Annotated in this window: 39 protein-coding genes, 1 tRNA gene, 2 rRNA genes, 4 pseudogenes and 1 other annotated feature (1 of these 47 only partly in view); of the genes and pseudogenes, 19 read left to right on the top strand and 27 right to left on the bottom strand. The window is 59.7% G+C overall.

Going from position 1 to position 54,010, the window contains the following annotated elements:
* Positions 1-563: 563 nt before the first annotated feature.
* From AWT76_RS10975 to istB, 7 genes and pseudogenes are all read left to right on the top strand, one after another.
* A 23S ribosomal RNA gene (locus AWT76_RS10975) occupies positions 564-3,467 on the top strand.
* Positions 3,468-3,598: 131 nt separating this feature from the next.
* A 5S ribosomal RNA gene (rrf, locus tag AWT76_RS10970) occupies positions 3,599-3,713 on the top strand.
* Between the two features lie 33 nt (positions 3,714-3,746).
* Positions 3,747-3,823 (top strand) — tRNA-Met (locus tag AWT76_RS10965).
* 396 nt (positions 3,824-4,219) lie between these two features.
* Positions 4,220-5,846, top strand: a pseudogene (gene istA, locus AWT76_RS10960) (IS21 family transposase).
* Positions 5,836-6,108 (top strand): annotated as a pseudogene (locus tag AWT76_RS10955) (ATP-binding protein); the annotation flags it as partial. The pseudogenes istA and AWT76_RS10955, both read left to right, overlap by 11 nt.
* Positions 6,109-6,202: 94 nt before the next feature.
* Complete coding sequence (locus tag AWT76_RS10950) at positions 6,203-7,429, top strand: IS256 family transposase (protein ID WP_072245038.1); 1,227 nt, start codon at positions 6,203-6,205, stop codon at positions 7,427-7,429.
* 26 nt (positions 7,430-7,455) lie between these two features.
* A pseudogene (gene istB / locus AWT76_RS10945) lies at positions 7,456-8,028 on the top strand (IS21-like element helper ATPase IstB); the annotation flags it as partial.
* A gap of 50 nt (positions 8,029-8,078) precedes the next feature.
* Here the strand turns inward: istB and AWT76_RS10940 are convergent.
* From AWT76_RS10940 to AWT76_RS10920, 4 genes are all read right to left on the bottom strand, one after another.
* Positions 8,079-8,849 carry a linear amide C-N hydrolase gene (locus AWT76_RS10940; RefSeq protein WP_082700176.1) on the bottom strand — a complete coding sequence of 257 codons (771 nt, stop codon included), beginning with the start codon at positions 8,847-8,849 and terminating at the stop codon, positions 8,079-8,081.
* Positions 8,850-8,925: 76 nt separating this feature from the next.
* Positions 8,926-9,669: a hypothetical protein gene (locus AWT76_RS10935; RefSeq protein ID WP_072246383.1), complete on the bottom strand. Its 744-nt coding sequence runs from the start codon at positions 9,667-9,669 to the stop codon at positions 8,926-8,928.
* A complete protein-coding gene (locus AWT76_RS10930; RefSeq protein ID WP_245638808.1) occupies positions 9,669-11,123 on the bottom strand; it encodes a metal-dependent hydrolase family protein in 1,455 nt (484 codons plus the stop codon). The genes AWT76_RS10935 and AWT76_RS10930 overlap by 1 nt, the downstream gene beginning before the upstream one ends.
* Positions 11,124-11,642: 519 nt before the next feature.
* Positions 11,643-13,319 (bottom strand): alpha/beta hydrolase, encoded by a 1,677-nt coding sequence (locus AWT76_RS10920; RefSeq protein ID WP_072246380.1) that lies wholly within the window; start codon positions 13,317-13,319, stop codon positions 11,643-11,645.
* Positions 13,320-13,417: 98 nt separating this feature from the next.
* On the opposite strand from AWT76_RS10920, the gene AWT76_RS10915 reads away from it, so the two are divergent.
* Positions 13,418-14,473, top strand: coding sequence for an alpha/beta hydrolase (locus tag AWT76_RS10915; RefSeq protein WP_072246379.1), 1,056 nt, complete (start codon positions 13,418-13,420; stop codon positions 14,471-14,473).
* A gap of 396 nt (positions 14,474-14,869) precedes the next feature.
* Positions 14,870-16,101, top strand: a protein-coding gene (locus AWT76_RS10905; protein WP_141655913.1) for an IS3 family transposase whose coding sequence is annotated in 2 segments (ribosomal slippage) — positions 14,870-15,164 and positions 15,164-16,101 — 1,233 coding nt in all. Because the reading frame shifts where the segments join, the coding sequence is not laid out codon by codon here.
* Positions 15,157-15,273: a sequence feature (AL1L pseudoknot), on the top strand. Its footprint overlaps the gene before it by 117 nt.
* A gap of 41 nt (positions 16,102-16,142) precedes the next feature.
* On the opposite strand, the pseudogene AWT76_RS10900 reads toward AWT76_RS10905, so the two are convergent.
* From AWT76_RS10900 to ugpB, 6 genes and pseudogenes are all read right to left on the bottom strand, one after another.
* A pseudogene (locus AWT76_RS10900) lies at positions 16,143-16,361 on the bottom strand (7-cyano-7-deazaguanine synthase); the annotation flags it as partial.
* Between the two features lie 243 nt (positions 16,362-16,604).
* Positions 16,605-17,498: a glycerophosphodiester phosphodiesterase family protein gene (locus tag AWT76_RS10895; protein ID WP_072246378.1), complete on the bottom strand. Its 894-nt coding sequence runs from the start codon at positions 17,496-17,498 to the stop codon at positions 16,605-16,607.
* A complete protein-coding gene (ugpC, locus tag AWT76_RS10890; RefSeq protein WP_072246377.1) occupies positions 17,495-18,547 on the bottom strand; it encodes a sn-glycerol-3-phosphate ABC transporter ATP-binding protein UgpC in 1,053 nt (350 codons plus the stop codon). The genes AWT76_RS10895 and ugpC overlap by 4 nt, the downstream gene beginning before the upstream one ends.
* Positions 18,548-18,550: 3 nt before the next feature.
* On the bottom strand, positions 18,551-19,399 hold the full coding sequence (gene ugpE / locus AWT76_RS10885) for a sn-glycerol-3-phosphate ABC transporter permease UgpE (protein WP_072246376.1): 849 nt from the start codon (positions 19,397-19,399) through the stop codon (positions 18,551-18,553).
* 10 nt (positions 19,400-19,409) lie between these two features.
* On the bottom strand, positions 19,410-20,294 hold the full coding sequence (ugpA, locus tag AWT76_RS10880; protein ID WP_072246375.1) for a sn-glycerol-3-phosphate ABC transporter permease UgpA: 885 nt from the start codon (positions 20,292-20,294) through the stop codon (positions 19,410-19,412).
* 71 nt (positions 20,295-20,365) lie between these two features.
* Positions 20,366-21,685, bottom strand: coding sequence for a sn-glycerol-3-phosphate ABC transporter substrate-binding protein UgpB (gene ugpB / locus AWT76_RS10875; RefSeq protein ID WP_072246374.1), 1,320 nt, complete (start codon positions 21,683-21,685; stop codon positions 20,366-20,368).
* A gap of 177 nt (positions 21,686-21,862) precedes the next feature.
* On the opposite strand from ugpB, the gene AWT76_RS10870 reads away from it, so the two are divergent.
* On the top strand, positions 21,863-22,795 hold the full coding sequence (locus AWT76_RS10870; protein ID WP_072246373.1) for a LysR substrate-binding domain-containing protein: 933 nt from the start codon (positions 21,863-21,865) through the stop codon (positions 22,793-22,795).
* 103 nt (positions 22,796-22,898) lie between these two features.
* On the opposite strand, the gene phnE is transcribed toward AWT76_RS10870, so the two are convergent.
* The 3 genes from phnE to AWT76_RS10855 all read right to left on the bottom strand — a co-directional run bounded on the left by phnE (position 22,899) and on the right by AWT76_RS10855 (position 25,445).
* Positions 22,899-23,690: a phosphonate ABC transporter, permease protein PhnE gene (gene phnE / locus AWT76_RS10865; RefSeq protein WP_072246372.1), complete on the bottom strand. Its 792-nt coding sequence runs from the start codon at positions 23,688-23,690 to the stop codon at positions 22,899-22,901.
* Positions 23,687-24,472: a phosphonate ABC transporter ATP-binding protein gene (locus AWT76_RS10860; RefSeq protein WP_072246371.1), complete on the bottom strand. Its 786-nt coding sequence runs from the start codon at positions 24,470-24,472 to the stop codon at positions 23,687-23,689. Before AWT76_RS10860 ends, phnE begins: the two co-directional genes overlap by 4 nt.
* Before the next feature lie 88 nt (positions 24,473-24,560).
* Positions 24,561-25,445, bottom strand: a complete 885-nt coding sequence (locus AWT76_RS10855; RefSeq protein WP_072247653.1) for a phosphate/phosphite/phosphonate ABC transporter substrate-binding protein — start codon at positions 25,443-25,445, stop codon at positions 24,561-24,563.
* 644 nt (positions 25,446-26,089) lie between these two features.
* On the opposite strand from AWT76_RS10855, the gene AWT76_RS10850 reads away from it, so the two are divergent.
* A complete protein-coding gene (locus AWT76_RS10850) occupies positions 26,090-26,794 on the top strand; it encodes a response regulator transcription factor (protein ID WP_072246370.1) in 705 nt (234 codons plus the stop codon).
* A gap of 31 nt (positions 26,795-26,825) precedes the next feature.
* Here AWT76_RS10850 and AWT76_RS10845 read toward each other — a convergent pair whose 3' ends face one another.
* The 14 genes from AWT76_RS10845 to AWT76_RS10780 all read right to left on the bottom strand — a co-directional run bounded on the left by AWT76_RS10845 (position 26,826) and on the right by AWT76_RS10780 (position 46,725).
* Positions 26,826-27,470, bottom strand: a complete 645-nt coding sequence (locus tag AWT76_RS10845; protein WP_245638807.1) for a LuxR C-terminal-related transcriptional regulator — start codon at positions 27,468-27,470, stop codon at positions 26,826-26,828.
* A gap of 19 nt (positions 27,471-27,489) precedes the next feature.
* Positions 27,490-31,185: a PAS domain S-box protein gene (locus AWT76_RS10840; protein WP_072246369.1), complete on the bottom strand. Its 3,696-nt coding sequence runs from the start codon at positions 31,183-31,185 to the stop codon at positions 27,490-27,492.
* Complete coding sequence (locus AWT76_RS10835; RefSeq protein WP_176699387.1) at positions 31,182-33,254, bottom strand: ATP-binding protein; 2,073 nt, start codon at positions 33,252-33,254, stop codon at positions 31,182-31,184. Before AWT76_RS10835 ends, AWT76_RS10840 begins: the two co-directional genes overlap by 4 nt.
* Before the next feature lie 104 nt (positions 33,255-33,358).
* Positions 33,359-33,850 (bottom strand): putative pterin-binding protein, encoded by a 492-nt coding sequence (locus AWT76_RS10830; RefSeq protein WP_072247651.1) that lies wholly within the window; start codon positions 33,848-33,850, stop codon positions 33,359-33,361.
* Between the two features lie 152 nt (positions 33,851-34,002).
* A complete protein-coding gene (locus AWT76_RS10825) occupies positions 34,003-36,288 on the bottom strand; it encodes a response regulator (protein ID WP_072246367.1) in 2,286 nt (761 codons plus the stop codon).
* 130 nt (positions 36,289-36,418) lie between these two features.
* Positions 36,419-39,553 (bottom strand): Hpt domain-containing protein, encoded by a 3,135-nt coding sequence (locus tag AWT76_RS10820; RefSeq protein ID WP_072246366.1) that lies wholly within the window; start codon positions 39,551-39,553, stop codon positions 36,419-36,421.
* A 30-nt stretch (positions 39,554-39,583) separates the two neighbouring features.
* Positions 39,584-39,988: a response regulator gene (locus tag AWT76_RS10815; RefSeq protein WP_072246365.1), complete on the bottom strand. Its 405-nt coding sequence runs from the start codon at positions 39,986-39,988 to the stop codon at positions 39,584-39,586.
* A 58-nt stretch (positions 39,989-40,046) separates the two neighbouring features.
* The gene (locus AWT76_RS10810) at positions 40,047-41,972 is read right to left on the bottom strand and encodes a methyl-accepting chemotaxis protein (RefSeq protein ID WP_072246364.1); all 1,926 of its coding nucleotides are present in this window, start codon (positions 41,970-41,972) and stop codon (positions 40,047-40,049) included.
* On the bottom strand, positions 41,969-42,688 hold the full coding sequence (locus AWT76_RS10805; RefSeq protein WP_072246363.1) for a ParA family protein: 720 nt from the start codon (positions 42,686-42,688) through the stop codon (positions 41,969-41,971). Before AWT76_RS10805 ends, AWT76_RS10810 begins: the two co-directional genes overlap by 4 nt.
* The gene (locus AWT76_RS10800) at positions 42,688-43,212 is read right to left on the bottom strand and encodes a chemotaxis protein CheW (RefSeq protein WP_072246362.1); all 525 of its coding nucleotides are present in this window, start codon (positions 43,210-43,212) and stop codon (positions 42,688-42,690) included. The genes AWT76_RS10805 and AWT76_RS10800 overlap by 1 nt, the downstream gene beginning before the upstream one ends.
* The gene (locus tag AWT76_RS10795; RefSeq protein ID WP_245638806.1) at positions 43,209-44,303 is read right to left on the bottom strand and encodes a protein-glutamate methylesterase/protein-glutamine glutaminase; all 1,095 of its coding nucleotides are present in this window, start codon (positions 44,301-44,303) and stop codon (positions 43,209-43,211) included. Before AWT76_RS10795 ends, AWT76_RS10800 begins: the two co-directional genes overlap by 4 nt.
* Positions 44,303-45,130 carry a CheR family methyltransferase gene (locus AWT76_RS10790; protein ID WP_072246360.1) on the bottom strand — a complete coding sequence of 276 codons (828 nt, stop codon included), beginning with the start codon at positions 45,128-45,130 and terminating at the stop codon, positions 44,303-44,305. The genes AWT76_RS10795 and AWT76_RS10790 overlap by 1 nt, the downstream gene beginning before the upstream one ends.
* Positions 45,127-46,326: a chemotaxis protein CheA gene (locus AWT76_RS10785; protein ID WP_072246359.1), complete on the bottom strand. Its 1,200-nt coding sequence runs from the start codon at positions 46,324-46,326 to the stop codon at positions 45,127-45,129. The genes AWT76_RS10790 and AWT76_RS10785 overlap by 4 nt, the downstream gene beginning before the upstream one ends.
* Before the next feature lie 72 nt (positions 46,327-46,398).
* Positions 46,399-46,725 (bottom strand): hypothetical protein, encoded by a 327-nt coding sequence (locus tag AWT76_RS10780; RefSeq protein ID WP_245638805.1) that lies wholly within the window; start codon positions 46,723-46,725, stop codon positions 46,399-46,401.
* A 298-nt stretch (positions 46,726-47,023) separates the two neighbouring features.
* On the opposite strand from AWT76_RS10780, the gene AWT76_RS10775 reads away from it, so the two are divergent.
* The 8 genes in view from AWT76_RS10775 to AWT76_RS10740 are tightly spaced (at most 58 nt apart) and all read left to right on the top strand, a layout consistent with a single transcriptional unit that may run on beyond the window.
* A complete protein-coding gene (locus AWT76_RS10775) occupies positions 47,024-48,190 on the top strand; it encodes a sigma-54 interaction domain-containing protein (protein ID WP_072246358.1) in 1,167 nt (388 codons plus the stop codon).
* Between the two features lie 9 nt (positions 48,191-48,199).
* On the top strand, positions 48,200-48,499 hold the full coding sequence (fliE, locus tag AWT76_RS10770; protein ID WP_072246357.1) for a flagellar hook-basal body complex protein FliE: 300 nt from the start codon (positions 48,200-48,202) through the stop codon (positions 48,497-48,499).
* Between the two features lie 20 nt (positions 48,500-48,519).
* Positions 48,520-50,220, top strand: coding sequence for a flagellar basal-body MS-ring/collar protein FliF (fliF, locus tag AWT76_RS10765; RefSeq protein WP_072246356.1), 1,701 nt, complete (start codon positions 48,520-48,522; stop codon positions 50,218-50,220).
* A gap of 5 nt (positions 50,221-50,225) precedes the next feature.
* On the top strand, positions 50,226-51,236 hold the full coding sequence (fliG, locus tag AWT76_RS10760) for a flagellar motor switch protein FliG (protein WP_072246355.1): 1,011 nt from the start codon (positions 50,226-50,228) through the stop codon (positions 51,234-51,236).
* The gene (locus AWT76_RS10755; RefSeq protein ID WP_072246354.1) at positions 51,233-51,931 is read left to right on the top strand and encodes a FliH/SctL family protein; all 699 of its coding nucleotides are present in this window, start codon (positions 51,233-51,235) and stop codon (positions 51,929-51,931) included. The genes fliG and AWT76_RS10755 overlap by 4 nt, the downstream gene beginning before the upstream one ends.
* Positions 51,928-53,271, top strand: a complete 1,344-nt coding sequence (locus AWT76_RS10750; RefSeq protein WP_072246353.1) for a FliI/YscN family ATPase — start codon at positions 51,928-51,930, stop codon at positions 53,269-53,271. The genes AWT76_RS10755 and AWT76_RS10750 overlap by 4 nt, the downstream gene beginning before the upstream one ends.
* Positions 53,272-53,273: 2 nt before the next feature.
* The gene (locus tag AWT76_RS10745; RefSeq protein ID WP_072246352.1) at positions 53,274-53,675 is read left to right on the top strand and encodes a hypothetical protein; all 402 of its coding nucleotides are present in this window, start codon (positions 53,274-53,276) and stop codon (positions 53,673-53,675) included.
* 58 nt (positions 53,676-53,733) lie between these two features.
* Positions 53,734-54,010: the 5' end (the start) of a flagellar hook-length control protein FliK gene (locus AWT76_RS10740; protein ID WP_072246351.1), read on the top strand. It continues 1,040 nt past the right edge of the window; the window shows 277 of its 1,317 coding nt (coding positions 1-277); it begins with the start codon at positions 53,734-53,736; its stop codon lies beyond the right edge, outside the window.

Genomic DNA, 54,010 nt, shown 5'->3' with positions numbered 1-54,010 from the left:
CGCCAATTCGCAAGCGAATTGGCGGGTGGCTCCACCAAGACCCAGCTACGCTTCGCATTGGTGAAGCCCAGGGTTGTTTTATGCGCCAATCGTCAAGTCGATTGGCGGGTGGCTCCACCCGGCACATCGTCGAGATGTTGCAGTTTGAAAGACCAACACGATCATCAAGCACATGGGTCATGTGCTTGATCGTCCTGTTGGACGTTGGCAGCTTCGGCTGCTTTTTACATCGTTTAGAGAGATACACATCAGTGTCATGTTGGCATCTTCGCGTGAGAAGATGCCTGCAGGGTCTTCGGACTTTGCAAGACATGAGACTATTCCAAGTCAAGTACACTAACCAATTGTTCTGGATGCCCCGATCTATGCACGTAGAGACGGGTAGTGCGGTGCCAACGCGCTCAAGTGAGCTGCGCGGTAGCGCATAAAAAATCCAGGGCGGGAAACGTACAATGCTTTTGGTCTTGGGAAGCGTGGGGCGCGGGAACGCAAAAGGCCCGTTGCCCCCTGTCATGTGACGTTGCCTGTGAAAACGGGGAACCGATCTGGCTCTTTCTGGATCAAATCAAGCGCAATAAGGGCGTTTGGTGGATGCCTTGGCAGCAAGAGGCGATGAAGGACGTGATACTCTGCGATAAGCGCAGGCGAGCCGAGAATAGGCTTTGACCCTGCGATCTCCGAATGGGGCAACCCAACTGATTGTTTGTTGTTATTGCTTCGCAATAACATACGCTCCGCGCGGACCCTTGGTCCGTGGCCACCTTTGGGTGGCCGGGCGCGTATGTTGATGCGTGGTGGCTAACAATGAGCATACTCAGTTACTTTTAGGCTGAATACATAGGCTTAAAAGAGCAAACCCGGGGAACTGAAACATCTAAGTACCCGGAGGAAAGGAAATCAATAGAGACTCCGTTAGTAGTGGCGAGCGAACGCGGACCAGCCGAGCCGTGAATGTGGGCAGAACTGTCTGGAAAGGCAGGCCATAGCGGGTGACAGCCCCGTATGCGAAGCATGATCGGACGTATCAAGTAGGGCGGGACACGTGAAATCCTGTTCGAAGATCGGGGGACCACCCCCGAAGGCTAAGTACTCCTTGCTGACCGATAGCGAACCAGTACCGTGAGGGAAAGGTGAAAAGCACCCCGACGAGGGGAGTGAAACAGACCTGAAACCGGACGCCTACAAGCAGTCGGAGGGGACATGATCCCTGACGGCGTACCTTTTGTATAATGGGTCAACGACTTGGTCTATCTAGCAAGCTTAAACCGTTAGGTGTAGGCGCAGCGAAAGCGAGTCTTAAATGGGCGTCGAGTTAGATGGATCAGACCCGAAACCGAGTGATCTAGGCATGGCCAGGTTGAAGGTTGGGTAACACCAACTGGAGGACCGAACCCACATCCGTTGAAAAGGATCGGGATGAGCTGTGCCTAGGGGTGAAAGGCCAATCAAACTCGGAGATAGCTGGTTCTCCGCGAAATCTATTTAGGTAGAGCGTCAGACGAATACCCCGGGGGGTAGAGCACTGGATGGGTAATGGGGCCCCACAGGCTTACTGATCCTAACCAAACTCCGAATACCCGGGAGTACTATCTGGCAGACACACGGCGGGTGCTAACGTCCGTCGTGAAGAGGGAAACAACCCTGACCTACAGCTAAGGCCCCCAATTCATGGCTAAGTGGGAAAGCAGGTGGGACGACCAAAACAACCAGGAGGTTGGCTTAGAAGCAGCCATCCTTTAAAGATAGCGTAACAGCTCACTGGTCTAAATAAGTTGTCCTGCGGCGAAGATGTAACGGGGCTCAAGCCATGAGCCGAAGCTTAGGATGCACGTAAGTGCGTGGTAGCGGAGCGTTCTGTTCTGTACTTCTTGCGTCTTGCATGCCCCAAGGGGTGTGACGGACGCATCAGAAGTCTGCTGTGAAGCCGGCCCGTGAGGGACCGGTGGAGCGTTCAGAAGTGAGAATGTTGACATGAGTAGCGACAAACAGGGTGAGAGACCCTGTCGCCGAAAGTCCAAGGGTTCCTGCTTAAAGCTAATCTGAGCAGGGTAAGCCGGCCCCTAAGGCGAGGCCGAAAGGCGTAGTCGATGGGAACGAGGTTAATATTCCTCGGCCAGTGGGATGTGACGGATCGCGGACGTTGTTCACCCTTATCGGATTGGGTGGGCAGCCAGGCGGTCCCTGGAAATAGCCCCACATCAGACCGTACCCGAAACCGACACAGGTGGACTGGTAGAGAATACCAAGGCGCTTGAGAGAACCATGTTTAAGGAACTCGGCAAAATACCTCCGTAAGTTCGCGAGAAGGAGGCCCCGTCTTTGCGCAAGCAAGGGCGGGGGGCACAGACCAGGGGGTGGCGACTGTTTACTAAAAACACAGGGCTCTGCGAAGTCGCAAGACGACGTATAGGGTCTGACGCCTGCCCGGTGCCGGAAGGTTAAATGGAGGAGTGCAAGCTCCGAAATGAAGCCCCGGTAAACGGCGGCCGTAACTATAACGGTCCTAAGGTAGCGAAATTCCTTGTCGGGTAAGTTCCGACCTGCACGAATGGCGTAACGACTTCCCCGCTGTCTCGAACATGGACTCAGCGAAATTGAATTGCCTGTCAAGATGCAGGCTTCCCGCGGTTAGACGGAAAGACCCCGTGCACCTTTACTACAGCTTCACACTGGCATCAGGATTGCGATGTGCAGGATAGGTGGTAGGCTTTGAAACAGGAACGCCAGTTCCCGTGGAGCCTCCCTTGAGATACCACCCTTCGCACTCTTGATGTCTAACCGCGATCCTTGAACCAGGATCCGGGACCCTGTGTGGCAGGTAGTTTGACTGGGGCGGTCGCCTCCCAAACAGTAACGGAGGCGTGCGAAGGTGGGCTCAGAGCGGTCGGAAATCGCTCGTTGAGTGCAATGGCATAAGCCCGCCTGACTGCAAGACTGACAAGTCGAGCAGAGACGAAAGTCGGCCATAGTGATCCGGTGGTCCCGAGTGGAAGGGCCATCGCTCAACGGATAAAAGGTACGCCGGGGATAACAGGCTGATGATGCCCAAGAGTCCATATCGACGGCATCGTTTGGCACCTCGATGTCGGCTCATCTCATCCTGGGGCTGGAGTAGGTCCCAAGGGTACGGCTGTTCGCCGTTTAAAGAGGTACGTGAGCTGGGTTTAGAACGTCGTGAGACAGTTCGGTCCCTATCTGCCGTGGGTGTTGGAGACTTGAGAGGAGTTGCCCCTAGTACGAGAGGACCGGGGTGAACGTTCCACTGGTGGACCTGTTGTGGCGCCAGCCGCAGCGCAGGGTAGCTATGAACGGACAGGATAACCGCTGAAAGCATCTAAGCGGGAAGCCCCCCTCAAAACAAGGTCTCCCTTGAGAGCCGTGGTAGACCACCACGTCAATAGGCCGGAGATGTACGCGCAGCAATGCGCTCAGTCGACCGGTACTAATCGCTCGATCGGCTTGATTTGATCCAGTAACAACCAGATCAATTCCAAGACCAACACAACAAAAGCATGACCAAAATCGTCGGGCTCAAATCCCCCACCGATGTGTATCACTCAAGCGATAATACATCGCTTGATCAAGGTTGATTACCAGGTTTGGTGGCAATAGCGCGAGCAATACACCCGATCCCGTCCCGATCTCGGAAGTTAAGTGCCGCCGCGGCAATGGTACTGCGTCTCAAGACGTGGGAGAGTAGCTCACCGCCAAACCTCATAATCAACCTAAACCTCTAAACATACCACCGCGGGGTGGAGCAGCCAGGTAGCTCGTCAGGCTCATAACCTGAAGGTCACAGGTTCAAATCCTGTCCCCGCAACCACCTTTACCGAACCCGCATCAACACCGCGCAGCACACCGGGCTGCGACGTGTCGATCATTGCGCTCAGCGCGCCGTCCAGCGCCAGCGTCACATTCCCATCCTCATCAATATGCACCGTCACCGCCTCGATCAGGCTTCTGATTGTGTCCAGTACCGCAGGCCGTATGGCCGGGTCGCGCAGGCTATCCGCGAGTTGCTCGACCTTGCGCCGGTAGAGATCTGACAGGTTGGGGTGCAGCCGGACAGGGGAGGGGGCAGGTTCAGCCAGTTCCTGTGCTATCTCTGTTGATTGCCACTGAGATTTGACCCGGTAATCGCCAAAACTGTCATTGAGAATTGACCCATGTGCAACCTTGCCCCGGCTTGAACCAGCTGGGGGCAAATGGAGTGATCGACATGGGATTTTTGAAGGTAATCAGAACATGGGCGCTGCGAGACAAGATGCCCATTCGCGAGATTGCACGGCGCACGGGCATATCGCGCAGTGAGCGGTGACTGCCATCGGTTCGAAGGAACCGCGAACAATCAAGAAATATCTGCGGGAGGGGATTGTTGAACCGGCGTTTCAGACGCCGGATCGTCCTAGCAAGCTCGCCCCATATGCCAAGCAGCTGACAGCTTGGCTTGTCTCGGATCAGCGCAAATCACGCAAAGAGCGCCGGACGGCGAAGCTGATGCACGCCGATCTGGTGAAGCTGGGATATGACGGTTCCTACGAGCGTGTTGCGGCCTTCGTTCGTGAATGGAAAGGCGAACGCCAGCGCGCGTATCACACGACCGACCGGGGTGTCTTCGTGCCGCTTGTGTTCCAGCCGGGTGAAGCCTTTCAGTTTGATTGGAGCGAAGACTGGGCCTATGTCGGCGGTGAGCGGATCAAGCTGCAGGTCGCCCACGTTAAGCTGTCGCACAGCCGGGCATTTTTGGTGCGGGCCTATCTGCTGCAAACGCATGAGATGCTGTTTGATGCCCATTGGCATGCGTTCCGTGTCTTCGAAGGCGTCCCAAGCCGCGGCATCTATGACAGTGAGGCTTGGCCGCCACGGGTCCGAGGCCAGGCCGAACGAAGACGGCGGTCGACAAGGTCGGACTTGGCAAGAAGCGCGATGTGAATGCGCGGTTCACGGCGATGACCAGCCATTACGTTTTTGATCCCGAGTTCTGTAACCCGGCAGCGGGCTGGGAGAAGGGACAGGTCGAGAAGAATGTCCGCGACGCGCGCCGTCACGCCGGAGGCGTGCTTCCAGCACGACGCATGTGGCAGCTGATGCCGGCCTTTCCGGATCTGGATGCGCTGAATGCTTGGCTGGAAGAACGCTGTAAGCTGCTATGGGCAGAGACGGCGCATGGCACCTTGCCTGGCAGCATCGCAGATGTGTGGGCAGCCGAGAAGCCTGCGCTGATGGCGCTCCCCACAATGTTCGATGGCTTTGTCGAGGAAAGAAAGCGCGTCTCGCCGACATGCCTGATCAACTTTGATCGCACCCGTTATTCTGTGCCCGCCAGCTTTGCAAACCGCCCCGTCAGCCTTCGCATTTACCCTGAGCGGCTGGTGGTCGTCGCCGAGGGGCATGTGATTTGCACGCATGAGCGCATCATCGACCGGTCGCACCGCCAGCCGGGGCGCGTGATCTATGACTGGCGCCACTATCTGGCGGTGGTTCAGCGTAAACCCGGAGCGTTGCGCAATGGTGCTCCCTTTGTGGAAATGCCCGAACCCTTCCGCATGTTACAGGCGAAGATACTGCGCCAGCCCGGCGGGGACCGCGAGATGGTCGATATCCTGTCCTTGGTGCTGCACCATGACGAACAGGCCGTCCTGTGCGCCGTGGAATTGGCTCTGGAGGCGGGCGTGCCGACCAAGACCCATGTTCTGAACCTGCTCCACAGGCTGCTGGATGGCAAACTGACCGACCAGCCGGATGTGAACCCTCCTGCGGCCTTGACGCTGAGCAAAGAGCCCGAGGCCAATGTCGCGCGCTACGATGGGTTGCGCACCACGAGAGGAACACGCCATGCGTCATGACCCCGCCGGTGCAGCTCTCATCATCATGTTGCGCAGCCTTAAAATGCCAGGCATGGCGCAGGCCGTGCAGGATCTACTCGATCAGGGAGCGCCTGCATTCGAGGCTGCCATGCCGATCCTGTCGCAACTGCTAAAGGCTGAAATGGCCGAGCGCGAGGTGCGCTCGATCGCATATCACATGAAGGCAGCCCGCTTCCCAGCATACAAGGACTTGTCCGCGTTCGACTTTGCCGCCAGTGAAATGCGTGAAGCTCTGGGTCGTGTCTCGGAGTTGGTGGAAATTCGAGGGCGGCGTAATCTCCGGGTGAACTGACACCCACCCAACCGGCGGCTGCAACCGCCAGGGAGATCACGCCATGAACCAGATTACCGACACTGCGAGCTTTGCGCTACTGGCCCATGAGGCCGGGTTTGACCCGATCGAGGATCGGTTGCGGGCGAACGTCCGTGCGACCATCGAAGCCGTGTTCGAGGAGGAGCTTGCCAGCTTCCTCGGCCGTCTTCGCTATGACCGGGGCGATGGAGTCACGAAAGGGTATCGCCACGGGCACCGAGAACGGCAACTCACCGGCACCTTCGGGACTGAGACGGTCATCGTGCCTCGCGCCCGCGTTGCAGATGAGACAGGCAAGGTAACGGAGTGGCGGTCGAAAGCGCTGCCCCGATACCAGCGGCTGACGAAGAAGGCCGAGGCCCTCATCGCAGCGGTCTATCTCGCAGGTACGAACACCCGGCGCGTCAAGCGAGCGCTGTTCGGGCTGTTCGAGGGTGCCGTCAGCAAGGACGTGGTCAGCCGTGCCTGGCGCAAGGTGAAGGTCGACTGGGACGCCTGGTCCGCGCGTAACTTGGCCGACGAGGATATCGTCCGGCTGATCCTCGATGGCACCGTGATCAAGACCCGGCTGGACCGGAAAGCCACGAACATCTCGGTGCTGGCCGCAATCGGGGTGCGCCGCGATGGTCAGAAGGTGCTGCTTTCCATCAGGAATATGGGCGGGGAGAGCAAGGCCGCATGGCGGCAGTTCCTCGATGACCTCGATGCACGGGGCTTGAAGCGGCCCGAATTCGTGATCGTCGACGGCGCCCCGGGACTGGAGGCCGCCCTCGTGGCGCTGTGGGGCGAGGACCTGCCGATCCAGCGCTGCACGGTTCACAAGCATCGCAACCTCCTGGCCCATGCCCCGAAGCACCTCCACGACGAGTTGACCGAGGACTACCGCGACATGATCTATGCCGACACCGCGGCCGAGATTGAGACGCGCCGAAAGGCCTTCCTGCGCAAATGGCGGCTAAAGTGCCGTGCGGTCGCTGACAGTCTGGAGGAAGCCGGAGATCGGCTCTTCACCTTCACCCGCCTCGACCCGTCACAATGGAAATCGGCCCGGACCACCAACGCCATCGAGCGCCTGAACGGGGAATTCCGCCGCCGCATCAAGACCCAGACCGTGCTGCCCTGCGCAGAGACCGTGCCCATGCTGCTCTGGGCGCTGCTCGCCTCCGGCCAGATCCAGATGCGCAAGGTCGATGGCTGGGAAACCTTGTCTCAGCCCCTCGAACCCATGCCTCTTGACCTCGCCGCCTGAGAAACCGAAAGATCACATGCCCGGAGATGGCCGCCAGGAAATTTCCACAGCATTCGCGACACGACCAAGCTCTGGTCCGCCAGCTCCATCGCTGCGAATTTCTGGATGGCGCAGAGAATGTGGTGCTGATCGGGGGGCCTGGCACAGGGAAATCGCATGTTGCGACGGCCCTCGGCATCCAGGCTATCGAGCATCACCGCAAGCGCGTGCGTTTCTTCTCGACGGTGGAATTGGTCAATGCCCTGGAACAAGAAAAGGCCCATGGCAAAGCCGGGAAGATCGCCGAGGCCCTGGTAAAAACCGATTTGGTGATCCTGGACGAACTGGGATACCTGCCATTCAGCGCCTCTGGCGGGGCCTTGCTCTTCCATCTTCTGAGCAAACTCTACGAGCGCACCAGCGTCATCATAACCACCAACCTGAGCTTCGCCGAGTGGGCTACGGTCTTTGGTGACGCCAAAATGACCACCGCGCTGCTCGATCGCCTCACCCACCGCTGCCACATTCTGGAGACCGGCAATGACAGCTACCGCTTCAAGGCCAGCTCAGAAACAGCGAAAAAGAAACGGAAGGAAACACCAGCATTGACGCCATCATGATACGCAGAACATAACCACTGGGTGGGTCAGTTCTCGGTGACAATGCCGGGTCAAATCTCAGTGGCAATCAACAGGTCAGAGGTCTGTTCGACGGCGTTGATGTAGATGCTCGCGCGAACGAACCGGTCGGTCGCGCGCACCGTGCCCGGCATGAATTCCCGCGGGTTCACGCCCTGCCAGTATTCGCGGATCGCCAGTTGGCGCTCAAAGGTGGGTTCGTTTGTCATTACCTGATAGCTGCGGTCATGCCAGATGACCATCTGGCCGTCCACGAACTCGATAATTGCGCTGTCCCCGCTGGCGTCCGACATCGAGATATGTACCGTTGCCGCGCGTCCAGGCGGTCCGACCGGCACCGCACCGCCCTGCACGAGAACCGGGTTTTCGCGCAGGTCGGCAACGGCCTCGGCCACGGTGGCGTAGCGGTCCAGAAGATATTGCGGGAAGACAGAAAGAGAGATCGTCTGTGTCGCGCCATCATCCTCGGGATAAGTTGCGTTGACCTCCCATTGCAGGTTTACTACGAGCCCTTCCTCGTTCATTCCGTCCGTGGTCGAGATCTCGTAGCCCGAAACAATCAGACTACCATATACCGAAGTCCACTCAACCGAGCGCGGACCGGCCGCACCGTTCCGCTCCATGCCGCGGGGAAAGGCCCATAAATTGCTGACGATGGGCAGTTTCCAGTCCATGGTGCGACCTGTCAGAATCCGTCCGTCAGGACCCTGATAAACGACACGCGTACAGGCCTCTGCCACATGCGCCACGACAAGTACAAGAGTCGACGCGATCGCGGCAAGGGTCGTGTTCAGACGGTTCATTTGATTTCTCCCTTCACGATCATAAGAGACCTGCCGGAATATAGAAATATCGGTCGCGCAGGGTTTGCGCACCATCTCAGAAACGCCAAGTCGCCCCTATTAACGGGCCGCTCATTGCGCCTTTGAAGACCGTGCCACCGTCTCGGTAGTCGAGGTATAGGTGCCGATAACCGAAAGACAGGAACAGATTGTCTGTTGCCTGGTAGTTGGCGGTGACAGCGGCCTGCCATGTCAGATCGGACCCGACTCCGAACCCACCAAAATCGGCATAAGACAGCACGGACCATCTGTCCGAGATGGGCGTGTTGACCCTAAGCGCCAAGATTGGGTCCACGAATGTCTTTTCGGGCGCAAGGCTGACGCCGACCAATGGTGCCGACACCAACCCGTCCAATTTCCAGCCGCGTAAGCCGCCCATGACATCGACGGTTGTCTCGCTTCCCGCTTCGAAGCGCTGTCCTGCCGCAAGGGTGAGCGAGGTGATCGTCACCTCGCCCGAAGCCGGTCCCCCTGGGGTCAAGCCGTTCCGGGATGAAGAAGAATAAGTGAAATCCCCGAACACGACAAAGTCGCCACGCCGTGCGAAGCCGGTCGCAAAAAAAGCGGCGTCAAGGTCCTTCAGAACTTCGGTCAATGACTTGTCGAAGGACAGGGTCGGCGCGCCGGTAAATGGCGTTAAGTCGCCGCCGACGCCTGCGCCCCAGCCATAGAGCGTGACCTGCCCAGTCCAGTCCTGTGCATGGCTTGCAGCTGGTGCGGTGGTGAAAAAAGCAGCGGCGACCAGTGCCCCGATCGCAGATGAGGTTGTGTTACGAAGCATCAAAGCGTCTCCTTGAAAACTCGACCGCCCTTCATGACGAGGCGCAGGTTGTTGGTGGGATCATCGAGGAAATCGAGATCGGTTTCAGGATCGCCGTCCCAGACGAGGATGTCGGCATGCGCGCCCTCGGCGATGACGCCGAGACGACCCTGATAGGGATCGCGCGGACCGGACATCGCAAGCAGCTCTCCGGCATTGCCAGTGGCCATGCGAAGCGCTTCGAGTGGCGGCATGAAGCGGGTCAGCTTCGCCAGTTGCCGGCCCTGACTTCGCGAAGCACCGGGGTTCATAAGGATATCGGTGCCGAAGGCCATGTTCACGCCCTCCGCCCGGCCTTCCTCGAAGGCGCGCACCGTGCCGCGGGCGACCTCCTCGGCCTTGGCCTGCTGGATGGGATTGGTGCGCGGGTTCGAATCCTCGTCCTCGAGGAAGGGCTGGATCGACCACCAGGCGCCGGCGTCGCCCATCATCCGGATCGTCTCGCTGTCGGCAAGTTGGCCGTGCTCGATGGATCTGACGCCCGCCCGCAAGGCGCGCTGGATGCCCTCGGAGGTATAGACATGGGCGCAGACATAGGTGCCCCAGTCGGCGGCGGCGCGGACGGCGGCCTCCATCTCCTCCTCGAGGAACTGCGCCGTGTCGAGCGGATCGTAGAGCGAGGTGACGCCGCCGCCGGCCATGATCTTGATCTGGCTCGCGCCCTTCATGAGCTGCTCGCGGGTCCGGCGCAGCACCTCGTCGCGCCCGTCCGCGATGGCCGCGACGCCGGTGCGCTCGGTGTAGTCGGCGGGATCGGAGTCCATGCGCGGCAGGGTGCTCAGCAACCGGAAATCGCCGTGGCCCGAGGTCTGGGAGATCATGGCGCCCGAGGGGAAGATGCGCGGCCCGGCCACCACGCCGCGGTCCACGGCCATCTTGAGCCCGAAGACGGGTCCGCCGGTGTCGCGCACGGTGGTGAAGCCGCGCATAAGTGTCGCGCCGGCCTCTTGGCCCGCGACAAGATGGATGAATGCAATATCCTGTGTCAGAGCCGCGACTTGGCTCACGCTGACCAGGGTCGCGTGCCAGTGGCAGTCGATCAGACCCGGCGTCACTGCGCGCCCGCCGCAGTCTATGACGTCGGCATCTTCCGGGCCCGTACCTGTCGCGGGCAGGGCCGAGATACGGCCGTCCGCGATAAGGATGTCGCGGCCGGTCTGCATTGCGAGGGTGGTGCCATCGAAGAAGCGGAGGTTCGTCAGGAGAGTCGGGCGTCCCGGCGTCTGCGCACGCAACTCGCGCGGGGCCAGGCCGAAGCCCGCGAACATGCCGATCACGGCAGCGGTACCGCCTAGAAACTGGCGCCTTGAGATGTCAGCTTCGATCCTTGCAAATGCGGCTTGGGTCTGCGGCGCGCCGCAGAGACAGCAATCGATTGCCGCAGCACCCGCTTCAATCGCTTCGCAACACGTCATGCACATATGGCAGCATCCTTTCATCGTATATTAAAAATAACACTTTACTTAAGTGATCTTAGCATCGTTTCATCGATTTCAAAGAGTAACCGTCGCGCCATCACATGATTTGTACCGCAAGTTGCGGTGATCCCGCAATGAGCATGAACCTCCGTTGTGCCGGTCGATCGCTACGCGATCCCATGCGCGACAAGGAGGGATATGGTGCCATTCTTGCGTTTTTAGGGGAGGTTCCCGTGCGTTCCGACACAAGAACCCTTACCTTTCTTACAGAACTCATCCTCCTTACCGTATGGCTGGAGGTGAACGTCCAGCGCCCACAGGGGTCGGGCAATGCGCTACCGCCGCAACTTGCGCTCTTCTGAATCGGTTACTTGAATGCCGACGATCCATGCCGCTGATCTCGTGGCTGTCCTTCAGGCGTCGATCCCCTGCTATTCGCTTTCACTTACAACGCTCACCGGGTCGCCCAGCTGGACGGATGGTGCCCTTTCTCGGTCCCGCGTCAGTAATCCCAACTCATGGCTGTCCATTTGAACACCCCGCCTGAAACCCGTTGTCGCAGTGTGATATCAGGCGGTCCGTCTCGGCCTTCGTCCAGTTCGCCGGGCTGGTTACCCGCACCCAAGGGCCGATATAGTCCCGCGCAAAATAGGCGTGCCCGTGCCCCGGTGGTGCCCCGAAAGACAGCGCCATGTCGAGAGCGAGCTGGAATTGTGTTACGATAGGCATGAACGTGAAATGATCCGACATGTCTTGCGCTGGCGGATCGCGCATCCATGGTGGGGCCCGCCAGAGCGAAGCGGGATCGTAAAATACGACCGGGTCACTGGAATATTGCAGGAAAACGATGCGCATCCTACCCCATGGTGCCGCGGCTTCCGAAGCGTCGGAGACGTGCGAGGCATAACGCACGAGTGAGCCGTCGCCGATCGTTGGCAGCACCCACGGACTGCCCGGCGCGCGCCGGTTCTGGACGTAGTTCCAAAAGGCTGATGAAAACGGTGGCCCGGCCCAGAAGGCCCCATCAATGGGATCGTCGAGAAGACGGAAGATGTTGGTGGCATGCATCGAAGACCAGGCGCCAAGGCTCAGGCCATGGACGTATAGCCGCGGCCGCGCTTCGGGCGGCAGTGTCTTCCAATAGCCGTGAACAACCTCCTGCAAAGCGGTAGCCTGCTCGAGCCCGGCGTCCGTCTCAAGGATCAGCGCAAGCGGTGACTGCAGGTAGGAATATTGCGCGGCGACTGTCGCGATATCGCCACCGTGCATGTATTCCACCGGGTCGTGGGCCCCAGGGTCCATCCAGCCTGTCCCGGTTGGGCTTGCGACGATAAGCACCTCACGCTCAAAGGCACCGAGCCGCTGCAATTCGGCCAGCGCCAGCTCGGCTCGTTCCCTTGGCGTTTCCCCGTTCGCGCGCCCAACGTAGACGCGGATCGGGTCTATCGCCTCGCGCCCGGTGAAGGCCGAGATAGCCGCGGCGTCAGGCCCTGACGTGATGAAGTCGCGTCCCGGCGCGCCTATTCCGCCCCAATCGATGAAGGAGGCCGGGCTACCTGCCTTGGTCAGGTCCTCCGGCGGGGGCGGCGCGTTGTCGAAAAGCGCCTGCGCCAGCTCGTAGCTTTCGTCGAGACCCGCGACGACCCTGTCGAGGATGCCGTCGCGTGTTACGACCAAAAGGATCAGCACGACCGCGACGAAGCCAAGGACATTCGCGCGGCGCGGCGGCATGACGCGATAGAACCATGCCCGGATCAGACGGAAGAACGAAGTCACTAGCCGGCCGATGCCGTAAGTAACGGCAAAAGTTAGCACTGCGAGTGCGAGGATCACGGCAAGATGCAAAGCATCGGCCGGCGGCAGGTCCATCTTGCCGCGCAGGTCGTTTTGCCATTCGAGGCTGGAGCCTAGCACCCAGAGGAACAGCGCCGCGACCGCCGAGGCCGAGGCCCATGTCAGCCACCGCGCGATGCGGGCTGGAAGGCGCGGCAGGTCTAAGGCCCACCACAGCAGCGCAAGGATTTGCGCACAAAGGTATCCCAGCGCGGTCACGAGGCCGCCGAGCACACCTTGCATTTCGGGCCCGCGAGGGATCAGCGAGGGGGTCAGAGAAGCGGAGAAAAAGACGAGACCCAGCAGCAGGGAGGAAACCGAGAATACACCTGTCAGACGAGATGTGAATTTTTCCGTCATGCGGGCCTCTGAGGTAAGCGCGTGTTTCCTGTTTCTTCTATCATTCATTCGATCCATAATGAAAGGTATGTCTCTACCCGGCAGTTTCAGGACACAAAATGCCCCGAACTTTTTCAATAGCATGGCGTGCAAGTGCGGTTCTGATCTGCATTGCATTGATGATGGGCGTGCCGCGACCGTCAAGCGCCCAGACCGAACCGGACGATGACGTCGTGCCGTTCCTGACGTTGCGCAATCAAACGGGCGCCGACGTGCCGGCGGATCTGTTCGGGGATGAGCGAAGCGTCCTGAGCGCGGGACGCTGCCGTGTTGGCGAACTCGATTTCCGGGGTCTGTCCTCGCTCGCGGCCGCTGCTCCGCCCTTTATACGGGAAGAGTTTCTGTTCGTCGACGACGTTGCTATGGTTGAACCCGCGCGCATCTTTGACGGGTTGCAGAGCAGCGCGGATGCTCCCGCCATGTACGTCCACGGATACTACATCGGTTTTGAGAAAGGCTGTCGGCGAGCCGCGCTGCTGCGGAACAACGCGAATTTAGCGGGGCGCTTCCTTTGGTTCAGTTGGCCCTCAGATGGGTCCCTGGCCTCCTATATTCATGACGAGGCGGACCTGTACTGGAGCGTCCCGGACATCGCCGATGCGATCATCGAGCTTGAAAGACGCTTCGGCGGCGGTGCGGCAGATGTCATTGGGCACAGCCTCGGGGCGCGCGGGATCGTGCTGGCGCTTTACGAAGTCGCAAGCCGCGAGCCCGACATACGTCTCGATGAGGTCGTTCTGCTTGCCCCAGACATGGATTTCGGAATCTTTCAACGTTTGCTCCCCCGCATCCGTGGGATTGTTGACAACATCACGATCTACGTCACGACAGGTGACCGGCCGCTCGCGATATCGGCCCAACTTCACGGCTATCCCCGGCTGGGTCAGGCTGGCAACGACGTCGAAACGCTGGAAGGCGTGGAGGTCATCGACTTGAGCGATCTGCCCAGCGACAGCCCGACGGGACATCTCTATCACATCTACAACCCCATTGTGGGCCGTGATCTGGATCAGTTGTTGAATGGTGGACTGCATGCCGCCGAGCGCCGGAACCTGCATGTGACGGGGCATAACTTGTGGCGGTTGCGGGGCACTGACGGTGACAGTATGGATTGACCCGCAGCGCCACGCAGCCTAGACACGCCGGCGGGCGCGATCCGGGGCGCGGGATGCGATGACGAATGTCATGTTTCGTCGGCTATGCCCCGGAGCAGCCATACGGAGCTGCGGCATAACTCACGCTTTGAAACTGATTTGAATTTCAGCTTTTTGTTCAACGAACCGGCCAATTTGCGGGCACATCAAACCTAAGCTCTTACCCCAGTTGTGCACCCCACAAATGCTGTAGCTTTCGTGAGGATCCGAAATAGTTGCTGACGGTCGTGCACTGCGCTGGGCTGACGCTGCCATTTTCTGGGCGCTGAGCCACCGGCAGCCCAGCGGGTTGTTAAAAACTGAAGACTGAACCGCCCCGGGTTTACCGGAGGGTAAAACTCTCAGAAGATGGCCCCCATGGACAAGAAGAAGCAAACCCCGAGATACACCGCCGAATTCCGCGAACGTGCGGTTCGGCTTTTCCGCGATCAGCGGCCTGATTACAGCAGCGATAACGCGGCATATTGTGTGATTGCGCCAAAGCTTGGCTGTTCGCCAGACACTTTACGAGCGTGGCACGTGCAGGCGGCCCGGGATGCTGGTGAGCGCTCTGGTCCCAGCAGCGAAGAGAAGGCACGCATCAAGGAACTCGAACGAGAGAACCGCGAACTGCGCCAAGCAAATGAGATTTTGAAGAAGGCGTCGGCATATTTTGCCCAGGCGGAGCTCGACCGCCCATTTCGCAAATGACCGCTTTCATCGCAGATCACCGAGAGGTGTTCGGGGTCGAGCCGATCTGCCGTGTACTGCAGATTGCCCCATCTACCTTCTATGCGCGTGCCGCGATTGCCCGCAATCCTGACTTGGCCTGCAACCGGGCCAAGCAGTATGCCCACGATTTGGTTAAGATAAAGCAGGTCCACAAGAAAAGCAGAGGGCGTTACGGGGCACGCAAGGTTTGGCATCAGCTTCGCCGCGACAAGCAAGACATCGCCCGCTGCACAGTCGAGCGCTTGATGCAAATCTCAGGATTACATGGGGTTACCCGCGGCAAGAAGAAGACGACGATCCCTGACCCCGCCCAGCCGTGCCCAGATGACAAGGTCAACCGGCAGTTCAAAGCGGCATTCCCCAATCAGCTCTGGGTGTCCGACTTTACCTACGTATCGACTTGGCGGGGCATGGTCTATGTTGCTTTTATCATCGATGTCTTCGCCCGCAAAATCGTAGGTTGGCGAGTGTCCACCTCTATGACAACAAGCTTCGTCCTCGATGCATTGAACCAGGCGGTCTGCCAAAGATGTCCTGCGGAAAGCGATGGCCTTATCCACCACTCGGATCGGGGCAGCCAATATTTATCCATCCGGTATACCGAAAGGTTGGCGGACGCGGGCATCGATACCTCGGTTGGAAGCGTCGGTGACAGCTATGACAATGCTCTCGCCGAAAGCACAATTGGCCTGTTCAAGACTGAGGTGATCAACTTTCTTGGCCCGTGGAAATCAATGAGCCAGGTCGAGTGGGAAACCCTGCAATGGGTGAGCTGGTACAATACCGAAAGGTTGCACAGCGCAATTGGCCACAAACCGCCCCAAGAAGTAGAGGAGCAATTCTATGCAAGCATGAACAACCTTGAAAAAGTCGCGTAAATTTTGAACAAAAAAACCTCCGGTAAACCCGGGGCGGTTCACAGAGACGAGCCCGTCAGCGCCGCACCGATGCTGCGAAGATCGATGATGTCATGGGGAACATTCAACCTTTGCGCACAAAGTGCGGCATAGCCCAACTCTTTGCGGTGGCGCTGTCCATAGTCGAAAGAAAGAAGGCGGGTCAGCTTTCCGTCTTGCGCCAGAATATGCGCAAGAGACACGGAATCAAGCCCGCCAGAGCAGATGACGACTGTCTTCATTATGTAACCCTTGTTTTGGTATCCGGGTAGGCTGCGACCGGAGATGTGTGCATAAAACAATTTTCACCGCAGGCCAAGGGCAAGCGGTTCGATCAAGCCCAAGTCAGCCGATCAATGCCCCAAGCGGCTGCGGCATAAGCTGTAGGTCATGGCGCGGGCTTTATCGCAGTGGCGCGCCGTTGAATGCGACCGGCCAAGGTTGCAAAGATTTCTGCCCAGCCCGTCGGAACCCGCGCCAGATTTCTAGCCTATGGCGCGCGTGGGATAATCCGTGATAATGCCATCCACCCCCAGCGCGATCATCCGCGCGATATCCTCGGGGGTGTTGACTGTCCATGCGTTTACCGCAAGGCCCAGATCCTGCGCGTGTCTGATCCGCGCTTCGGTCAGATCGCGGTGATAGGCGCACCAGCATTGCCCGCCCTGCGCGGCGATCAGTTCGGGCAGGTTGCACGCATGTTTTGACAGTGAAAGCCCCGCCATCCAAGGTGAGCCTTCGAACACTGTCAGATGGTCGCCGGGTTGTTCATAGGTCAGATACCCGCGCGCCAGATCCGGTGCCTGCTGGCGCACTTCATCCAGCACGCGCCAATCGAAAGACGACACCAAGACCTCTCCGGGCAGGCGATGCTGCGCCAGCGTCTGCAAAAGGGCCTCGACCAGCACCGCGGGCGCATCGGCCAAGTCGTCGCGCGTGGCGTAGGATTTGATCTCGATATTCAGGATCAAGCCGCTTTCGCCTGCCGCCCAGTCCAAGACTTGCTCAAAGCTGGGTATGCGTTCGCCGTCGCACGGTTTTTGATCCGGATAGGCTTTGCCATAGGCATGGTCTGGGTTCAAACGCCCGACATCATAAGCCTGTAGCTGCGCAAGGGTCAGGTCCCGAATCTTCGGCCCTGCTGCGCGCAACCACGTGCCATCCGGGTCGCGCGCAATCTGCATTGGCACAAACGGGTCATGCACCACGACCGGCACTTGGCCTGCCGCATTCTGCACATCAATCTCTAGCCCTTGCGCGCCGGTCCTGCGCAGGTAGCGAAAGCTTGCAAGCGTGTTTTCCGGCAGCACGCCGCGCGCGCCACGATGACCGTAGACAATGGGGGCACCATGCGGACGCCGAAACGGATTCAGGGTCATGCCACGCGCTTGCCGGTCGCTTTGTTGAACGGGTGCAGCTTGTCGCGCTTGATGCTGAAGGTCAGCTGACGTCCTTCCTGAACGTCGGGCACATGCGGCAGGCGCGCGATGATCGTGTCCTTGACTCCGTCAAAGCTAAGATGCAGGTGGCTTTCGGCCCCGGCAGGTTCTAGCAGCACCAACTGCCCGCCTAGCGAGATGTCATCATCGCCCGCCGGGTCAAGCGACAGATCCTCTGGGCGCAAGCCAATCAGATCGGCCCCTGCGGGCAGATGCGTCAGCGCATCGCTTGAAACCAGTTTGCCCAGATAGTCTGCCGGCAGCATGTTCATGGCGGGCGATCCGATAAAACCTGCCACAAAGGTCGTGGCCGGGCGCAGATAGACCTCCATCGGTGTGCCGATCTGTTCGATCTGCCCGGCGTTCAGCACCACAAGCCGGTCGGCCATAGTAAGCGCTTCCAACTGGTCATGCGTGACATAGAGAGAGGTGGTGCCAAGCCGCTTTTGCAATTGGCGGATTTCGACCCGCATCTGCACGCGTAGCTTGGCGTCAAGGTTCGAAAGCGGTTCGTCAAAGAGAAAGGCCTTCGGCTCGCGCACCAGCGCGCGGCCCATCGCCACGCGCTGCCGCTGACCGCCAGACAATTGGCGCGGCTTGCGGTCAAGGAATTGCTTTATTTCCAGCATCGCGGCGGCGTCACGCACGCGTCGGTCGATCTCGTCTTTGCGGAAGCCACGGTTCTTCAGGCCATAGGCAAGATTGTTGAACACCGTCATATGGGGGTAGAGCGCGTAGTTCTGAAACACCATCGCGATATCACGTTCCGCAGGTTCAAGCTGGTTCACCACCTGGTCGCCGATCTTGAGCGTGCCTTCGGTGATGGTTTCCAGACCTGCGACCATGCGCAGAAGCGTGGATTTTCCGCAGCCAGAGGGGCCGACAAGCACGATCATTTCACCATCGGCAATGTCGATATTCACATCACTGACGGCGCGGACATTGCCCGTATAGACCTTGCCGAGGTTGTCCATTTTTATGGAAGCCATGTTTTATTTCTCCGTCTCGGTCAGGCCCTTCACGAACAGGCGCTGCATGAACAAGATGACAAGAATGGGGGGCAGGGCGGCCAGCACGACCGTCGCCATGACCAGATGCCAAAGCGGCTCGGAATCTCCGCCGGTAACCATGCGCTGAATACCCATGACGATGGTGTAATATTCAGGGTCGGTCGTAATCAGCAGCGGCCACAGATACTGGTTCCAGCCATAGATGAACATGATCACGAAAAGCGCGGCGATATTGGTGATCGAGAGCGGCAGCAGGATATCCTTGAAGAACTTCATCGGTCCGGCACCATCGACGCGGGCGGCTTCCATCATTTCTTCGGGAACCGTCATGAAGAACTGCCGGAACAGGAAGGTCGCCGTGGCCGACGCGATCAGTGGGATCGACAGGCCCGCAAAGCTGTTCAGCATTCCCAGATCGGCCACGACCTGAAAGGTCGGCAGGATTCGCACCTCAACCGGCAGCATCAGCGTCAGGAAAATGATCCAGAAGAAGAAGATGCGGAACGGAAAGCGGAAATAGACGATGGCAAAGGCCGAGAGCAGCGAAATTGACAACTTGCCAACGGTGATGGCCATGGCCATCACAAAGCTGTTCCAGAGCATCCCGCTGATCGGCGGCGTGCCTGCTTGCGACCGGCCTTGCGTGATTGCGGTCATGTAGTTTTCCAGCGCATTCGGCCCCGGCAAAAGCGGCATCACCCCGCGAACAAAGGTTCCGGGCGGATGGGTGGAGGCGATCACCGCCACATAGACCGGAAAGACCACAATCGCGACACCAAGGATCAGCACCAGATGGGCAAACAGATTGCCCCAGCGGTTATTTTCGACCATTGCCATGTCCTCAGTAATTCACGCGCCGCTCGATATAGCGGAACTGGATGACGGTCAGCACGATGACGATCCCCATAAGGATGACCGATTGCGCGGCGGATGAACCAAGGTTCAGGTTCACGAACCCGTCGCGGTAGACCTTGTAGACAAGGATATTCGTGGCCTGTGAAGGTCCACCCGCGGTGGTGGCATGGATCACGCCGAAGGTGTCGAACATGGCATAGACGACATTCACCACCATCAGGAAAAAGGTGATTGGTGAGAGCAGCGGAAAGACAATCGTCCAGAAGCGTTTGAAGCGGCTCGCGCCATCAATGGCGGCCGCCTCTATCAGCGATTGCGGAATGGATTGCAGCCCGGCAAGGAAGAACAGGAAATTATAACTGATCTGCTTCCATGCCGCCGCGATAATAACAAGGATCATGGCGTCGGTGCTCGACGCGCGGTGGTTCCAGTCATACCCCAAACCTTCCAGCATATACGGCATGATCCCGATGGATGGATTGAAGATGAACCACCACAGCACGCCCGCAATCGCAGGGGCGACCGCATAGGGCCAGACCAGAAAGGTGGTGTAGCTGTCGCGCGAGCGGATCATGCGGTTGACCATCACCGCAAATAGAAGCGACACCGACATGGACAGCAACGTGGTGCCGACGGCAAACCAGAAGGTCACGTTCAGCGAGTTCAGATAAAGCGGGTCGGCGAAAAGCCTGTAGAAATTGTCCAAGCCCACAAAATCGGTGCTCAGCCCGAATATGTCTTGCCGCAAGAGCGATTGATACAGCGCCTGTGCCGCGGGCCAGATGAAGAAGATCAACGTCACGATCACCTGAGGCGCAAGCAGCGCATAAGGCAACCATTTGCTGGAAAAGGTCATCCGCTTGGTTTGCATGAAACGGCCTTGCTATGTGGGAAAACACCGCCCTGCGATTTGCGCAGGGCGGTGTCGTGGTTGGGGTTGGATCAGTTTTGCGCTTCGAACTGGCGCAGCAATTCGTTGCCGCGACGCACGGCATCATCCGCAGCTTGCTGGCCGGTTTTTGCGCCGCTCATCACCGCTTCCATCTCTTCCGAGATGATGTCGCGGATCTGCACGAAGCTACCGAAACGCAGACCCTTGGAATTCGCGGTCGGCGTGTTGAGCGTCATCTGCTGGATGGAAATCTCTGCGCCGGGGTTTTCGGCGTAGAAATTCTGCTCTGCGCCCAGATCATAGGCAGCCTGCGTGATCGGCAGGTAGCCGGTCTGCTGATGCCACTCTGCCTGAACTTCGGGCTGCGACAGGTATTCGAAGAAACGTGCCACGCCTTGGTATTCGGCGTCGTCCTTGCCGGTCAGCACCCACAGGGTTGCGCCACCGATGATCGAGTTCTGAGGTGCGCCCTCGATATCATCATAATAGGGCTGCATGCCGTAGCCGACGTTGAATTCGGCATTCTGAAGCACGCCTGCGCGGCTGGCCGAAGACCCGAACACGATTGCACATTCGCCAGAATAGAAGGCAGGGAACGCGTCAGGGCCGGAATCCGGGCCGCCCCAGCGGAATGCACCTGCATCCTGCCAAGCTTTCAGGTTATCCCAATGGCGCACGACATGCTCGTTGTTGAACACAAATTCTGTGCCGAAACCGCCAAAGCCGTTTTCCAGCGTGCCCAGCGGGATGTCATGCCATGCGCTGAAGTTTTCCAGCATGATCCAGCTTGGCCAAGAGGTCGTGAACCCGCAAGGTGCGGCACCCGATTCAAGAATCGCAACCGACGCAGCCTCGATATCCGCCCATGTGGCAGGGGCCACTTCGGGGTCAAGGCCAGCGGCCTCGAAGACATCCTTGTTGTAATACATGATCGGCGTAGAGCTGTTGAACGGGAACGACAGCATGTTGCCATTCGGGTCGGTGTAATAGCCTACGACAGCCGGCAGAAAGGCTTCCGGGTCAAACGCGACGTCGTTGTCTGCCATCAGCTGATGAATCGGGTAGATCGCACCCTCGGCCGCCATCATGGTGCCGGTGCCGACTTCAAACACCTGCACGATGTGCGGCTGCTCGCCTGCGCGGAATGCAGCAATCGCGCCGGTCATCGTTTCGGTATAGGTTCCGCGGAAGCTGGGAACGACCTCGAACTCGGATTGGCTGGCATTGAAGTCAGCAGCAATCGCTTCAAGAATTTCGCCCAGTTCCCCGCCCATGGCGTGCCACCAGTTGATCGTTGTCTGAGCGTTGGCCCAAACCGGCGTAAGCGCTGTGGCGGTTGCCAAGCAGGCCCCGAAAACATGTTTCTTCATCTCATACTCCTTCTAGGAGATAGGGTTGATAAGCTCTGTCGATCGCGACCCGTTGGCGGCCGCTTGTCAGGTCGATACAAGAGCAATGTAACACATATAAGACAAGGCAATTTTCCAACACATAGCCATAATATTGTGTTATGGAAATTGTGGCCTCGTGGAATTATTGGGGAAATCATGGACCGACAACTTAGCTTGCGCCAGCTTGAGGCCCTCTTGGCCGTTGTCGAGCACGGCACGATGACGCGTGCCTCTCAGGCGCTCGGCATCTCGCAACCCGCGGTCAGCCGTCTGCTGGCCGATCTGACCGAATCGCTTGGTTTCCCCGTGCTCGAACGCCACGAAGGCCGTCTTGCACCCACGCAAGAAGCCCGCTTCTTGCTGCCCGATATCAAGCGCTCAATCGAATTGGTGGAGCGGATCTCTGATGCGGGACGCAGCATCATCCAGCGCAAGGCCGGAGAGTTGCGGATCGCCTGTCTGCCGGGCTTTGCGGTGAGCTACCTGCCCGAATTTCTGGCCGGGTTTCTGCGCGGCCGGCCCGATGTCACCCTGACATTGGAACCCGACCGGCCAGAGCGCATTCTTGAATGGATGGTCGGCGCGCAATTCGATGTCGGGATTACGGACACGGACGGATTCGAAGGCCACCCCGCGCTGGAAAGCACATCCATTGACATACGAACGGTGTGCATCTTTCCCGAAACAAGCCCGCTTGCGCGGTTATCCGTTATCCGGCCGCGTGATCTGGTTGGCCAAAAACTGATCCATGCGCGCCGGGAAAGCGACTATTTCCGCCGGTTGCAGGCTGTATTCGAGCAAGAGGGAGCGCCAATAGAAACCTTTATCGAGGCCCGACAATTCACCACGGCCTGCGAATTCGTGCGGCATGGGGCAGGGGTCTCGGTCATCAGCGAATTGGATGCCGTGCAATATGCTGCGCGTGGGGTCGCATTTCGCCCATTCGCGCCTGTGGTGCCGCACCGTCTGTCATTGGTCAGACCCATCCACAAAGCCCCCTCGCTGATCGCGCTGGAGTTCATAGAAGAGTTTTCGAACAGTCTGAAACGGTTTGCACTGCGCCGCCAATCGCCCATGACCGGTCAATAACAGGCGACGCCGGGCAGGCTACGACAGGTCGCTCACCAGCGCCACCGTGCGGCGCGCGGCCTACCAAGGCCGCGCGGTTTTGTTCGGGGCGCAGCGGCTGCGCTTAGATAATCCGCTTGCGAATGCTGGAAGACAGCTGCTCGAACACGATCACCACCACCAGAATGACCAGAATGATCGCGGCTGCCTGATCGTAGCGGAACAGGCGCATGGCTGTAGACAATTCCACACCAATCCCGCCCGCGCCGACAAGTCCCAGCGTTACGGCAGAGCGGATCGCCTTTTCTACGCTGAACAGCGATGTCGCGGTCATGGAGGCAAAGCTCTCTGGCAGGATCGCGCCGAAGATGACCGACAACCGGCCTGCGCCGGTCGATGTCAGCGCCTCTGACGGGCCTTTCTGAACTTCCTCGAACCGTTCGGAATAAAACCGCGCGGCAAAGCCGATCGTGTCCATGATAATGGCCAGAATGCCTGCCAATGGCCCCAGACCCACGGTCACCACGAAAATCAGCGCCCAGATCAGGTCAGGAATGGTGCGCGAAACCGAAATCACAAACCGTGCCAATGTGCGCACAACCGCGTTCGGGGCGGTGTTGCGTGCCGCCAGCAAGGCCAGCGGAATGGAAAACAGACAGCCAAAGGTCACACCCACCACGGCAATATTCAGCGTTTCCAGCATGGCATCGGCAATATTGGGCGCGCGCGAAAAATCCGGCGGCACGGCCTGCGCGATGAAGCGCACAAGGTTGCTGGCCCCGCGCACCAGCCGGTCCAGCGACAGATCCGAAGCAATCAGCCCCTGTATGAAAAACGCGGCAAAACCAACGACCAGCACCCAAGTCAGCGCCGATGGCGCGCGAAAACGCGGCGGGATGGAAGAATTCGTGTTCATGCTGCGGTTCCCCCGGCAATGGCATCGACCCGGGTCATGCCGCTGTAAAGCGCATTCATCTGCGCGCTGTCGGTCTCGGCAATGGCGGAATCAATCTCGACCTGTCCCGCTTTCATGCCGATGATCCGGTCCGCATATTCCTGCGCCAGTTCAAGCTGGTGCAGCGTACACAGCATGCTCAACCCTTCCTCGCGCACGATCCGCCATAACAGGTCCAGAACCTCGCGCCCGGCCTTGGGGTCTAGGCTTGCGATGGGTTCATCCGCGATCACCACTTTCGGGGCCTGCATCAGCATGCGTGCAATCGCCACGCGCTGCTGTTGCCCGCCCGATAGCTGCGATGGGCGGTGTTGCGCGCGATCTGCCATGCCCACGCGGTCCAGACAGGCCATGGCGCGGGCGCGTTCCTCTGCCGATGCTGTCAGCCCAAGGCAAGACAATAGCCCCAGCCGGTGCCGCCCCATCGCCCCAAGCAGCACGTTTTGAAAGGCGCTTAGTTGGGGCACAAGGTTGAATTGCTGAAACACATAACCCATGCTGCGCCGGATCTTCCGCAAATCGCGGCGCGATGCGTCGGTCAGGCTGGCCCCATGGATCATCACGCGGCCTGATTGCAGCTTTTCCAGCCCGTTCAGGCTGCGCAACAAGGTAGATTTTCCGCAGCCGTTTGCGCCCAGCAAAACAACCCCTTGCCCCGCAGGAATGTCAAACGACACCCCGCGCAGAACTTGCAGGTCGCCATAGCTGACACGCACATCTTCACAGGTTATGGCTGCATTCATCTGACGGCCCCCTTGTCTTTCATTCTGTCAACAATGATGGGCGGCCCTCCCCGCAGAAAGGCCGCCCAACACGTTTAGGTCACGCTGTTCAGTCGTCCAGAGCGATCCCGGCAACCTCGTACGCCATGCGCACGACATCGTAGATGGCGGGGTCCGTCTCGAACGACATATAGGCGTCGCGCTCGATGAACTTGTCGGCATTGCGCTCGGTCGAGGTCAGGCTTTCCCACAGCACGTCGGAATGCTCGGCCAGGGTTGCGCGCAGAGCGTCGCGGCAATCCTGCGGCAGGGTGGCGCGCATCACGACCGGGTCACCGGGCAGCGTGTCGGTCTGTGCCAACAGGCGGTATTCGGTGTCGGGGTCTTGCTCGCGGATCGCGTCCCAGTCCTTGTTGCCGCCGCCCATTGCGTCGACATCGTCATTGATCAGCACTTGGATGCGTGCATCACCGGCCATGATGATCTCTGCGTCGGCCTCGGGGTCCAGCCCGGCTTCGGCCATCAGCATCATCGGGAAGATGTGCCCAGAGGTGGAGCCAACATCCTTCAGCGCCACGCGCTTGCCCTTCAGGTCGGCCAGCGACTGGATGTCGCTGTCAGCCTTGACCACAAAGCTGGAACCATAATGCGGACGCACGATCGAGAACAGAATGTCCATCTCGGCCAGTTGCTGGAACAGCACGAATTCAGACGGCCCGGCAAAGACGAATTCAACTTCGTCGAATTGCAGCGCGGTGCCCGCAGCGGTGCGGTTCGACAGCGAATACAGGGCCAGTTCAACCCCGGTCAGTTCTTCGAAGGTTTCGGCAAACGGACCGAAAGCTTCGCTCAGATCGCCCATCCCTTCAATGCCGGTATCGGCCATGCGCAGCGGCGCGGGGCAAGCATCGGCCACGGATTGCGCATTTGCAGCGCCTGCAAGAAGAACAGCGGCAATGGCGGCCGGTGCGGTGAAGTGCTTCAGTCGGGTCATAGTGAACATCTCCTGTTTTAAGCCCTATTCCGCGGGACCCTAACAGTGCTGCATGACGGGTCTATGACAGTCCATCCTGCGCGGCCAATGGTGCCCGGTGGCCCCGTGCGCGCGCCGTGATCCGCCATGATAAACAAAATAGATGGGGCTTCGTTTGCCAAACATCGGCTTGTTTGCGTTGCCATTCGGGGAGGTTTTCGCATTTGAACGCTTGGCAGATCGCGCGCCCGACTGATTATACGCATCAACCTAGACGATGGTCTCTACCGTGAACCTTTGTCACTGTTCCGGGCTTGGACCACTTCTCGGGGATCATTTCCGCATGTCCTCGAAGCTGACTGGCGCGCATGCTTAACGTTTTACGAATCGGCTGCGGCCGGCTTTCTGGGCAAGGCGCACACTGTCCGACGCGGGTTTGAATTGTGGCGCAGATGTGTCTGAATGCTGGCCGCAACGGGGCGCTGGCAAGGCCAAAAAAGGCCGATGGGAAAGCGCCGCTCAGAACAGCCCATACAAAAGGTTAGGTTTCTGGCCAAAAGGCTAAAAACATGCACCTTATGCGAATTTACTATGCTTTTGCGGCTTTGAGAAAATTTAACACGTCTATCATGCTTAAATTCAGATGAAGGTTATTGGAGATAGCCATGAAAGTACTAGTTGTAGAAGATGACGGGCTTATGGCCCAAGCCATTGCCGCCATGCTGTTCAAAGCGCATTTCAATGTGACGATTGTGAACGACGCCCCGTCAGCGCTGGATATGATTACCGAATTCAGCTTTGACGCGGTGCTTCTGGATTTGCGGCTGAAGCGTGAATCCGGTCTGGACGTTCTGCGCAAGGCGCGCGAGCGGGGCGTGAAGTTCCCCATGTTGGTTTTGTCGGGCGACTTGGAAATGGACAGCAAGCTGGCCGCTTTCGCAGCCGGGGCCGATGACTACATTACCAAACCGTTCAAGATTGCGGAACTGAGCGCGCGGATCCAAGCCGTGGTTCGCCGCACGAATGGCCATGTCCGCAATACGATCGAAGTGGGCCCGCTGGTGATGGACATGGATTCGCGCACCGTCTTGGCAAATGGCAAAGAGGTTCCGCTGACATTCCGTGAATATGCCTTGCTGGAAGCGCTGGCGCTGCGCAAAGGGCGCACGCTGGAAAAGGAAACCCTGCTTAGCCTTCTATATGGCGGCATAGACGAGCCGAACGTGAAGATCATCGACGTGTTCATCTGCAAGCTGCGCAAGAAGCTGTCAGATGCATTGGACGGCGACTGCCCGATCCACACGGTTTGGGGGCACGGCTATATCCTGCGTGACCAGTCCGGTGTCGATGACATGCAATTGGTCGGCTAGCCAAGCTGCCGCTGCCGGCACGCCGCCCTTGTTATGAAAACCCGCGGTCGCGCGCAACCAGCGCGGCCTGCGTTCTGTTCGACACGTTCAACCGGCGGCACAGCGTTGTGACATGCAGCTTGATCGTGGCTTCGGATACCGTCAATTCCAGCGCGATTTCCTTGTTCGACTTGCCCTCGCACAGGCCACGCAGCACCTGCAATTCGCGCTTGGTCAGGTTTCGCAATAGCGGGTCGCTAGGTTGACCGGCCTCTTGCATAAGCTCTGCCGGTAGATACACCTCGCCCATCAGCATGAAATAAATCGCATTGCGCATGGATTTGGCGGAGAGCGATTTGGGCAAGAACCCGCTGGCACCGGCGGCAACCACATCTTCGACAAACGCGCGATTGAAATCGCCCGAAATGATGGCGACATGTGGCGCCAATTTGCGCGAAATCGCGTCTTTCAGCCCACCCAGACCGTTCATGCCGGGCATTCGGTAGTCCAGCAAGATCAGGTCGAAAGGGCCGTCGCGTTCGGCAATCGCAGCCGCTTCATCATAGCTGCTGGCTGTTGTTACAGTTGCCTTGCCATCGCTGGATAGAAACAGGCTAAGTGTGTCGCAAAGCAGACTGTGATCATCTGCCAATAAGATGCGCGCTTGGTTGGCGATATTGTCCTTGAAATCACCCACGCATACGTCCCTTGTTTTGTTAACGATCGGTATTATATAAATAGCACGTTAATGAATTTTCCAAATGCAAAAGTGCAGACCTGACCGGTCCGGACAGATCCAGACTGTCAGCATCGCTAGCAGGGGTATGGCCAAGTGCCACCAAAACCGGGCCGTTTTGCGCAGGCGACAGCAATTGGCGCAGCTTTGCGCTGGCAACGTCCAGCAAAGCTGCATCGACCAACAGCATGTCCCAACTGTCCGGGTCTTCTGTCAAAACTGCTTCGGCATCTTCCAAAGCAACGCAGGGCACGACATGTGCGCCCGTCGCTTCCAATGCGGTGGCAAGGCGCCGTTCCTCTGGCGTGTCGGACCCCAAGAGCAGGATGGTCTTGTCCACCAAGCCCGGATAGGTGGGGCGCAAGATATCATCTGACGGGCGGCCCTCGGTCGGGGCGTGCAGGGGCCACATGATCGTGAAAATTGTCCCTTCACCGGGCGCAGAACGCAGCGACAAAGCCCCCGAATGCGTCTGAACGGCATTCGCCACAATCGGCACACCCAAACCGGAGCCGCCTTCGCCCTTGGTGGAAAAATAGGGCGTGAAGATATTGTCGCGCACGTCTGGCGGCATGCCGGGGCCGTTATCCTGTATAATCAGACAGGTATAGTCCATGTTTGGATCATAATGGCCCACTTGGAAGTCCAGCGCGGCATCTTCGGGGCAGGGCGCACGCAGGGCGACGGTTATGCGCGCGGGGTTCTGGCCCGTTTCCACAAGCGCATCGCGCGCATTGATGCACAGGTTCATCACGACCTGCACCAGCCCAGTTGCATCGGCCCAGCCAATCAACGGCTCGTTGGGCAGGTGCGCGATCAGTTGCAAAGGCGCACGCAGGCCAGAGCGCACCAGTTCTATCGCGTCGGTGACAGGGGCGCGCAGGTCGATATGCTCTGGCTTCGCGTCGCGCTGGCGGCCAAGATCCATCAGGCGGCGCACAAGGTCAGAGGCTTGGTCCACCGCGCCATGAATGCGTTCGGCCAATTGCTTGGCATCGTCCGGTGTGGCCCCGTCCATCAGGCTTGCGGCGCTGGAAATCGCGGCCAGAAAATTGTTGAAGTCATGGGTCAGGCCAGCCGCGATCTGCGCCATTTCCTCGCGGCGGCGTGCCAGCGCCAGATGGTCGCGCAACTCGTCGCGTTCGGCTTCGGCCTTTAGCGCGTCTGTCATGTCGCGCAAAATGCACAGATACCCTTGTTCACCGTTGCGCGCGACCGAGACTTCGACATCCGTAAACCCGCCGCCGTCCCGCCGCGCGATCGTCTTGCCGGTCCAAGAGCCGTTCTTGTTCAGCTCTGGCAGCATCAGGGCGCCAGTGCTCATTACGCTGTCCACGTCGAACAGGTCGCGCCAGTTTTCGCCAACAAGGGCTTGGCCTTTGGCACGCCCGAAAACCCGCGCGGCGGCGGCATTGGCGTAGGTGACGCGACCGTCACGCGCCAGCAATACAAACCCGTCATGCGACGCATCCATCGCGCGGGCCCGGTCGGCCAGTGCGCGGGACTCGGCGTCTTTCAATTCGGTGATATCCGACAATATGCCAATGCGTCCGCCATCGGGCGTGGGCTGATAGGTCTGCCGATACCAATGGCTGCCGATCCTCAAGATCGACGTGTTGACATATTTGAACTTGAAAGCAGCTTGTTGATTGGCGATCCACGCCTCGTGATCGTCGCTGTTGGGTATGCAATACCCTTCGCGGATCGACGCGCGCAAAAAATCATACAGCGATGTGCCGGGGACCAGCACATCCTCCATCCCTTTGAAAATATCGCGATACCGGCTGTTGCACAGCACAAGCTCTTGGGCGGCGTCAAATTGAATGAACGCGTCTTGCAACACGTTGACGGCGCTGCGCAATTGCTCTCGGGCGTCTTGTTCGGCCTTCAGCGCGCGTTCAAGGCTGCGGGCATGGATGCGATGCTGGGTCATGTCGGTCTGGACCGACATGAACCCGCTCAATTCGCCCGTGTCGTCGAAAAGCGGCTGGATAGAGACCTCGATCCAATACAGCTCTCCGGTTTTGGTGCGGTTCAGGATTTCGCGCCTGATCGCCGTTTCATTTTTTATGGCGATGTGTAGGTCGGAAACCGTTTCGGGGTCTGTCAGGTCGCATTGCAACAGGCGGCCCGGCGATTTTCCCTTCACCTCTGCCAATTGATACCCGGTGCGGCGTTCGAAGGCAGGGTTCACCCATTCTATGCGGCCCATCGGGTCGGTCAGGATAACAAGGTTGGTGCTGTTTCGGGCAATTTCGCCCAAGCGTTCGATCTCTTGCTGCTGTAGCTGCGACTCTGTCACATCGCGCACGATGGCGACATATCCAGCCGTGTCGGATGCGCCATCATCGGGCCTGCGAGAGGCCGATATCGAATACCACCTCTGTTGGCCGTTCACCTCTAGCGTGCAGCGATAGCCCATTGCGATATCACGCCCTTCCAATTCGCGTTGAATGCTGCGGGCCAGCTTGGCGACATGGGGGGGCAGGCTGTGCTCGACGGGCTTGTTCAGCAGGTGCTCTTCGGGCAGCGGCAGGACAATGTTAGGGTTGGCATGAATGCGGGTAATGCGCAGGCCAGAGTCAAGTTCCAGCAGAATATCCGGGATCGCTTTCAGCGTTGCTTCAAGCTTGCGCTGCTCCTGCTCTTTCAGCAGCCGCGCCTGATTTGCCTGCGCCTCTATGTTGCGGCGCGACAGAAGCGTTGCAACCACATTGGCGACGGATTTTATAAGGTAGATTTCGCCGGGCAGGAAATCGCGATGGGCGCGCACAGCATCATAGCCCATGAACCCGAACAAGTGCCCATTCATTTGCAGCGGCACCGCCAAAAGCGACAGAATGCCCTGCATTTCCAAGATCTCGCGCAGTTCGCTGTCCGGTGCCAGCGCGCCGATATCGGCGATATACACATGCCCGACCGTGTTGAACAACGGCCACCACGGCCCAGCCATGTCCCGCGGCACGTCCTGCAAATCTTGCTTCATCGGTGCGATGCCCTCGGCGCACCATTCATGCGTGTTCGACAGGGTGACGGGGCTGGTTTCAACGAAAAGATAGGTCCGGTCAGACCCGCAAAACTGGCCCAGCCGCGCCAAGGCTTCGTCAATGACCGTGTCGATGCGGTCTATCGGGGCCTGCAACAGATCGTTGATCAGGTCCACGACGACGGATTGCGCATCAATCAGCCGCTCTAGCGTTTGCTGGGCCTTGTATTTGCGGTCCTGCTTGTTTTCCATAAGGCACCAGCTGAACAAGCGCAGGATTCCGCGCGCTTCGGCCACGCGCGAAATATCGCTCTTGGACAGTTCGGTGCCTTGTTCCACCCCGACCAGCAGCAGAACAGAGCCGCATTGTTCGTCGTGGCGGCTGACCAGCGCGCAATACAGCCCATCACCAATTCGGACGGGCCGCATATCGGCGGCAGCGCTTTCTAGCTTACGAAATGTCGGCTCATCCAACGTCTGAAGCGCCGATGGCATGACAAGGCCCGACAGCGGCTGAAGAGAGGGGGGGTCTTGCTCTAGCGTGACCAGCGTGCAGAAATTCGCGCCCAAAGCGGTGCAAATCGTGTCCAGCAGCTTGGGAATTTGTGCGCTTGGGTCCGGCAAAAAACTGGCTTCTTGCGCTTGCGCAATCAGGGCTTCTGCCCAGCCGGTGCCGTGCTCGATATTCATTGTACCTCGACTGCGCTCATAATGTCTTTCGCCATTGCGATATCCTGCTGCGCCAAGGTGTAAAGCTGGGCCAGGTTTTCCCGTTTAAGCGGAAGAACGCCGCGTAGTCTATGGGCTTCATTGCCGCTCTTGACCATCCCCAAGGTCAACGCGCCGCCCTTGAACGTGTGCAACAGGTTGTCTTGCTGGTTGGTGTCCCCGGCGGTGATGGCGTCACACAATGCGGCGCGTACATCGGGCAATTCTGCGGCAAAGCGGTTGATGAGGCTGTTCACCAGTTCGGCGCCAAGCGTTTGGAACAGGTCTTCTAGCTGTGGGTTTGCCGCGCCGCGTTCGGGTGTTTGCGCCCCCTCTGGCAAGGTGCGCTTTGGCGGCGCGTCCAGCGCGCCGGCATGCATGCTCAGAATGCGTTCAAGCGCGGCCAGCGTGATCGGTTTTGGAATGAAATCGGACATGCCGGCTTCCAGACAGGCCCGTCGGTCTTCGGGAAAGGCGTTGGCGGTCAGGCCCACGATCGGCCCGTCATAACCGCGACAGCGGATGCGCCGAGTGGCCTCCAGACCGTCGATGACAGGCATCTGCATATCCATCAGCACAATGTCGGGGAGGTGAGTTGCAACGGCCTCTATCGCTTGTTGGCCATTGGCGGCATAGAAGTGGTCATGTTCCAGATGCGTCAGCATCCCGATGACGACTTCGGCGTTTACGGCGTTATCCTCTGCGACCAGAACCCGCAAACTGCGGAGCGGGGCTGCGATACTGGCTGCGGCGGGCGTGTTGTCTTTCAGTCGTTGCACCGGAATTTCGAACCAGAACAGACTGCCCACGCCAACCTCGCTTGAAACTCCCATGCGGCCGCCCAAGGCTGCGACAATGCGTTTGCAGATCGCCAGTCCCAGCCCGCTGCCACCAAAACGGCGCGACAGGCTGTCATCTATCTGGCTGAATTCCTTGAACAGGTTGCGCTGGTCTTCCGCCGAAATGCCGATTCCGTCATCCTGTACCTCTACCCGAAGCAGATTGTCTTGCAGCGCCCCGCGCACCACGACTTCACCCTTTGGCGTAAATTTCAGCGCGTTTCCGATCAGGTTGATCATAAGCTGGCTAAGCCGCGCGTCATTGGTCAGAATACGCTCTGGCGGCAGGTTGACGGTCAGTGTCAGGCCCGACGCATCGGCCTGTGCGGCAAAGGCTTCTTTCAGGATTGCGCCAAGTTCCCCAAGGTCCACCTTTACGATGCGTTCCTCGAAAACGCCCGCTTCCATGCGCGAGAAATCAAGAATCCCGTCAATCAGGTCACGCAGCAGGATGGCAGAGGCCCGGATGGTGCCGATGCGCTTGGCCTGCGCTTCGGGGCCCGTATCAAGGCGCAACAGGTCGGCAGAGCCGATGATTCCATTCAACGGGGTGCGAATTTCGTGGCTCATCGTGGCAAGGAAGGCCGATTTCGCCTTGCTTGCCGCTTTGGCGCGTTCTGCCTGTTTTTCGCTTCGCAGACGCAGAACGCTCATGCGCCGGTTGGATTGCGCGACATTGCGCAGTTGCAACATGAGCAGCACGAATATGCCCACGAAGGCCAGAATCAAGCCCAAGGCCAGAAATGCAAGCTGGTCCTGTATCTGCCCGCGGATTTCCCTGTCGTTAACGCGAATCGCATTGGCCGCCGAATTCGCGTTGAGCAGCAGGTTATTTGTCAATTCGCGCTTTACTTCCAGTTGTTGGGCAATGTCGCTGACACGTTGGATCAGGTTGGGCATGTCCGGGTCGAGCGCGTCAATCTGGTCCGTCAAGCCAAAGACGAAATCGCTGATGTTGTCGGCCAGATCGGCTAGTTTCTGTTGGTCCGACAGGTCCAGCAAGAATGTGCCGCGCTCAAGCAATTGAACGCGGCTGTAAAGGATGTCGTAGTGAAACAACAAACCATCTAGCAAACTGGTGTTGCCGGTTTCCGCGATCAACTGCGCATGGCGGTGCAATTCGCGCATATGGCGGTCGGTCTGGAACACCGCCCAGACGGCGTCTTCGCGCACGATCGAATCCATGTCGCGCTCTGCGTCAAGCAGCCGCATGAACAAGATGCCCGCCGCCGCCACAAACAAAAATGCAAGCAGGCTAAGAAATGCGACGCCAAATCGCCCTTTCCAAGGCTGGGATGACCGGCGCCGCGTTGGCATCAGGGGCGCACTTCTATGGCTTTGACCTGCCACACAGAGCGCGAGAAATAGACTTCGTTCTTAAGCTCTGGGTGTTCGTCGAACGGGTAGATCACGAAAAGCGGGCCTTTGTCGCGGACCGCCATGGTTTCGCCATTCAACCGGGTCGCCAGAATGACCGGAAAATCCACGATGTCGGACCACGGCATAGCCGCAGCATAGTCGTTCAGCGCGACAAGATTCAGCTCTGACCCGTCCATCCCGGTTTGCGCCATGACATCGGCAATCAGCGGGCCGGAAAACTCTTGCGGGCCTTCATACCAAGGGGTTTCGGTGGTTGTGACGCGCTGGTCAAGCGCATCCAGCATGTCCAGATCGAACTGGGCTTGGGCTTCGGCGCCATCGGTCACCGTCAGGATGACCGGGCCTGTCGGGGTATCTGCCCATGCCGGGGCCACAACGCCCAGCACGGCAACTGCCGCCAGCGCACGAAAATGAGTGAGTATATGCATCAACTTGATCCCTATCATAAGTCGAAAGCACCCTAGCTTTCCTAAGGTATCGAAAGCTTGTCAGTAATTTATTAACCAAATGTTTAAGCTTTGCGAAATCCCCAAAAGCCCAAATCTACAAGGTGTCGCCGGGCGGACACTGCGCAGTGTTCTCAGCCGTCGGCCGCGTCTGTTTTGGCCGCCAAGGGCAGCACGGTCTGAAAGGCTGAAGACAAGGATCGCGTTGTAAACGGCTTGCCGACACAGGCATCGAATCCGGCTTGAAAATAGCTGGCCCGCTGTTCCGAATTCGTGTTTGCTGTGACAGCGACCGCCGGAACACGCGGCAAAGCCCATTCCTGTTCGGTGCGGCGAATTTGGCTGATGACGTCTGTGCCGGAAATGGCTGGCATGTTGATATCCAGCAACAGCAGGTCAAACGCTTCTGGCACCCATGCTTGCAATGCTGCATCGCCATCTTCGCACATGGTCAGCTCGGCCCCCATCTTGTGCAGCATGACCTGCAAAATCTTGCGGTTGGCGGCGTTGTCATCGGCGACAAGCATACGCATTCCGGTCAGATCGGTGATGGGGTTCTGAACGTTGGGACATTTGGTTTGCGGCATGGGCAGCGTCAGTGTTGCTGCCGTTCCGACATTCGGTTCAGATTGAATGTCCAGCCGCCCATGCATGGCGTTGGTCAGCCCATGTGCGATAGACAAGCCAATGCCGCAGCCTTCAAATTCGCGCGCCATACGGTCATCAACCTGCGCGAAAGGTTCCATCGCGCGCGCGATCTCATCTTGTGTCATGCCAATGCCGCTGTCGATCACCTTGATGGCGACAGAGTCGGGCATGGCATGCACAAGCTTTACCTCTATCATACCGTTTTGCGTGAACTTCACGGCATTGGACAGCAAGTTGTGCAGCACTTGTCGCACCCGTGTGCGGTCGCCAAGCCGGTTGTCCGGCGGCAAGCTGTTGCCATCGAAGCGAAAGCCCAGCCCTTTTGCCGTGGCCGTGCGCGCGAAGGTTGTGCAAAGCTCTTGCAGCAGGGCATTCATATCGAATTCCTGCGCGACCGGGGTGATGGCATTGTTTTCAAGGTCGGACAGGTCCAGCACATTGCCCAGCACATCGTTCAGCTTTTGGGCAGCTTGGGTAATCTCTTGCAGACCGTCGGTGCAGGCGCGGGTGCCTATATCGTCGCGCAGCAATTCCGCAGTGCCGATGATGGCAGTCAGCGGGGTGCGCATCTCATGGCTTATGGTGGCCAGGAAGGCCGATTTCGCTCGGCTAAGTTTTGCGGCCGCGTCGCGCGCGGCGGCAAGGGCGGTCACGTCGCCACCCGAACCACGATAGCCCGCGAACCGGCCTTGCGCATCGGTGAACGGGATTGCGCTGATCTGGACGGTGTGTTCCCTGCGGTCTGCTGAATTCAGCACGACGATCTCATGCTCAACCGGGTTATGGGGCGCCATGAACAGGCTGGAAAACCGCTGGTTGGCTTTGGCCGGGTCGCTAAACCGTCCATGCAACGTGTCGACATGCCGCCCAAGCACGCTCTCTGGCACTGCGCCCAAGCCGAGCGCCATTGTCTCGGAAACATAGGAAATGCGGCATTCGCTGTCGATCTCGAAGAAGAACGCTCCGCTGATACGGGCGATGTCGGACATGCGATCCGACAATGTCCGACTGGTGTTGCGGGCTGAAACAAGGTCGGACACATCGACCTGTGTCAGCACAATATAGCGCGCCGCAATCCCCGGTTCGGGCACTGGGCGCAGGCTGATTTCGCGCCATGTCGCGGCCTGCCGTGTGGCAAATGACAGCATAAAGCGGCCTGCCACGCGCTCTGCCAAGGCCTTTTCCAATTGCACGCGCGCCTTCGAAGGCTGCGCGCCGGCCCAGATACCCTCTGGCGGCTGCGCCATAAGCTCGTCTTTGCTTTTGCCGGTTGCGGCCAGCAGCCCGTCGCTGATGAACACCACCGGGCAGCCGGGGCTGCGCGCGTCCAGAACCGCAATATTGCTGCCAGAGGCCGAGATGACCGTCCGCAGCAAGCGCTCGCCTTCTTCGGCGCGCTTTTGCGCTTCGTGCAGGGCCAAAAGATTGTGCACACGCAGGCGCAGTTCTTCTATATTGACCGGCTTCTTCAAAAAATCGGTTGCGCCTGCCTTGATCGCCGCCATTTTCGTGGCCTGATCGTCATCGCCCGTAATCACGATAACGGGCAGATGCTGCGTGGCGTCTTCAGCGCGCAGCAGTCGAATGGCATCGGCCCCGGTTTTGTCGGGCAGGCGGTGGTCGAAAATCGCCAGATCGGCCCCGTTGCGACAGGCGTCAATGCCTTCCTGTGCGGTGCTGAAGGTTTGCAGTTCGTAATCTGGAACGCTATCGAAAGCTGCGGCAAGAACCTGCAAAACCAGTTGATTATCTTCTACAATTACAATGCGCATGAAAACTGCCCGCCTTCCCGGTTAAGGCGACACTTACATGTAAAGATTTACACGAATTTAAGGCCAGCGCAGGTGCCGCTGGCCTCTGTCACCAGTGTAAACCGGTTTGCAAGAACGGTGCCACATCCGCCTATTCGGCCGCTTCGACCCGGTGTGTTGGCCCGTGGGTTTCGTTGCTGGGGCAAAGGCTGGAGGGCGAAACGATCATCGCCACATCGCCGCGCGACAGCAATGCGACCCCGGACAGGTTGGGCAAATCGCGGATCACGCCGCGCAGGGGCCGCGACATCACCAATTGCTGGCCCAGCAATTCATCCACCGGCACGGCGATACGGCTTTCGGGCAGGCTAAGCACCATATAGACCATACTGCCTTTGTCACAGCTTGCAGGCATGGTGAACACGTTGCGAATGGGAACAAGTTCATCGGCACTCAGGCGCAGCCAGTCTTGTGGCCCGTCAAGGTCGCGCACAGTCACAATGGCATCGGGGCCAGGTTGCAGGATGCTGCGAATGGCATTTACGGGAATCACATAGCGGGCACCGTTCGCGGCCACGACCATGCCGTCCAGAACCTCGGTCAGGACCGGCACGAAGACATGTACGCGGAACCCGCCTTCGGGCGTGCGGATCAGTCGGACCCGGCCGGAATGGGCCACCAAGCCTTGTTCCAGCGCGGCAATCTGTTCTTCGTTGGGCGGAAGTTTCGCGTCATCTTCAAGAACAAGGATGATCTGGTCTTCCAGCTTGCGCAGCGCCAGATGCAAACGTCGTGGGGCGCGCGTGGGGTGCGCCAGCCGCGACAGGAAATAGCTGCGGAACGCCATACGAAGACTGCTAAGCAAGCTGACATCCAGCATTTCGTTTTCGCCGGACAGGGTAAGGCTGGCTTCGAACCCGTTGCCGCGTGCTTCGGTGCTGACCAAAACGGCCAAGGGGCGCAGAACGCTGGCCGCCGCGCGAATGCGCACGGCAGAGGTTAGCTGTTGCAGCTCTGTCATATGCCCCATGGTCTGTGACCCAAGCTGCGAAATCTCGCGCACTTGCTCTGACATGCGGTCGCCCAACTTGCGCAGGGCTTGCCGCATTGCGCGGGTATCTCCGCCGCTCTGACGCCAGATGCTTTCAAACATCTCGGGCAAATCCATCTCGGACAATTCGCCCAGCATGTTTTGCAACATGGCCTGCCCGGCGGCGACTTCGCCCAATTGTTTGAAAATCTCGCTCGACAGCGCCGGCGTGGTCTGAGGCTCTGGCTGTTCAACAGGCTCGTCGGTCTGCTCGCCAGCATCTTCCGGCACAGGCGACAGGCTGCGCAAGACACGCAATTTTTGCCCGTTCGGGTCCAGTTCTGCCAAGGTGCTGACCAGACCCTCTTCCGAGGTATCCGCCGCGATCAGAAAGTCGAAGATCGTTTTGTCGCCTTCGAAAACCGTGACATTGGTGATGGCTTGAATCTGCTCGCTGCCGATCAGATCGAACAGGGCTTCGGCCATCGCGTTGTCGCTGTTCACATCGGCGCGCAGAATGAAGAATTGCAAACCGGCATCCAGCGCGGTTTTGGCCGCCATCGTGCTTTCCGGTGACAATACCTTGTGAAATTCCGCAGGCAGGCCAAGGCGGCGTTCGATCGTGCCAGAGGTAACACCGCCTGCTTTCAGGAAATCCGCATCGGTGACATCGCGCAGATGCGCTTGCAGGCGGTCCAGATCGGGCGGAACGCCGTCGCGCAGGGCTTCGAACACCATCTCAAGCGTTTCGACAAAGCCTTTGGCAATACGCAACAGGATCACGTCCGGCTGGATGCCCCGCGCACCGCATCGGCTGAACAGGTCGAGGATCGACATCGCCAGTTCCGAGGCGAGTTCCAAGCGGTAATGTCCGCAGGCATGATGGACCAGCCTGACGAACCGTTCCAGATTACGGTAATCTGTGGGCGATGCGGTTTCAGCGCCCAAGCGGTCCAAGGTGGCGCGCAGGTTTTCCAGTGTTTCGAAAACCTGTTCTGCGGCCAGTTTCCGAAGCAGCGCCCGTGGACTTGGGACAGAACTTGAGGTCGCGTCTGTCTGCGTATTCTCAACGAACAGCAATTCCTCGAACAAGCGCAAGGTGCTGCGCCTGTAATCCGGCATATCGGTTGCCGCCAGCAAGGTGCGTGCGGCAGATGTCACCCGGACATAGCCGAAGGCCTCTGACACATCGCACAATTTGGAAACAGCGGGTTGCAAAATGGCGCTGTCGGGCAACACGCCTTCGGACGTGGCAGGGTGCAGCCGCTCCAACGCGATCAACGCCTCTGCGGCCTGCTCTAGAAAATCGCCGGTGGCAAGCTCTGGGCGGCTTTCGGCGAATTCATCGGCGCAGGCACCAACCATCGTCCCCAGCGTTTCGATGATCTCTTCCAAATTATCGCGTTCGGGGGGGTGGGGCAGGGCGTCGATGACCTCTAGCCAAGACTCCAACCCTAGCTGTTTCGCGGCATGTGTCAGGCCCGGCAACAGCTTGTCAACGCCGCGCATTTCCCCGCTGGATCGTGCGGTTTTCAGCTTCTCGATGGCTTCATGAACCATCTCGTGGAAAATGGCGATATAGGTCGCGTCTTGGGACAGGGGTTTGGACGTGCTGTCGCTTTGCCCCTTGGCGGGCTGGGGCTGTTCAACGGCGGCGGGTTGCGCGACGACGGGTTCTGGTGCTGGTTCCTGTTCCTGTTCCGGTTCTGGCTCAGGTTCGGGCTCTGGCTCTGGCTCTGGCTCTGGCTCGGGGTCAGGTTCTGCCATAGTGTCAGGCTGTGCGCCGGCACCGCCATCATTCTCTGCACTGTCCTGAACGACATCTTGCGCGGCAGGTTCTGCGCCTTGGTGCGCAGAGCAGCGTTCGATCTTGTCCGACAGGCGGCGGACCAGATCCTCTGTCGCGGTCGGGTCAATATCGGCCCGGTTTTGCGCGGTCTCGTCCAGCATCTCGCGCAGCCGGTCGCCGGTTTCCAGAAGCAGGGCAAGGATCTCTGCGTCCAGCGGCACGCCCTGATCGCGGACCAGCCCGATCAGGTCCTCGGCCAGATGCGCGCGCTTTTCGACCATTTCCAGCCCCAGCACCCGCGAATTCCCTTTGAAGGTGTGAACCGCGCGGAACAAGGCCGCGACAAGCGGGGCTTGCTCATCGACCGTGCAGCTCTGCAAAGATAGCAGTGCATCTTCCATGGCATCCATGGCTTGCGCACCGTCATCGGCATACAGCGCCCAGATTTCGTCCATTTCATCGTTCATCGCGGGTGTCTCCGTTCAGAGGGGCGGGGCTCAGGCTGCCATTACGGCGCGCATGGTGGAGGCAAGCTCGTCGCCGGTCTTTTCCTGCAAATCATGCGAAACCGTGCCAGAGGGTTTGGCCACGACCCCATCGGCCCCCAACTCTCGGGCCTTGGCCGCATGGGGCGAGCCGGACACAACCACCGACGACAACATGCAGACCTTTGCTTGCGTTTTCAGCTTGGCATGGCGCAGGAACTCCAGCCCATCCATAACCGGCATTTCGATATCCAGCAGGATCAGGTCTACCTCGGTCCCATCGGCCAACTTGTCGAGCGCCTCTTGACCGTTGGCGGCCTGTGCGACCACCTTGAAATCAGGTAAGCTTTTGACAAAGCTGGCAATATACAGCCGCATCATCGCGGCATCATCGACGATCATGACTTTGTGTTGCATGTCTCACTTCTCCGGAAGGTAAGCGCGTCCGCATGGGACAGCGGGCGCGCGTGTTTGTTCAGAAATTCGCAAAACCGCGCTCGTCTTGGTCAACAGACCCGCGCGCTTTGCCGTTTGCATGTCCATTGCTCAGGGCCTTGGCCTTGGGCGCGCCGGACGACATCTCGGCCGCGAACATGGCGCGAAGCTGTGCCATCATTTCAGGCGACATGTTTTTCATGTCCAGCGTGGTGCCGGCCTGTTGGCTCGCCATTGGGCGCAGCTTGAAGCGTTCGAAATCGCGGCGCATGATCTCTGTCACCGACTGCATTTCAGCAGTGCTCGAGGCCAGCTCATCGGCCTGTTGACTGGTCGACAAGGCGGCTTTGGCAACCTCACCGATTGCAGCATTGATCTGCGTGACGCCGCGTGCCTGATCTTCGCTGGCCACGGAGATACCGCTAACAAGGGTTTGCACTTCTTCGATATCGGCGGCAATCCGGTTGAAGGACTCGCGTGCTTCGCCTGCAATGCGAACACCCGATTGCACCCGGCCAGAGGCATCTTCGATCAGTTCCGAGGTTTCGCGCGCCGCTTTGGCGGACCGTCCTGCAAGGTTGCGCACCTCTTGGGCGACAACCGCAAAACCACGCCCATGCTGGCCCGCGCGCGCGGCCTCTACCGCCGCATTCAGCGCCAGAAGGTTGGTCTGGAACGCGATTTCGTCAATCACCTTGATGATCTTGGCAATATCCTGCGACGATGCGCGGATGCCTTCCATCGCGGTGACCATCTCAGAGATCTTCTGGTTGCCGTCATTGGCCACATTCACCGTATTGCCCACCAGACGGGTCGCGTTATCGGCCGAACTTGCGTTCGAGCGAACTTGCGCGCTGGTTTGCTCGGTCGAGGACGACACCTCATCCACGGAAGAGGATGCGATCTGCGAATTGGCGGCCAGCGACTGGCTGGATTGAGAAATTTGTTCGACGGTGATCGCAACCTGCGCGACCTGCTGGCTTGCGCTTGAGACCGTGCGGTTCAGACCAGAAAGCGCGGTTTCCATGGCGTCGACGATCCGGCGATAATCGCCGTCGAACCCATCGCGATCCAGGTCAATCGACAAATCGCCAGCATCCAATGCCACGCAAAAACGCTCGATTTCCGCGGTCACTTTCCGGAATGCGCTGCGAATATCTTCGATCGTGTCGTTGATGAAGAAACGCTCGCCCGAGAAATTTTCGATCGGGGCGTCGAAATTGCCGCGTGCGAATTCCGAAACGCAGGCAAGGATTTTCTTCTTGGTTTCAATATGCTGGCGGACCATGGTGTTGGTCCCTTCGGCAACAACCCGCAGACGGTCATTGAAGCTCTCTGCGGGTACGAAGTGACTGATGGTACCACCGGCATGGGCAGTGGCCATTTTGCCGATTTCATCAATCAGTAACGTGATTTCTTTGTTTTCCTGATGTGCTGAAGTGCGGTCCTGCCATTCAACGAAAATAGAATACGTCTTGCCGGATTGATCCAAAATCGGTGTGGCCTTGAAAGCCAGACGTTTGCCGCCGACGGTGAATTCACCATCATGTGGCTCAACGATATTTTCCATGATCCGGCGTTGATGGGCCGGGTTTTTATGGAAATCATCAATGTTGCGGCCGACCACCTTGCGGGGAACGAAGGACGGCAGGTCTTGCCGGATATCGTTTTCGATCGCTTCAAACATCTTGTAGCCCGCCTCATTCACAAAGCGGATTATCATGTCAGGGTCTGCTATCATGATGGGGTTGGACAGGACGTTCAGGGCGTCATGCGTTCCCATTTCATCCCAATTTTTAGCTGTCGAAGCTGTATTGGTCACGGTGTTGATTCCTTCGGCTAGTTCGGTTTTTGGACGGGGGCTTGGGTCAGAAACTGCGATGCGGTCCAGAGGGTCTGCGCCCAAGGCGCTGCCGGACGGTTTTGCGCGCGGTTTGCGGGGCGCAGTGGGTTTTTTGGCTGTCATGCGACGCTCCTTTCGCGGTTATCGGGCGGGGATTGCGCCAATGCGCGGGCAAGGGCGCTGTATTCGGCCGCGCAGGGGCTGTCGGGGGCGTGATCGAGGACAGAGCGCCCAAAGCCTGCCGATTCCGAAATCCGGATAGAATTGCTGATCGTTACATCCAGTAATTGCGGCGCGCCGAAGCGGGCTGACAACCGGCTGTGAACATCCCGGTGCAGGTTCAACCGACCCGAGAAACGGCACAACAGGAAGCGCAGTTTGTCATGGGCGATCTTATGCTGGGTAAAGCGTTCATGCAGGCGGGCAACACCTGACAGGCCCAGGAAATCGGGTTCCAGCGGGCAAAGAACCAGATCGGCCCAGCGGCACATGGCAACGGTCAGGTCCGACCAGCCCGGCGCCGTGTCCACGATCATCCAGTCGCCATGGGGCACGGCAAGGTCAGACACTGGCAGGGGCATTTCTTCGGCCGATGGCAGCAGCGAAAGCCCGATTTCGTCTTCAACGGCGGCGGGCTGCACCGGCTGACCGACCAACCAGTCGGCGGCGGTGTTGCCTGTGCCCTGTATCGGAACCATGGTCGACAAATGCGCCTGCGGGTCCAGATCGGCCAGCACGACAGATTTGGCCAAACCCTGCGCAAGCAAAGCGCTGGCCAAGTTCCTGACCGTGGTGGTCTTGCCCACGCCGCCTTTCTGGTTCTGGACAACGACCCGCATCACGCGTCTGCCTTTTCCTGCATCAAGCGGATGTCGTCATCGGACACCAGAACGGTCGGGTTCAGCAGCACGACAACGCTGTCATCAATGCGCCCCAGCCCAGCGATCACCTGTTTGGTGCTGGATTTTGCAAATTGCGCGTTGCTGTCAATTTGGCTGTCAGGGATCTCGCGCACTTCCCGCACGCCATCCACGATCAGGCCGATGGGGGCATCATCCACCTCCATGACGATGATGACCGTGCGGTCGTCATAGGCGCGTTCGTCCATCCGGAAGCGCAGGCGGATATCCATAAGCGGAATGACCTTCCCGCGCAGGTTGATCACGCCTTTCAAGTAAACCGGCAGGTCGGGGATGGGCATGATCCGCTGAATGCCGACAATCTCGATCACATCGGCAATGGCCACGCCGTATTCTTCCGACCCGATGTCAAAGGTCAGGTACATGTTGGCGATGGTATCGGCTTCCAAGGCGCCACCGAGCAGCGCGGCATCGCGATGGGTGTCTGGGTAGGGGGTAGTCATATGCTCTGTCCTTCCTTGTGGGCGGTTTGGGCCAGCGCGGTGGCGGGTGGTTCCAGTAGGGCCGCCGCGATAGAATTCAGTGGCAGGATAAATTGGGCTGCACCGATCATGACCGCCTGCCGGGGCATCCCCCAGACGACCGAACTGATCTCATCTTGGGCAATGGTGCGCCCGCCCGCGTTGCGAATGTTCAACAAGCCATTGGCCCCGTCCTTGCCCATGCCCGTCAGCAGCGCCGCAGAGCAGCTAGGGCCAAGACAACTTGCCGCGCTGTCGAACAGCATATCGACCGATGGCGTAGAGAAGCTGACAGGCGGGCCTTCTTGCAGCGAGACCCGCAGCTTGGGCTTGTGACCTATCAGCACCATATGACGGCTGCCGCCCGGGGCGATCAGCGCAAGGCCGGGGCGCATTTCGTCGCCGTCCTTTGCCTCGCGGACCTCGATGGCGCAGGTGGTATTCAGCCGCTTTGCAAAAGAGTGGGTAAAGCCCTCTGGCATATGCTGCACGATGGCAATGCCGGGTGCGTCAGACGGCATGAGCGGCAGCAACTGCGCCAGCGCCTGCACACCGCCGGTCGATGCGCCGATGACAATGACATGATCACGGGCATGGGAACTGCGCCGCGCCGTCAGCCGCGTCTGCACCAAGGGGCGGCTAAGAAACGGTCGGGCATTTGCAGCATTGCGCACGCGGCGGCAGATATCGGCCATGATCCGGGGCAGCGCGGTGCCGGTGCCAAGCGAGGGTTTGGCAATAATATCGACCGCGCCCGCTTCCAAGGCGCGCAGGGTCACTTCGGCCCCTTCGCTGGTGACAGCAGAGATGACAACCGTGGGGATCGCGCGCTCTGGCATCAGGCGGCGCATGAAGCTGACCCCGTCCAGCCGGGGCATTTCTATGTCCAGCGTAATCACGTCCGGGGCCAGGGCGCGGGCCATTTCCAGCCCCCTCTCGCCATCATGCGCGGCCCCGATCACCACGATGCCCGGATCGCTGGACATGCCTATTTCCAGCGCTTTGCGGATCATCGCTGAATCATCGACGATCAAGACGCGGACAGGTCTGCCGGGGTCATGTGACTGCGCCATCATGCCACTCCGTCCACGCATTGCGCGGTGCCATTGGTCAATGCGCGCCAGCGTGGCGACATGCCCCGCATGCTTTCGGTCACGCTGGTATACAGCCAGCCATTGCGCTCGGTGACATCAGCAATCGCGTTCACGATCTCAAGTTGGTCAGCCGGCGCGAAGTAATACAGCACGTTGCGGCAGAACACGGCCTGAAACGGGTATTTGAACGGGTAGGGGGCCTTTTTCAGGTTCATGCGCCGAAAGGTGCAGGCGGCGCGCAGTTCGGGGATGACCTCGAACTGGTCCTGTCCAACGGGCCGCAAATACCGGCGCAATATATCTTCGGGCACTTGTTCAAGGTGGCGCTTGCTAAAGCGCCCGGCTTCGGCGGTTTCGATCACCGGGCCGCTGATATCGGTGCCAAGGATATGCGTGCGCTTCAACGCTTCCAGCCCCAGCGTTTCGGCAATCAAGATGGCCAATGTGTAGACCTCATCGCCGGTAGAGCAGGCCGCACTCCACAAGCGGATCTCCGGGCGCTTTGCCAAGTCGGGCAAGACATTCTGCTGGAACCCTGACAGCGTGTCCATTTCGCGAAAGAAATAGGTATGGTTGGTCGATGCCGCGTGCACGATGGCCAGTTGCACGGCCTCTGTATTGGCGCGCAAAAGCGCTTGGGCCAGTTCGCACAGGCTGTCAAAGCCAAGACTATGCTGCACCCGGCCCAGCCGTTGCAGCAACAGATCGCGCTTGGATTCGGGGTAATGAATGGCGCAGCTGCGTTCCAGCCAACTGGAAATGGCTTCCAAGCTTACTTCGTCCGGTGGGCAGTTGCTTCTTGTCATGCGTCCAGTCCTTGCCGAAGGCGGTCGCAATCCAGCACCAGCGCCACATCGCCATTGCCAAGAAGCGCGCAGCCAAAGCTGGCCCGGACGCTTGTCAATCGGCCAGAGAGCGGCTTCATCACCACTTGCTGGCGGTCAAGAATCTCGTCCACCGGCACGGCCAAGGGGCCTTGCTCTGTCTGGAACACCATCATCACTTGGCGCTCTGCTTGCGCGCCGGGCGCGATGCCGTCGAAGATCTCTGTCAGGCGGCACACGGGGATGGTTCCGCCGCGCCAGTTGCAGACCTCTGCACCGCCTTGGGCCGAGATGCGCGCCAATTGCCCGTCTTCGGGCTGCATGATTTCCGCGACCACGTCGATCGGCACGGCAAATAGCAAGCCCGACAGGCGCAGGATAATGCAATCCAGAAAGGCAAGCGATACCGGGATATGCAGCGCCACGCGGGTGCCTTGGCCTGCGGTGCTGTCCACCACGATACGCCCGCGAAGTTGGTTCATTGTGGTATTCAGAACATCCATGCCGACGCCGCGCCCCGACAGGTTCGAGACATTCTCAGCGGTGGAAAACCCGTCCTTGAAAATCACCTTCCACAAAATGGCGGGTTCGGGTTCTTCGTCGGGGCCGAAAAAGCCGCGTTCGCGCGCCTTGGCCAGAATCTTGGTCCGGTTCAGGCCGCGCCCGTCATCCTCGACAACAATGCGCACTTCGCTGCCGACCTGCGCAGCGCTCAGGGTGATGCGCCCAAGCTCTGGCTTGCCGGCGGCAATACGCTCTGCTGGCAGTTCCAGCCCGTGATCTGCGGAATTGCGCAGCACGTGCAACAGCGGGTCATATAGGCGGTCCGCGACCAGCTTGTCGATCTGCGTGTCCGCGCCATGGATGACAAGATCAATCTTCTTGCCGGTCTGGCGTTCGATTTCGCGCACCATGCGGCGCAGACGTTTGAACACGTCGTCCACCGGGACCAGCCGCATTTCGGTCGCGGTGTCTTGCACTTCATGCACGATCATCATCAGCCGGTGGACAGCGGTTTCGAAATGCGACAGCTCCAGCCCGTCCAGATCGGGCGAGCGCACGGTTTCCGCCACCGAGAGCGACAATTCGGCGACAAGGTCCATCAACCGGCTGATACGTTCCGACGGAACGCGCATAAGCCCGGTATCAGAAGCCGTATCTGTTTTCGTCTGACTCATGTCTTGTCCCGGAAAGATCGCAATCGTTGATGAATATCTGCACAGAGCGTGCCAACCCGCCGCGCTGGGCGGTTAGGCAGCGTCCTCGGCGGAATCGTAATTGAAGATACACACGCCCTCGAACCCGTTCGACTTGAACAGGAAGGTCTTTTTCATTGTGTCCAGAAAACCGCCATGGCGTTTCTCGAACGATTTCAAGTCATTGACATTGTTAAAAAACACATTGATCGAAACATCCCCTTCCTTGGAGATCAACACATTCAGCCCGACCAAATTGCAGTCGGGAATGGCGTTTCCCATGGTCTCGACGACGAAGGGTGCCGCGATCTGGGCGGCATCGAGGCTGGGAAACTTCAAGTGATAGGTTTTGGATAGCATTTCCGGTGTCCCGCTGTTCATGAACATCTTTAAGAACGGCAGCCCGTCGCAATGTTTGAGCCATCCAAAAGGCGGTATCGCATCGCAAATGGGTGAAATGCGGTAAAACGGCTAGCCACCCGTCAGGGCAGACCCCTAGAACGGATGTCGCGAAACCTGTCGCCAAGCGCGCAAAGCGCCGTGTTTGACACTTGGTCGCTGCGCTATCCGTCTTTTAGAACGTTATTTTCTTGGCCCATTTTAAAAACCGCTGCGAAAAAGCGCGCTTGGCACGGTTTCTGCCTCTGTCTTGGCAGAAGCCAGAGAAGTGACCTTGCCCATGACAACGCTGCATTTCCTAGACCCGCAAACCGGTTTGCTGGACCGCTTGGCAGACCTGATGATACGCCGCCGCGTGTGCGTGACCCGCGGCGATATTGAACTGGCAAATGGTGCTGCGGCGCTGATCGGGCTGGTGACTGCTGAAAGCGACGTTCGAAGCCTTGTTCAGGCGGCGCGCGCGGCAAAGATGCGCAATCTTGTCGCCATATCGCTGGGCGCCGAAAGCCTGCGGGTTGAAACCGAACATGGCGGCAGCCTGCTGCGCCTGCATCTGCCTGCGAGCGAACAAGACATTGCCGCGCGTCATGCCGAACCCTTGCTGACCTATGTTGCCGAAATGATCGCCCACCCCATACGCCCCATGGTCGCCTGCGACCCGGCAACAGGTGGCCTGATAGACCTTGCCAACCGCGTGGCCCAAACGGATGTCACCGTGCTTATCAACGGGCCAACCGGCAGCGGCAAAGAGGTTCTGGCCCGCGCCATTCACGATGCCAGCCCTCGCGCGGGAAAGCCATTCGTGGCGCTGAACTGCGCGGCGATTCCGGACAACATGCTGGAAGCCATGCTGTTTGGCCATGTGAAAGGGTCTTTCACCGGGGCGGTTGCCGCTGGCCAAGGTCTGATCCGTGCCGCCGATGGGGGCACGTTGCTGCTGGATGAGATTACGGAAATGCCGCTGGCGCTTCAGGCCAAGCTGTTGCGTGTGTTGCAAGAACGCAAGGTCACGCCGCTTGGGTCTTCGGGCGAAATCGCGGTCGATCTGCGCATTCTGTCCACCACCAACCGTGGCATGCGCACAGAGGTCGCCGCCGGGCGCTTCCGCGAGGATCTGTATTACCGGCTGAACGTGTTCCCGCTTCAAACACTTGCCTTGCAGGACCGTCCCGAAGACATCGCACCGCTGGCCATCGCGTTCCTGCGCCGTCATTGGCAGCTTGGCGCGGTGCCGCTGCCAACACCCACCGCGATGGACATGCTGCGCTTTCACACATGGCCCGGCAATGTGCGCGAGTTGGAAAATGTCATGCAGCGTGCGTTGGTGCTGTGCGATGGCCGCCGGATCACGACCGATGACATCATGCTCGATAGCGCTGAGATGCCTGCGCCCAAGGCAGATCCGGCACCCACCCGTCTGGCCCGTCGGCTTGCGGCGGCTGTCTGAGGGTGAGCCATGACGGTCGGTCCGGTTGGCTCCAGCCCCGCGCTGCCACCTGTGCAAACGGTGCAGCCTGCGCGCGCGTCAGAAAGCACGCAGAGCTTTGGCGCGCGGTTGGAATCTGCCCTGTCAGAGGTCAACGCCGCCTCTGCCCGCGCGGCAGAATCCGCCCGCGCCTATCAGATGGGCACGCAAAACGATCTGGCCGCCGTGATGGTCGAACAGCAAGTGTCATCGCTTGGCTTTCAACTCACACTCAACGTGCGCAACAAGGCCCTTGGGGCATATCGCGACATCATGAACATGCCGCTTTAACGCGCGAAGGAATCTAGCCCATGGCAATTTCGCCCAGCCCAGTTTCCGGCGGTGCCCAATCGGGGTTGATGGCCCGCGCCCAAGGCGTGCCTGCTGCCATGTCCCGCTTTGCCGCGCAGCCCGCGCTGCGCCGCGCGCTGCCGTCACTGGTTATTCTGGCGGCCGCCGGCTTGGCGCTTCTGGCTTGGCTGGTCTGGCGCGACGCGCCGCGCAGCGCGCTCTATCCCGGCTTGCCAGAAGCTGAAAAGGCCCGCGTGGTCGAAGCCCTGTCCGCCGCCGGTGTCGATGCCCGCGTGGACCAGACAACCGGCGAAGTGACCGTGCCCACCGCGGAGTACCACCGCGCAAGGCTGTCCCTGGCCAGCCAAGGCTTGCCGCAGGCGGTGCCGGACGGGCAACAGGCGCTGTCTGACATTCCGCTGGGTGCCAGCCGTTCGCTGGAAAACGCGCGTTTGCGGCAAAGTCAGGAAATGGACCTTGCGCGCTCTATTGCCGAAATCGGGTCGGTTCAGGCGGCGCGGGTGCATCTGGCCTGGCCCGAACGCTCTGCATTCTTGCGCGACAATCACCCGCCGCGCGCGTCGGTCTTCGTGACCATGTTGCAAGGCCGCGTGCTGGATGCCGGGCAGGTCGAAGCGATCGTGCATCTGGTCTCATCCTCTGTGCCGGGTTTGGCGCGGGCCGATGTCAGCGTGGTGGACCAGACCGGTCGTTTGTTGTCGCGCGTCGATGATGGTGACGGTGCGCAAATGGCCGAACGCCACCTGCGCCACCGTGTCGAACTGGAAACCTTGCTACGCCGCCGGATCGAGGCGCTGCTGATCCCGGTTGTGGGGTTTGGCAACCTATCGGTCGAAGTGACCGCAGAGATGGATTTCACCCGCCGCGACATCCGCGAAGAACGTGTCGACCCCGAAGGCAACGCGCTGCGCAGCGAGCAGCTTAGCGAAAGCCTGACCCGTGACCCGGCCGCGGGCGGTATACCCGGCGCTGTCACCAACACCCCCCCGCAAGAGGCCGATCTGGCCGAAGCGCCGACCACGCAGACCGCGCAAGCCGACCCGCGCAACCAATCCAGCAGCACCACGCGCAATTTCGAGGTTAGCCGCACAGTTTCCAGCACGCAGCCGGAAACCGGGCAGGTTGAACGGTTATCGGCGGCGATCGTTATCCGCGCGCCGGACTTGGCCGACCCGGCCGCCGATGCCGCGCAGGCGCAGGCCGAGTTGGTGCAATCGCTGCAACCGCTTGTTGAAAGTGCCATCGCCTATAACGCGGCGCGCGGCGACAGCGTTACCATTCTGGTGCGCCCCTTCGCCATGCCCGCCACCACAGAGGCAGCACCCACCGGCGCTGCGTTGCCCTATGCGCAGCACTTGCCCGACATCTTGCGCGCCTTGGTCGTGATTGTCGTGGTCGCTGTAGTGGGCTTGGGTATATTGCGCCCGCTGCTACAGCGCCGCCTGAACGCTATCGAAAACGGCGTGCCCGGCGCCGAATACGGCCCCGGCATGATAGAGGTGGCCGAGGGCGATACGCTGGAAGACGTGGAAGAAAAGCTGAACCAGCGCCACCGCGACCTTGCCCAGAGCGTTCTGGGCCGCAATGCCAGCCGCGCGGACAAACAGGCCGTTTTGCAAAAGCTGGCCAAGGATGACCCGGCGCGCGTGGCGTCCGTGATTCACCGCATGATTCAGCCTGAACTTGAAACAACCGGATAACCCCCATGAGCGCTGTCGCCAGTTTCGGCCCTGCCACCCAAGATGCCGCAAAACTTATCCTGATGTTCGGTGAAGAGGTCGCCGCAGAGGTGTTTCGCAAGCTGTCGCCTGCTGAAGTGCAGCATCTGGGGGCAGCCGTCTATGCCATCGAAGATGTGAACGAAGATGAGGCCGACCGCGTGTTGGAGGATTTCCTGACCAAGCTGGCGGGCGAAACGGGGCTTGCCTACCGCGCAGGCGGCTATGTGCGCAGCGTGTTGTCCGATGCCTTTGGCCCGGATCGCGCGCAATCGGTGTTGGCGCGGATCAACCCGCTTAGCCTTGAACGCCCGATAGAGTTGCTCGACTGGATGGATGCCGCGACCGTGTTGGACGTGGTCAGTGATGAGCATCCGCAGATCATCGCGCTGGTCATTGCGTGTCTGGATGCCACGCGCGGGTCCATCGTGCTGACTTCGCTTGATGAAGAGTTGCAGTCCGACATCCTGCGCCGGATTGCCACCTTGGGCACTGTCACCCCCGAGGCGCTGGCCGATCTGGAAAAGGTGTTGCAGCGCAAGTTCAAAGCGTCCAGCAGTTCCAGCGCGTCGCAGATTGGTGGCGTGAAAGCGGCCGCGCGGATCATGAATTTCATGCGCTCGGATGCCGAGGCACGCATCCTGAAAGACATTCGCAAGGATAACAAAGACCTGATGACCGCCATTCAGGACAACATGTTTGTGTTCGACAATCTGGGCAAATCGGATGATCGCAGCCTGCAAACCTTGTTGCGCGCGATTGATCCTGAACAGCTTGTGCTGGCGTTGAAGGGCGCGGATGATGTGCTGCGCGAACGCCTGTTGTCCTGCATGTCGCTGCGCGCTGCCGCCGGTATCCGTGACGAGATGGAGGCCCTTGGCCCCGTCCGCCTGTCAGAGGTGCAAGAGGCCCAGAAACGCATTGTCGCAAGCGCGCGCGAAATGGCCGATGCGGGCACCATCGTGCTGGCCGGGCGCGGCGGCGAGGAAATGGTATGAGCGCCGCGACCTTCACGCCCGCGCAGCCGCGCGAAGAGCAAGCTTTTGTCCCCATGGCGGGGCTTGGGCAGGGCGCGGGTGGCTTCGTGCTGCGCCTGCCGCAAGACATGGTGCGCCACCCCCAGCCGGACCCTGTGCCAGAGGTGGCAGAGGCGCCGCCGCCACCGCCGCCGCCTGCCGCGCCCAGCCCAAAGCCCGTTATCCTGACCGAAGATCTACGCGCCAAGATCTATGCCGAAGGCTACACTGCCGCCCAGCAAGCGTTGCAAGACCAGATATCGACCGCGCGCATCGGCTTGGAACAGGCGGCGCAGCGCTTGGACGCAATCACCGACCAGATGTCGCACGCTTTGGAGGCCGAGGTCAGCGCGCTGGCACAGACTGTGTCCGATATGGTGCGCCAGTTGGCGGCAGAGCGCGCGGGCACCCAGATCAGCGCCGACCCGGCCGGTTTTGCCGAACGCATTTTGCATTTGGCGGAGCAGATCGCGGATGAATTCGGCACACTTCGGATTGCGCTGCACCCCGACGATCTGGCAGCACTCTCTGCCGCGCGCGATGCCGCCGCCGCGCCCGTGCTGGAACAGGTGTTCAAAGCCCGACTGCGCGCCGACCCTGCGCTTGCACGGGGTGATCTGCGCATAAAAGGCCAAGGGCTGGCGGTCGATGACCTGATCGGCAGGATCACCGAATGAGCGCCGCGCCGCGCCCTCTGGTCGCGCTGCGCGACCGCTTGCAAGCCCTGCCGCGGCCTGCCCCGGTCCTTTCGGGGCAGGTGGTGCGGTATGACGGGTTGCATCTGGACACGACCGGGTTTCCCGCCCAGCCCGGCGCCTTGGCCTGTGTGCAGGGCGCGCAAGGCCGCCCCGTCTTGGCAGAGGTGGTGGGCTTTGAAGATGGCCGCAACAAGCTGGTGGTCACGGATCCCGGCACGCCAATTCTGGCCGGGGCAGGGGTGCATTTGCTGCCCGGTGGTCAGGATGTGGCCGTGGGCGAAGGCTTGTTGGGCCGTGTGACAGATGCGCAGGGCACACCTTTGGACAACCGCCCCGCTCCCGTGCTGTCAGAAAGCTGGCCCTTGGCGGGCAAGCCGCTGAACCCGCTGTTGCGCAAACCGGTCGATCAGCCCTTTGACTGCGGTGTGCGGATTGTGAATGCCGCGCTGACCATGGGCGAAGGGCAGCGCATTGGCATTATCGCGGGCTCTGGTGTGGGCAAATCGGTGCTGATTGAAATGATGGCGCGCAACGCGCAGGCCGATGTTGTCGTGCTGGCCCTGATTGGCGAGCGCGCGCGTGAGGTGGGCCATATGGCCAGCCGCCTGATGCAGGGCGACGCCGCCGCGCGCTGTTGCATGGTCGCGGTGCCCGCTGACCGCTCGCCCTTGTTGCGGTTGCGCGGTGTGCGCCGGGCCATCGCGATTGCCGAATGGTTTCGCCAGACCGGGCGGCGCGTGCTTTTGATCGTGGACAGCCTGACCCGCGTGGGCCATGCGCAGCGCGAAATCGGGTTGGCCATGGGCGAGCAACCCACCGCCAAGGGCTATCCGCCCTCTGTGATCGCCTTGATTCCGCAGCTTTTGGAACGCGCCGGGCCGGGCTTGCCGGGCGAAGGCACGATAACCGCCATTTGCACCGTGCTGGCCGATGGCGATGACACGGTGTCGGACCCGGTGGTCGATAGCGCCCGCGCCATTCTGGATGGGCATTTGGTGCTGTCGCGGGCGCAGGCGCAGGCCGGGATTTACCCCGCGATTGACATAACCCAATCGGTCAGCCGCGTTATGCCCGATGTGACGGACGACGCCCAGCAAAGCGCGGCCATGCGGCTGAAAAAGCTGGTTTCCGCCTATAACGCCAACCGCGATCTGGTGATGATGGGCGGTTATGTCAAAGGGCAGGACCGCGATCTGGACGAAGCGATGCAGCTTTGGCCCCAAATCTGCGCCTTGATTTCGCAATCCCCGCGTGACCCGGTCACGCTGGACGACAGCCGCGCCGCGCTGATGGCGGTCTGCGGCACGGCAGAGGAGTGACGATGCGCAGCAGGCTGTTTCATTTGCAGGCGCAACGGGTCTTTGTGCGCATGGCGCAAAGCGCGCATTGGATACAGGCGGCGCAACACCAAGCGCAGCAGGCGCAAGCCGCGCAAGACCGTTTGGCGGTGCTTTTGGACAGTCTGCGCCCGGCATCCGGCCCTGTCAGCGTGGCGCAATTGCGCGATACGGCGCGCCTGTCGCACAGCCTTGGGGTCGAACAGGCCCGGCAGGCAGAGCTTGCGCAAACCGCGTCTGACCAAGCCCATGCCGCGCGCGGTGAATTGCAGCACCAATTGCGCCGGCACCAACACGCGCAACAGGCCGCGCGCCGCGCGCACCGCGAGGAAGCAGAGGCCGCGCAGGACCGCCATGATGCGGCAGTCCCATATCGCGCGCGCTAGGCGGCGTTTCGGCACGCAACTTGCAACGCGGTTGTAACGCGATAGCACAGGCCCGGTCATGACGCTGATCTCTGCCCTTCTGAATGTTCCAAACAAGCCCGACGGGTTTGCGTCCATCCTGTCTGTCGGACAGGTGGATGGCGAAAAGCGGGGTGCTTTCAGTGCGCTGATGGACAGCGTTTTAGCAGAACTGGCCCCGAGTGATGCGGGGCCGGTTCCCGACGCGGACCCTGCGCCAGATGCGCCACAAGACCCTTTGGCCGCGTTGGTGGCCGTGCTGCAACCCGGCCAGACGGCCCAAACAGGCCATGGCGCAGAGGGTGGCGCGATGGGTG

It is taken from the genome of Roseibaca calidilacus, assembly GCF_001517585.1.
In the GTDB taxonomy this organism is placed as follows: domain Bacteria; phylum Pseudomonadota; class Alphaproteobacteria; order Rhodobacterales; family Rhodobacteraceae; genus Roseinatronobacter; species Roseinatronobacter calidilacus.
The sequence above is the reverse complement of the archived record's forward strand: the minus strand, read 5'-3'. Positions and strand labels throughout refer to the sequence as shown.

What these genes read in the sequence shown, in the direction of transcription:
- AWT76_RS10850 (WP_072246370.1), top strand. Translation starts at nt 26,090, where the DNA reads ATGAAAGTACTAGTTGTAGAAGATGACGGGCTTATGGCCCAAGCCATT.
- AWT76_RS10775 (WP_072246358.1), top strand. Translation starts at nt 47,024, where the DNA reads ATGACAACGCTGCATTTCCTAGACCCGCAAACCGGTTTGCTGGACCGC.
- AWT76_RS10920 (WP_072246380.1), bottom strand. Translation starts at nt 13,319, where the DNA reads ATGACGGAAAAATTCACATCTCGTCTGACAGGTGTATTCTCGGTTTCC.
- ugpC (WP_072246377.1), bottom strand. Translation starts at nt 18,547, where the DNA reads ATGGCTTCCATAAAAATGGACAACCTCGGCAAGGTCTATACGGGCAAT.
- AWT76_RS10825 (WP_072246367.1), bottom strand. Translation starts at nt 36,288, where the DNA reads ATGCGCATTGTAATTGTAGAAGATAATCAACTGGTTTTGCAGGTTCTT.
- AWT76_RS10780 (WP_245638805.1), bottom strand. Translation starts at nt 46,725, where the DNA reads ATGAACAGCGGGACACCGGAAATGCTATCCAAAACCTATCACTTGAAG.
- AWT76_RS10940 (WP_082700176.1), bottom strand. Translation starts at nt 8,849, where the DNA reads ATGAACCGTCTGAACACGACCCTTGCCGCGATCGCGTCGACTCTTGTA.
- fliF (WP_072246356.1), top strand. Translation starts at nt 48,520, where the DNA reads ATGGCAATTTCGCCCAGCCCAGTTTCCGGCGGTGCCCAATCGGGGTTG.
- AWT76_RS10930 (WP_245638808.1), bottom strand. Translation starts at nt 11,123, where the DNA reads ATGACGTGTTGCGAAGCGATTGAAGCGGGTGCTGCGGCAATCGATTGC.
- AWT76_RS10860 (WP_072246371.1), bottom strand. Translation starts at nt 24,472, where the DNA reads ATGAATGCAGCCATAACCTGTGAAGATGTGCGTGTCAGCTATGGCGAC.
- AWT76_RS10840 (WP_072246369.1), bottom strand. Translation starts at nt 31,185, where the DNA reads ATGAATATCGAGCACGGCACCGGCTGGGCAGAAGCCCTGATTGCGCAA.
- AWT76_RS10820 (WP_072246366.1), bottom strand. Translation starts at nt 39,553, where the DNA reads ATGAACGATGAAATGGACGAAATCTGGGCGCTGTATGCCGATGACGGT.
- AWT76_RS10815 (WP_072246365.1), bottom strand. Translation starts at nt 39,988, where the DNA reads ATGCAACACAAAGTCATGATCGTCGATGATGCCGCGATGATGCGGCTG.
- AWT76_RS10810 (WP_072246364.1), bottom strand. Translation starts at nt 41,972, where the DNA reads ATGACAGCCAAAAAACCCACTGCGCCCCGCAAACCGCGCGCAAAACCG.
- AWT76_RS10895 (WP_072246378.1), bottom strand. Translation starts at nt 17,498, where the DNA reads ATGACCCTGAATCCGTTTCGGCGTCCGCATGGTGCCCCCATTGTCTAC.
- AWT76_RS10800 (WP_072246362.1), bottom strand. Translation starts at nt 43,212, where the DNA reads ATGACTACCCCCTACCCAGACACCCATCGCGATGCCGCGCTGCTCGGT.
- AWT76_RS10755 (WP_072246354.1), top strand. Translation starts at nt 51,233, where the DNA reads ATGAGCGCCGCGACCTTCACGCCCGCGCAGCCGCGCGAAGAGCAAGCT.
- phnE (WP_072246372.1), bottom strand. Translation starts at nt 23,690, where the DNA reads ATGAACACGAATTCTTCCATCCCGCCGCGTTTTCGCGCGCCATCGGCG.
- fliG (WP_072246355.1), top strand. Translation starts at nt 50,226, where the DNA reads ATGAGCGCTGTCGCCAGTTTCGGCCCTGCCACCCAAGATGCCGCAAAA.
- AWT76_RS10785 (WP_072246359.1), bottom strand. Translation starts at nt 46,326, where the DNA reads ATGAGTCAGACGAAAACAGATACGGCTTCTGATACCGGGCTTATGCGC.
- AWT76_RS10915 (WP_072246379.1), top strand. Translation starts at nt 13,418, where the DNA reads ATGCCCCGAACTTTTTCAATAGCATGGCGTGCAAGTGCGGTTCTGATC.
- ugpE (WP_072246376.1), bottom strand. Translation starts at nt 19,399, where the DNA reads ATGGTCGAAAATAACCGCTGGGGCAATCTGTTTGCCCATCTGGTGCTG.
- AWT76_RS10750 (WP_072246353.1), top strand. Translation starts at nt 51,928, where the DNA reads ATGAGCGCCGCGCCGCGCCCTCTGGTCGCGCTGCGCGACCGCTTGCAA.
- AWT76_RS10795 (WP_245638806.1), bottom strand. Translation starts at nt 44,303, where the DNA reads ATGGCGCAGTCACATGACCCCGGCAGACCTGTCCGCGTCTTGATCGTC.
- AWT76_RS10950 (WP_072245038.1), top strand. Translation starts at nt 6,203, where the DNA reads ATGAACCAGATTACCGACACTGCGAGCTTTGCGCTACTGGCCCATGAG.
- AWT76_RS10790 (WP_072246360.1), bottom strand. Translation starts at nt 45,130, where the DNA reads ATGACAAGAAGCAACTGCCCACCGGACGAAGTAAGCTTGGAAGCCATT.
- AWT76_RS10835 (WP_176699387.1), bottom strand. Translation starts at nt 33,254, where the DNA reads ATGCGGCTGCTTGACGCAGAGCGCGACATGGATTCGATCGTGCGCGAA.
- AWT76_RS10745 (WP_072246352.1), top strand. Translation starts at nt 53,274, where the DNA reads ATGCGCAGCAGGCTGTTTCATTTGCAGGCGCAACGGGTCTTTGTGCGC.
- AWT76_RS10830 (WP_072247651.1), bottom strand. Translation starts at nt 33,850, where the DNA reads ATGCATATACTCACTCATTTTCGTGCGCTGGCGGCAGTTGCCGTGCTG.
- AWT76_RS10935 (WP_072246383.1), bottom strand. Translation starts at nt 9,669, where the DNA reads ATGCTTCGTAACACAACCTCATCTGCGATCGGGGCACTGGTCGCCGCT.
- AWT76_RS10805 (WP_072246363.1), bottom strand. Translation starts at nt 42,688, where the DNA reads ATGCGGGTCGTTGTCCAGAACCAGAAAGGCGGCGTGGGCAAGACCACC.
- fliE (WP_072246357.1), top strand. Translation starts at nt 48,200, where the DNA reads ATGACGGTCGGTCCGGTTGGCTCCAGCCCCGCGCTGCCACCTGTGCAA.
- ugpB (WP_072246374.1), bottom strand. Translation starts at nt 21,685, where the DNA reads ATGAAGAAACATGTTTTCGGGGCCTGCTTGGCAACCGCCACAGCGCTT.
- ugpA (WP_072246375.1), bottom strand. Translation starts at nt 20,294, where the DNA reads ATGCAAACCAAGCGGATGACCTTTTCCAGCAAATGGTTGCCTTATGCG.
- AWT76_RS10855 (WP_072247653.1), bottom strand. Translation starts at nt 25,445, where the DNA reads ATGACCCGACTGAAGCACTTCACCGCACCGGCCGCCATTGCCGCTGTT.
- AWT76_RS10870 (WP_072246373.1), top strand. Translation starts at nt 21,863, where the DNA reads ATGGACCGACAACTTAGCTTGCGCCAGCTTGAGGCCCTCTTGGCCGTT.